49 protein-coding genes, 2 tRNA genes and 1 pseudogene (1 of these 52 running past the window's edge) are annotated in these 57671 nt (G+C 59.1%); 46 read left to right on the top strand and 6 right to left on the bottom strand.

Annotated elements, in window-relative coordinates; translation table 11 throughout:
- The 7 genes from BGO89_06155 to BGO89_06125 form a co-directional block, all read left to right on the top strand.
- Window positions 1-1375: the end of a hypothetical protein gene (locus BGO89_06155; GenBank protein ID OJX57979.1), read on the top strand. 5894 nt of this gene lie to the left of the window's left edge; only the last 1375 of its 7269 coding nucleotides appear in the window; the start codon falls outside the window, past its left edge; its stop codon occupies window positions 1373-1375.
- On the top strand, window positions 1372-1710 hold the full coding sequence (locus BGO89_06150) for a hypothetical protein (protein OJX57978.1): 339 nt from the start codon (window positions 1372-1374) through the stop codon (window positions 1708-1710). Before BGO89_06155 ends, BGO89_06150 begins: the two co-directional genes overlap by 4 nt.
- A 91-nt stretch (window positions 1711-1801) precedes the next feature.
- Window positions 1802-2203: a hypothetical protein gene (locus BGO89_06145; protein OJX57977.1), complete on the top strand. Its 402-nt coding sequence runs from the start codon at window positions 1802-1804 to the stop codon at window positions 2201-2203.
- Window positions 2204-2368: 165 nt separating this feature from the next.
- A complete protein-coding gene (locus BGO89_06140; GenBank protein ID OJX57976.1) occupies window positions 2369-3559 on the top strand; it encodes a hypothetical protein in 1191 nt (396 codons plus the stop codon).
- Between the two features lie 84 nt (window positions 3560-3643).
- Entirely contained in the window at window positions 3644-4309 is a 666-nt protein-coding gene (locus tag BGO89_06135; protein ID OJX57975.1) for a hypothetical protein, read from the top strand.
- Between the two features lie 222 nt (window positions 4310-4531).
- Complete coding sequence (locus tag BGO89_06130) at window positions 4532-4837, top strand: hypothetical protein (protein ID OJX57974.1); 306 nt, start codon at window positions 4532-4534, stop codon at window positions 4835-4837.
- Between the two features lie 109 nt (window positions 4838-4946).
- Window positions 4947-5375, top strand: coding sequence for a hypothetical protein (locus BGO89_06125; GenBank protein ID OJX57973.1), 429 nt, complete (start codon window positions 4947-4949; stop codon window positions 5373-5375).
- A 335-nt stretch (window positions 5376-5710) separates the two neighbouring features.
- Here the strand turns inward: BGO89_06125 and BGO89_06120 are convergent.
- Window positions 5711-5788 (bottom strand) — tRNA-Val (locus BGO89_06120).
- 168 nt (window positions 5789-5956) lie between these two features.
- Here BGO89_06120 and BGO89_06115 point away from each other — a divergent pair.
- The 7 genes from BGO89_06115 to BGO89_06085 all read left to right on the top strand — a co-directional run bounded on the left by BGO89_06115 (window position 5957) and on the right by BGO89_06085 (window position 13081).
- The gene (locus BGO89_06115; GenBank protein OJX57972.1) at window positions 5957-6460 is read left to right on the top strand and encodes a hypothetical protein; all 504 of its coding nucleotides are present in this window, start codon (window positions 5957-5959) and stop codon (window positions 6458-6460) included.
- A gap of 433 nt (window positions 6461-6893) precedes the next feature.
- Window positions 6894-7628: a hypothetical protein gene (locus BGO89_06110; protein OJX57971.1), complete on the top strand. Its 735-nt coding sequence runs from the start codon at window positions 6894-6896 to the stop codon at window positions 7626-7628.
- Window positions 7629-7696: 68 nt separating this feature from the next.
- A complete protein-coding gene (locus BGO89_06105; GenBank protein ID OJX57970.1) occupies window positions 7697-8422 on the top strand; it encodes a hypothetical protein in 726 nt (241 codons plus the stop codon).
- A 95-nt stretch (window positions 8423-8517) separates the two neighbouring features.
- Window positions 8518-10446 carry a hypothetical protein gene (locus tag BGO89_06100; GenBank protein OJX57969.1) on the top strand — a complete coding sequence of 643 codons (1929 nt, stop codon included), beginning with the start codon at window positions 8518-8520 and terminating at the stop codon, window positions 10444-10446.
- On the top strand, window positions 10431-11543 hold the full coding sequence (locus BGO89_06095) for a hypothetical protein (GenBank protein OJX57968.1): 1113 nt from the start codon (window positions 10431-10433) through the stop codon (window positions 11541-11543). Before BGO89_06100 ends, BGO89_06095 begins: the two co-directional genes overlap by 16 nt.
- Window positions 11540-12625, top strand: coding sequence for a hypothetical protein (locus BGO89_06090; GenBank protein OJX57967.1), 1086 nt, complete (start codon window positions 11540-11542; stop codon window positions 12623-12625). The genes BGO89_06095 and BGO89_06090 overlap by 4 nt, the downstream gene beginning before the upstream one ends.
- Before the next feature lie 12 nt (window positions 12626-12637).
- Complete coding sequence (locus BGO89_06085; protein OJX57966.1) at window positions 12638-13081, top strand: hypothetical protein; 444 nt, start codon at window positions 12638-12640, stop codon at window positions 13079-13081.
- A 67-nt stretch (window positions 13082-13148) separates the two neighbouring features.
- Here the strand turns inward: BGO89_06085 and BGO89_06080 are convergent, their stop codons facing one another.
- A complete protein-coding gene (locus tag BGO89_06080) occupies window positions 13149-13463 on the bottom strand; it encodes a hypothetical protein (GenBank protein OJX57965.1) in 315 nt (104 codons plus the stop codon).
- A 5-nt stretch (window positions 13464-13468) separates the two neighbouring features.
- Window positions 13469-14023, bottom strand: coding sequence for a hypothetical protein (locus BGO89_06075; GenBank protein ID OJX57964.1), 555 nt, complete (start codon window positions 14021-14023; stop codon window positions 13469-13471).
- Window positions 14024-14119: 96 nt separating this feature from the next.
- Between BGO89_06075 and BGO89_06070 the strand changes: the two genes are divergently transcribed.
- The 3 genes from BGO89_06070 to BGO89_06060 are packed head-to-tail and all read left to right on the top strand — an operon-like array spanning window position 14120 to window position 15854.
- Window positions 14120-14827 carry a hypothetical protein gene (locus BGO89_06070; protein OJX57963.1) on the top strand — a complete coding sequence of 236 codons (708 nt, stop codon included), beginning with the start codon at window positions 14120-14122 and terminating at the stop codon, window positions 14825-14827.
- Window positions 14824-15105, top strand: coding sequence for an asparaginyl/glutamyl-tRNA amidotransferase subunit C (locus BGO89_06065; protein OJX57962.1), 282 nt, complete (start codon window positions 14824-14826; stop codon window positions 15103-15105). Before BGO89_06070 ends, BGO89_06065 begins: the two co-directional genes overlap by 4 nt.
- Window positions 15102-15854, top strand: a complete 753-nt coding sequence (locus tag BGO89_06060; protein ID OJX57961.1) for a 3-deoxy-D-manno-octulosonate cytidylyltransferase — start codon at window positions 15102-15104, stop codon at window positions 15852-15854. Before BGO89_06065 ends, BGO89_06060 begins: the two co-directional genes overlap by 4 nt.
- On the opposite strand, the gene BGO89_06055 is transcribed toward BGO89_06060, so the two are convergent.
- Both BGO89_06055 and BGO89_06050 read right to left on the bottom strand, forming a co-directional pair.
- On the bottom strand, window positions 15842-16795 hold the full coding sequence (locus BGO89_06055) for a hypothetical protein (protein OJX57960.1): 954 nt from the start codon (window positions 16793-16795) through the stop codon (window positions 15842-15844). The two genes, BGO89_06060 and BGO89_06055, sit on opposite strands and share 13 nt — an antisense overlap.
- Before the next feature lie 70 nt (window positions 16796-16865).
- Complete coding sequence (locus BGO89_06050; GenBank protein OJX57959.1) at window positions 16866-17333, bottom strand: hypothetical protein; 468 nt, start codon at window positions 17331-17333, stop codon at window positions 16866-16868.
- A 136-nt stretch (window positions 17334-17469) separates the two neighbouring features.
- On the opposite strand from BGO89_06050, the gene BGO89_06045 reads away from it, so the two are divergent.
- The 21 genes from BGO89_06045 (at window position 17470) to BGO89_05945 (ending at window position 37235) form a co-directional block, all read left to right on the top strand.
- Window positions 17470-18432 carry a hypothetical protein gene (locus BGO89_06045; GenBank protein OJX57994.1) on the top strand — a complete coding sequence of 321 codons (963 nt, stop codon included), beginning with the start codon at window positions 17470-17472 and terminating at the stop codon, window positions 18430-18432.
- On the top strand, window positions 18432-19550 hold the full coding sequence (locus tag BGO89_06040; GenBank protein ID OJX57958.1) for a hypothetical protein: 1119 nt from the start codon (window positions 18432-18434) through the stop codon (window positions 19548-19550). Before BGO89_06045 ends, BGO89_06040 begins: the two co-directional genes overlap by 1 nt.
- Before the next feature lie 31 nt (window positions 19551-19581).
- A complete protein-coding gene (locus tag BGO89_06035) occupies window positions 19582-20451 on the top strand; it encodes a hypothetical protein (protein OJX57957.1) in 870 nt (289 codons plus the stop codon).
- 53 nt (window positions 20452-20504) lie between these two features.
- The gene (locus BGO89_06030) at window positions 20505-21047 is read left to right on the top strand and encodes a hydrolase (GenBank protein ID OJX57956.1); all 543 of its coding nucleotides are present in this window, start codon (window positions 20505-20507) and stop codon (window positions 21045-21047) included.
- Window positions 21044-23077 (top strand): acetate--CoA ligase, encoded by a 2034-nt coding sequence (locus BGO89_06025; protein OJX57955.1) that lies wholly within the window; start codon window positions 21044-21046, stop codon window positions 23075-23077. The genes BGO89_06030 and BGO89_06025 overlap by 4 nt, the downstream gene beginning before the upstream one ends.
- Before the next feature lie 90 nt (window positions 23078-23167).
- On the top strand, window positions 23168-25663 hold the full coding sequence (locus BGO89_06020) for a hypothetical protein (GenBank protein ID OJX57954.1): 2496 nt from the start codon (window positions 23168-23170) through the stop codon (window positions 25661-25663).
- 7 nt (window positions 25664-25670) lie between these two features.
- Window positions 25671-26135 (top strand): hypothetical protein, encoded by a 465-nt coding sequence (locus BGO89_06015; GenBank protein OJX57993.1) that lies wholly within the window; start codon window positions 25671-25673, stop codon window positions 26133-26135.
- Window position 26136: 1 nt separating this feature from the next.
- Window positions 26137-27387, top strand: coding sequence for a histidine--tRNA ligase (locus BGO89_06010; protein OJX57953.1), 1251 nt, complete (start codon window positions 26137-26139; stop codon window positions 27385-27387).
- A gap of 18 nt (window positions 27388-27405) precedes the next feature.
- Complete coding sequence (locus BGO89_06005; protein OJX57952.1) at window positions 27406-28650, top strand: hypothetical protein; 1245 nt, start codon at window positions 27406-27408, stop codon at window positions 28648-28650.
- Window positions 28647-29774, top strand: coding sequence for a cell division protein FtsW (locus tag BGO89_06000; protein OJX57951.1), 1128 nt, complete (start codon window positions 28647-28649; stop codon window positions 29772-29774). The genes BGO89_06005 and BGO89_06000 overlap by 4 nt, the downstream gene beginning before the upstream one ends.
- A 60-nt stretch (window positions 29775-29834) precedes the next feature.
- Window positions 29835-30269: a hypothetical protein gene (locus BGO89_05995; GenBank protein OJX57950.1), complete on the top strand. Its 435-nt coding sequence runs from the start codon at window positions 29835-29837 to the stop codon at window positions 30267-30269.
- A gap of 48 nt (window positions 30270-30317) precedes the next feature.
- Complete coding sequence (locus tag BGO89_05990; protein OJX57949.1) at window positions 30318-31325, top strand: hypothetical protein; 1008 nt, start codon at window positions 30318-30320, stop codon at window positions 31323-31325.
- A 3-nt stretch (window positions 31326-31328) separates the two neighbouring features.
- On the top strand, window positions 31329-32039 hold the full coding sequence (locus tag BGO89_05985) for a hypothetical protein (GenBank protein ID OJX57948.1): 711 nt from the start codon (window positions 31329-31331) through the stop codon (window positions 32037-32039).
- A gap of 167 nt (window positions 32040-32206) precedes the next feature.
- Window positions 32207-32280: transfer RNA gene (locus BGO89_05980), tRNA-Cys, on the top strand.
- A 30-nt stretch (window positions 32281-32310) separates the two neighbouring features.
- Window positions 32311-32877, top strand: coding sequence for an elongation factor P (locus tag BGO89_05975; GenBank protein OJX57947.1), 567 nt, complete (start codon window positions 32311-32313; stop codon window positions 32875-32877).
- 57 nt (window positions 32878-32934) lie between these two features.
- Window positions 32935-33411 (top strand): acetyl-CoA carboxylase, biotin carboxyl carrier protein, encoded by a 477-nt coding sequence (locus BGO89_05970; GenBank protein ID OJX57946.1) that lies wholly within the window; start codon window positions 32935-32937, stop codon window positions 33409-33411.
- A gap of 15 nt (window positions 33412-33426) precedes the next feature.
- Window positions 33427-34767: an acetyl-CoA carboxylase biotin carboxylase subunit gene (locus BGO89_05965; protein OJX57945.1), complete on the top strand. Its 1341-nt coding sequence runs from the start codon at window positions 33427-33429 to the stop codon at window positions 34765-34767.
- A 2-nt stretch (window positions 34768-34769) separates the two neighbouring features.
- Window positions 34770-35147, top strand: a complete 378-nt coding sequence (locus BGO89_05960; protein ID OJX57992.1) for a glycine cleavage system protein H — start codon at window positions 34770-34772, stop codon at window positions 35145-35147.
- 449 nt (window positions 35148-35596) lie between these two features.
- Window positions 35597-35965: a hypothetical protein gene (locus BGO89_05955; protein OJX57944.1), complete on the top strand. Its 369-nt coding sequence runs from the start codon at window positions 35597-35599 to the stop codon at window positions 35963-35965.
- Between the two features lie 267 nt (window positions 35966-36232).
- Window positions 36233-36556 (top strand): hypothetical protein, encoded by a 324-nt coding sequence (locus BGO89_05950; protein ID OJX57943.1) that lies wholly within the window; start codon window positions 36233-36235, stop codon window positions 36554-36556.
- Window positions 36557-36578: 22 nt separating this feature from the next.
- The gene (locus BGO89_05945) at window positions 36579-37235 is read left to right on the top strand and encodes a hypothetical protein (protein ID OJX57942.1); all 657 of its coding nucleotides are present in this window, start codon (window positions 36579-36581) and stop codon (window positions 37233-37235) included.
- Between the two features lie 207 nt (window positions 37236-37442).
- Here BGO89_05945 and BGO89_05940 read toward each other — a convergent pair whose 3' ends face one another.
- Window positions 37443-37916 (bottom strand): peroxiredoxin, encoded by a 474-nt coding sequence (locus BGO89_05940; GenBank protein ID OJX57941.1) that lies wholly within the window; start codon window positions 37914-37916, stop codon window positions 37443-37445.
- 442 nt (window positions 37917-38358) lie between these two features.
- Between BGO89_05940 and BGO89_05935 the strand changes: the two genes are divergently transcribed.
- From BGO89_05935 to BGO89_05900, 8 genes and pseudogenes are all read left to right on the top strand, one after another.
- Window positions 38359-40653: a hypothetical protein gene (locus BGO89_05935; protein ID OJX57940.1), complete on the top strand. Its 2295-nt coding sequence runs from the start codon at window positions 38359-38361 to the stop codon at window positions 40651-40653.
- A 53-nt stretch (window positions 40654-40706) separates the two neighbouring features.
- Window positions 40707-41300: a hypothetical protein gene (locus BGO89_05930; GenBank protein OJX57939.1), complete on the top strand. Its 594-nt coding sequence runs from the start codon at window positions 40707-40709 to the stop codon at window positions 41298-41300.
- Window positions 41297-41851, top strand: coding sequence for a hypothetical protein (locus BGO89_05925; protein OJX57938.1), 555 nt, complete (start codon window positions 41297-41299; stop codon window positions 41849-41851). Before BGO89_05930 ends, BGO89_05925 begins: the two co-directional genes overlap by 4 nt.
- A gap of 81 nt (window positions 41852-41932) precedes the next feature.
- Complete coding sequence (locus BGO89_05920; GenBank protein ID OJX57937.1) at window positions 41933-48499, top strand: hypothetical protein; 6567 nt, start codon at window positions 41933-41935, stop codon at window positions 48497-48499.
- Entirely contained in the window at window positions 48496-49308 is an 813-nt protein-coding gene (locus BGO89_05915; GenBank protein ID OJX57936.1) for a hypothetical protein, read from the top strand. Before BGO89_05920 ends, BGO89_05915 begins: the two co-directional genes overlap by 4 nt.
- 5 nt (window positions 49309-49313) lie before the next feature.
- Entirely contained in the window at window positions 49314-50033 is a 720-nt protein-coding gene (locus BGO89_05910) for a hypothetical protein (GenBank protein OJX57935.1), read from the top strand.
- Entirely contained in the window at window positions 50030-51235 is a 1206-nt protein-coding gene (locus BGO89_05905; protein ID OJX57934.1) for a hypothetical protein, read from the top strand. The genes BGO89_05910 and BGO89_05905 overlap by 4 nt, the downstream gene beginning before the upstream one ends.
- Window positions 51236-51624: 389 nt before the next feature.
- Window positions 51625-57671: pseudogene (locus tag BGO89_05900) on the top strand (hypothetical protein).

Genomic DNA, 57671 nt, shown 5'->3' with positions numbered 1-57671 from the left:
CGTCTGGACACCGGCGAACAAGATACGCTCGATCACCAAGGCCGGGAGCAGTCCGACGTCGAAGCTCGTCTATCTCTACGATGCGATGGGCAACCGCGTCGTGAAGCGGTACTACGAACCGTCGAACACGCTCGTCAGCACCACGTGGTACGTCCGCGATGCGAAGGGCAACGTCCTGGGCATCTACGAGAAGCTGGCAGCCAGCGGCGACGTCGTGGCGAAGGAGAATCCGGTCTACGGATCATCGCGTATCGGAGAGTGGAGAACGGGCGCGCTGTATTCAAGCGTGGCTACGGACACGCTCGTCACCAACGACGTCATCTACAGCCGCAAGATCGGCAACAAGCGGTATGAACTGACGGACCATCTCGGCAACGTCCGCGTGGCCGTGAGCGACGTGCTTCTGGACCACTCCGGAAGTCCCGATGCCGAAGTCGTCTCCTACACCGACTATCATCCATTCGGCATGGCGATGACAGGCCGGTCGTGGCAGGCGGATGGATACCGCTATGGATACAATGGTCAGGAGAAGGTCGATGAAGTTGCGGGTGCAGGTAACCACACGACGGCGGAGTTCTGGGAATACGATACCCGATTGGGCAGACGATGGAACCTCGATCCAAGGCCCGTAGTTGGAGTAAGCGACTATGCGGCGTTTGCGGACAATCCCATTCTATTCAGCGACCCCAAGGGGGATACTGTTTGGGGGTATACTGAGGTGGTTCAGCATCCGATGAATGTAGGAGGACTAGCCCGACATGGCTTCCTCCGGGTCAAGACAACAAGTAGAGATGTCCTTATTGAGCTATGGGGTAAGGACGAAACGGAGACCGCACGACCAACTGGTCGGCCTAAGGTCGTAGATTTCAAACATGCTAACGACATTTGGAGTCGAGAAGATGTTGAGCAATTCGAGATTTCTAGGCCGAAAGGTAAGCTAGGTAACGGTGAAGAGTTCGAGAATCGGATCATTCAGCTAGGTGAACGATTCGCACAGAGTGTCATGGTTGGCGGTAAGCCAGACTATTTCAACTTGCCTGACTATGCGCCGTTTGGACCGAACTCCAACGGCTATGTTGCTTCTATTGTGGAGATGGCTGGTGGCCAGGTCGATATGCCCTTCTATGCGTTTGGTGAGGACGATGATAGCTTTTACAAAAACAAAGCAAGATTCTCATTTGGCTTAGATTGGCTTAGGCCACCACCACCTAGGCAGGAGAAAAATTGGAATATTCAAGACGTAATGAGGATGGATCGGTCGCCTTTGTTTCCGTTGAACCAACACACTCCGAACACGTTGACTACGCCGGAGCGATCGGGCCAAGGACAGGCCCAACCTGTACAACACGACAAAACTAGGACAACACCACGATGAAAGCACCGCATGATTCTACCATGAATATCAACATATGGAGGACGCTCCTATCTGCATCTGTTGGCTTGGCATTCGTACTCTTAGCTTGGTACATTGACTCCATGCAAGCGAGTATGCTCTATGTGTCGGCGAACGCTGTGGCGATGGCACTTCTCTTTGGGGGCGTTCTACATTGTGAGAATGCTGATGCCTGGTACCATGTATTCCCGGTCTTTGAAGCAGTGGTGATTACGCTGCTCTTGCGTAGAACTAGATCTACCGCAGTATGGGTAGTCACTATTGTCCTGGCTATTCTGGTATTGATACCAGTGTTGTTTGTCACAAAGCTTGGATAGGAGTTCAGCCTATTCCGCTACAGGCCGGATCAAAGGAACGAGCCAGCAGGATTATGGCTTCCGGAGCTATGATCCGAGGCTCGCGCGGTTCATGAGTGTCGATCCGCTCGCGGGAGACTATCCGTGGTACACGCCCTATCAGTTTGCCGGGAATACCCCAATTCAGGCCATCGATCTTGATGGGTTGGAAGAATTCATCGTCACACAACGTTCCTTTGCGCCGTGGTATCGATTCGGTAGTGCTCCACTCCTTGGTCCAGAGCGTATGGGGTACAGCTTCTATGGGGACAACCGTGGCTTTTCCTTGAGCAAGGACGTATCGAAGAAGTCTGACTACTCTGGTGTGACATCTCGTATTTACCAGGCGGTGAAGGTCAACATGGGTGATGGCTCAATTGTTTATAGTAGACAAGGGGCAGGTGAATCAGTTGGAGATAAGTTCTTTGTTCCTGGATTGGAAGCCAGAGATTATGCCAACGTATCGGCACGGTAGTGTTCCAATCTGTGGATGAGAGGCTGGAGTCACTGGAACGCCGCAAGGACACTTGACCAAGGCTATTGATCGGCGAGATTGATCCGGATAGGTGACCGTCGATCGAACGAGAATAACGGGCTCAAGGAGGCCATCTCAAGGTCGTTTTGAACCTCGTGTTCCAATATGTGGATGGATTCGGCGGGAGTGCTGTATTCGTTCACAGCGACGGATACGCTCGTCACCAACGACGTCATCTACAGCCGGGGGATCGGCAACAAACGCTACGAACTGACGGACCATCTCGGTAATGTCAGGGCTACGGTGAGTGATGTCCTCCTCGACCACTCCGGTAACCCTGATGCTGAGGTCGTGAGCTATACCGACTATCATCCGTATGGGATGGCGATGACAGGCCGGTCGTCAGCGGCGGATGGATACCGCTATGGCTTCAACGGCAAGGAAAACGACAACGAAGTGAAGGGAACAGGTAACCAGCAGGACTATGGGGCACGTATCTACGACCCACGCCCTGGGCGATGGATGAGCACGGACCCCCTCGAAGGCAAGTTCCCGTTCGCCAGTCCGTATGTGTTCGCGCTCAACACGCCGCTGCAAGCGGTCGATCCGGATGGACGAGACGTCCTCTTCATCAACGGTTTCGTTACCAGTCAGAAGGACGCCGGGCAGCCATCGTATTGGCGTGGGATCGGACTGAAGCGGGACTACACCAAGGAATACTTCTATCCGGACGGAAGTATCGGTCCGTGGATCGGATACAAGAAAACGTCATTCGATATCGATGCAATGGATGCCTTGGGCGACCACAAGCCCAGGTACTTCGATGGATCGATGGGTGGTCTGGCGAATCAGTTGGCAGGTCCACTGCTTGGTGATAATGCCCGCCATATCTCACCCGGGAATCGTTACAATGGCGGAAGGAATGATGGGGTTGCCAAGGCCTTCGAAATCTTCGAAGGTCTGGAGAAAGGTGGAACGCTCAAGTTCGTGATGCACTCGGAAGGAGTCGTCTACGGGCACGGTATGGCCGAAGGGATACTGAGTCAGGTGCCAGCATGGAATAAACTCCACCCCGATCGCTACATCGATCCGACGACGCTGATTGAAGGTATGTACAGCTATTCCCCATTCCAGGGGAGCCATGTCGCAGCCGTGCCGCAGGCGGGGGAAAACACCTATTTTATCGGGGGGGAAGATCCTCTCGATAGTTGGATCATGAACTTGGTACTTGGTGGTAGGGTGGAAGGAGTAAAGGGTTCCGAAAGGAGTCCCTCCCCAACACAGAAACACGCCACGCATAGTATCATTGACTTCGACCCGCGTGTCGAACTGGCACGCCCACAAAAGGAGAAATAGGAGATGGCCAAAGAAAAGAAGAACACATTGACTTCTGGTAGACGGGCTGCGATACTTGTATCGTTTGTTGTCTGCTTCCTTGGTGTGGCCTGCAACAGCAGAGAGAAGGATGACTATCCATTTCTCGAGCGTGACAAGCGCTATGTGGAACTTGCGGCGTATCGTATGCTGAAGCTGCACCTTGGCTCCTTCAACAAGGTGGGTTTCTTTGAGGCGGTTGTCGAGCCGAAGGACGTCGTTTGTGAAGCTATCTATTATAGTCCTGACAGGTTGAAGATGATTGCTGCAAGTATTACCACCTTGCGGCGTCTCTCAAGTGGCGGGCCGTATCAGATGATTCCACTCATAGGACAACGGGATTCCTTGAATCATGAGTGGAAGCTCTACACCTGGCGTTTCTTTACTTACGTGAATGCCATGTCACCTAAGCAGGCAATGGACGCATTCGAAGACTATTTGTTCGGGTCAGGTCCAGAGTCACTACGTGGCCGCGAGTGTTTCGTCTTTGGTAAAGACAGCAGTCTGGTTTTTGAAGCGATAGGCTACCCCGCAGATGACGAGAGATTCTGGTCCTCGACGAATCTTCTCTGGCGGAAGAATGCAGGTGGAAAGGGACTCTACTACTACCAGGCGCTCGGGACACGTCCGGCGCTTCACCCCAAGGAGATATTCCCTGAATACACGCTTGATGTGCCGGACTCACTCAAGCAGATGTTCATACGTGAAGGTGAACTTTCAAGAAAGAAATAGGAAAACTGCCATGAACTTGTCCAACGACGCGAGACTGATACTGCTTCTCGGTGGTAGTGTTTCAATATGTTGATGAGGCGTCGGAGTCACTGGAACGCCGCAAGGACACTTGACCAAGGCTATTGATAGGCGACATTGATCCGGATAGGTGACCGTCGATCGAACGAGAATAACGGGCTCAAGGAGGCCATTTCAAGGTCGTTTTGAACCTCGTGTTCCAATATGTGGGTGGATTCGGCGGGCGCGCTGTATTCGTTCACAGCGACGGACACGCTCGTCACCAACGACGTCATCTACAGCCAGAAGATCGGCAACAAACGCTACGAACTGTCGGACCATCTCGGTAATGTCAGGGCTACGGTGAGTGATGTCCTCCTCGACCACTCCGGTAACCCTGATGCTGAGGTCGTGAGCTATACCGACTATCATCCGTATGGGATGGCGATGACAGGCAGGTCGTGGCAGGCGGTAGTGTTTCAATATGTTGATGAGGCGTCGGAGTCACTGGAACGCCGCATGGACACTTGACCAAGGCTATTGATAGGCGACATTGATCCGGATAGGTGACCGTCGATCGAACGAGAATAATGGGCTCAAGGCGGCCATCTCAAGGTTGTTTTGAACCTCGTGTTCCAATATGTGGATGGATTCGGCGGGAGTGCTGTATTCGTTCACAGCGACGGACACGCTCGTCACCAACGACGTCATCTACAGCCAGAAGATCGGCAACAAACGCTACGAACTGTCGGACCATCTCGGTAATGTCAGGGCTACGGTGAGTGATGTCCTCCTCGACCACTCCGGTAACCCTGATGCTGAGGTCGTGAGCTATACCGACTATCATCCGTATGGGATGGCGATGACAGGCCGGTCGTCAGCGGCGGATGGATACCGCTATGGTTTCAACGGCAAGGAGAACGACAACGGAGTCAAGGGAACAGGCAATCAGCAGGACTATGGGGCACGTATCTACGACCCACGCCCTGGGCGATGGATGAGCACGGATCCATTGGAGGCGAAGTACACAGGATGGAGCCGTATCATGGAATGGCGAATTCTCCCATGATGGTCAAGGATGGAGATGGGAGGGAGTGGGATGTAGCGTTTGAAACCGCACAAGCGCAGAGCTTCTTTAGAGAGACAATCGCATTGATCTTCGACAGGAAGGTCGAGGCTCTGATTGTGCAGAATGATCTTCCCCCGTCTTCATTGACAGCACCCGCATAGGTAGTAGGTCGTGAAGAGAACGGACCCAACATACTGTCAAATATGCTGTCAATAAAAATCGCTACGCAGTGATCCGGGATGATCCGGCCTGATTCGCGATAGCTGTCTAAGTTGCTTATTCCTTAATCACTTGCAGATTCACGGGCTGTCACTGGTGATCTGCTGGTATCAGTATGGTGGTCGCTATAGGATTCGAACCTATGACCTTTCGCGTGTGAGGCGAACGCTCTGAACCGGCTGAGCTAAGCGACCAAGGGGCACAAAGGTACGGTCCTTGGACACAAACACAAAATCCATGACGAATCGGCTTCGTACGTTCGTAGTCGCCGGCGTAACGCCGACCTCGGAAGAATGTTCCTGTATCCCATGTAACCTTTCGTCGACTTCGACCACCTCCTTTCGTCACCGTCATTCTCAACTATGCCTAATGAAACGCCGCAGGAGCGATTCATGCGACTCTATCGGCCGGTCCAGGAACGGGTGGAGCGGTTCGCCCTGCACCTGACGAGACACCGTCAGGACGCTCGTGAGCTCGTGGCCCAGACGTTGGCCACGGCATACGAAGGCATGGCAGGTATGCGGGACGAGGCGGCATTTCTCAGCTATCTGTTCACGATCGCACGGCGTACGTGGTATCACCAGCGCCGACGGCAACAGAGGGAAGTGGCGACGGCTCCCGAGGACCTGACGGTTCTCTTCGATGATGTCGATCCGTCCCTGCGGACGGAAGTCCGGTTGATCTACGAAGCGATGGAACGATTACCCGACGAACAACGCGAGGCACTGATTCTCTTCGAAGTGATGGGATTCCCGATCCACGATATCGCCAGGATGCAGGAAAGCACGGTCAGTGCCGTGAAGGTACGCCTGCATCGCGCCCGTCAAAGCGTCCGCGCCTCGATCAGGGAGGTGCCGAATGTCTGAACATCAGCAGGACCCCCTGTTCTCCTCCCTGCGTTCACTGCGCAGGTCCGAACCGTTGATGAGCGAAGCCGACATCGTGGCTTCGTTGCCGCGTCGCCGAAGCACGACCATGAAGACGGCGTTTCTCGTCGCCGGCCTGTTACTCGTCGGTGTATCGACGATGTGGTTCATGCGTGACGATCGTGCGCCTGACGGATCATTACACGCCAGTGTGGCTGGATCCGTTCGGCACGGCGCGTCTGCGCCGGGAGCGGAAGGCTCCCCGGAACGGACGTTGACGAGTGATACGGCCCGGTCGGTCAAGCCATCTCCGATACGGTCACGCGGGCGTTCCGTGGATGCGGTAGTGTCGGATCACAGATCTAGCAGTATCGCCATTGTACGACACTATGATGGTCATGCCGATCAACTGCTGTTACTGACACAGGACGAGGTGCGTTCGCTCGGTTTCATAGTGACCGATACGTCCATGACGATGCCGATGAAGACCGAGACCGAAGCTCGTGACGTCGTCGTATCCACCAATGGTATAGATCTTCGACGACGTGGCGAGGTGACGGACGGAGCGGTCGTTCCATTGATGATAGGCGTGCGGAAGAACCATGCCAGAGACGAGGAGCGCGTCAGCTTCGGTGACATTTCGATGTCGTCGGTACTTCTCGGGCTCCAGTGGGACGTGGTGTCCGCCGAGGGAACCGACACGTCGAAAGTGACGGCCTGGTGCGTACCCACAGTCAATCTGATCGCTGCATTGCCCGACCGCTATCGCGTACCGGTCATGCTCGAACTGGACCTGCTGAGGGAGGTCGAACGCGGCTGCCTCTCGCCTGCCGAAGCGTGTCAGTCCATACCGTATGGAAAGAGCTACGTCAACAAGGAACTGTGCGACCGCAGCAAGCGAACCATCATCGATGTCGACGTCTATCCCGATCCTGCACAATCGGAAGCGACGTGCCGTATCGATCTTCGGCGCGCCACGACGGTCCGTATCGCCCTCTATCGCGAATCCGGATCGTTCCTCGGCGAGGCCTGTCAGGAAAGCCGGTTGCATGAAGGGCATAACGAACTCGCCCTCATACTCGGCGATTACGAGCCGGGTGCCTATCTGCTGATGGCCATCACGGCCGATGGCGACCGCATGGTGCGGCATCTCGTCATCTACCGCTGAACGTTACAATGAACGATCATTCGACGGATCATCGCTGTTTTTATAATCTTCTTCCAGAAAGGAAGACCATGAAATCCATGCTCACCGTTGTGGCACTCTTCATTGCCGGTGCCATCGCTGCCGTCGCCCAGCCGAAACTCGAAGTCGAGGGCGGCACTACCTATAACTGGGGCAAGGTCAAGGTGCCGAAGGAGAATGCCCTCGAAGCCACGATCAAGATGAAGAACGTCGGCACCGAGCGCCTCGTCTTCAAGGAGATCGTTCCTGGATGCGGATGCACGAAGACCGACCCGGACAAGATGGAACTCAACCCCGGCGAGACGACGACCATGAAGGTCAAACTCAATGTCTCGCCCCAGCAGTCCGGCAAGCTGTCCAAGAGCATTCGCGTACGGACCAATGCGACGGACGCCGACTCCCTCCGCATCCTGATGCTCGAGGCCGATGTCCAGCGCGATGTCGCCCTCATTCCGTCCGGCTATATCAGCTTCCCGAAGATGGCCATCGGTACGGAAGCGACAGGTAGCGTCGATCTCGTCAACAACGGTACGACTCCGCTGACCGTCACCGACGTTTCCGGTACGAACGGCGTTCTCGTCGAACTCAAGGGTAACCGGACGCTCGCTCCGCAGGAGAAGCTCACGATCATCGCCCATGCGACCCCCAAGACGACCGGTTATTTCAATGGCGTCGTGAACATCAAGACCAACCATCCGGATCACGCCGAAATGTCGATCCCGACCTACGGTTCCGTGCCCCAGGCCGCAGCCGCAGCGACGGTCGTGCCCAAATAAGGGCCAGGTCCGGTCATCACACGGCCACCACAAAGGCCGCGGGAGCTTCCTGCCAAAGGTTGTTCCCGCGGCCTTCGTAATTTTCGGGTCCGTCCGTGCGCCCCCTCATCATCATACCGCTCGTTCTCGCGCTTTCCTGCATAGGGAGGGCTGCCGTGGATTCTACGCGTCATGACACGTCCATCGTACACGTGCGTACCATCGACGTGACCGACGAGGCATATCTTGCCGACGTGGCCAGATCCGGTCTGCCGCGTACACGTCTGACGGCGGGTATGCTCGAGCGGATCGCCCCGCTTCAGACGACGGACGCGCTGACATTCGTACCGGGACTGTCCGTCCGGAACTATGGCGGTGCAGGCGGGTTGAAGACGATCTCCCTGCGTGGAGGATCGTCGGCACAGACATTGGTCCTGCTCGATGGTATACGACTCAACTCTGCCCAGAACGGTCAGGTCGATCTGGCCATGATTCCCATGACGATGATCGGAAGCATCGACGTGACGCGCGGTGGAGCCACGGCTCTATATGGAGCGAATGCCCTGACAGGCGTCGTGGACTTCCGTCTCAAGGCCGATGACAGGCAGGGATTGTCGGCGACATATTCCAACGGCAGCTTCGACGAATCACGTTGGGCCGCGGCGGGATCCACGTCGTTCGGAGCTCTGCGCATGGCGGCAGGCGTGGATCTGCTGCAGACGCAGGGATCGTTCCCGTTCACGATGAACGCCTTCGGGCGTACCGTCGACATCAATCGCGAGAATGCCGACCTGCGTTCGCTCGGCGCCGTCGTCCGCGCCGAGTACGACGACAACCTCACTGCCTTCGCCGTCGTCCGTTCTTCCGATCGCGGTGTACCCGGTGCCGTCGTACAGGGAAGCGTAGCGCTGGCCCGTGCGCGTCTGAACGACGAAGACGTGCTGTTCGGTATCCGGGATCGCATGACCCTCACGGATCGCCATGCGCTCGAATTCAGTGCAGGACTGCGCTACTTCGATCAACGGTACAGGGATCCGGATGCGACGATACGGGGACAGAACGGACTCGACGAACGATATCTCCTGCGCGACGCATCCGTCGGTGTCCAGTGGAAGTACGTCGATCCGGTCTTCGTCCAGACCGTTCGCGTCGATGCCGGCGTGACGGATCTTCGTGGCGCTTCGCTGCAGGCCGACGTCGGTTCGCAAGTCACGCGGCGTACCGCTGCGATCGCCGCGAACTGGATGGTGCTGCCGTGGCCCGATGTCAACGTCGAAGCCGGTGTACGGCTGGAAGGAATCTCCGACGTGTCGACGGCCGTTTCTCCGCTTGTCGGACTACGGTGGGACGCATCGTCCGATGTGACGCTGAAGGCCGGGTGGAGCTATAACTTCCGGCCGCCGTCATTCAACGAACTGTACTATCTCAACTTCGGAACGTCGACGTTGCGTCCGGAACGTTCGCATACCGTCGACATCGGCTGTTCATGGCGTCCGGTACGCTGGATATCGATCGAGGCGGATGCCTTCGCCCTCGATACACGCGATCTCATCGTCGCCGTTCCGGTGAGTCCGATCCTTACGAGTGCACAGAACGTCGGCAGGGCGACGACGCTCGGCATCGAATGGAGCGCACGTGCTTCCCTCTTCGATGAACGTCTCATGATTCACTGGTCGTATACGCTGCAGGATGCACGGGACAGGACAGGGCGGCCGGGTATCGACGGTTCGCTGATTCCCTATATCCCCCAGGAGATCGCGAGTGGGGGGCTGCACTGGCGCGATGGAATCGTCCAGGGTGGGATGACGCTGTCGTCCACGAGTCATCGCTACGCCCTTCCGGGTGAACAGTACTCGACGCTGTTGCCCCGCTTTACCGTCATGAATGCCTATGTCGGTGTGCGCGGGCATACCGACCATATGCACGCCGATGTACGCCTGCAGGCCGATAACCTTCTCGACGAGGGCTATCAGGTCGTGAGAGGATTTCCGATGCCGGGTAGAACACTGCGCATCATCGCGAGTCTCGCATGGAAGGCCCGATGAAGCCACCATCACGCATTCCTATCACCGAACGGCAGCGACGTCTGCACGACGAGGCATATGCCCGTGGCGAAATGTCCTATGTCGATCCCGATACGGGCTACATGGTATTCACCCGGCTCTATCATGAACGACGCGGGCACTGCTGCGGTTCGGGGTGCCGGCACTGTCTGGTGCGGCCCGATGGTGGACCGACCCGCCCGTCGTCCGACAGCTTGCCATCGGCTCTCGTCGTCGCCATCATGATATGCCTGCAGATCGTGTCGGTGGTACCGGGTGCTGCGCAGTACGAGCGGATGACGATCGATACGGTCCTGCGTCTGGAGCCGGGAACCGGGCAGCATTCGGGGCAGGGGCCGAGCGTCTTCCCGAAGAACATCTTCGGATCGCCCGATCCTCGTGCAGGCGATACGATCGCGTCGATGGATCCACGCCAGATATGCTCGATCGGCATGAATGGTCGCATCACGGTGGGATTCAGACAAGGTGTCGTCGTCGATGGCCCGGGCCCGGACTTCACCGTCTTCGAGAACGCCTTCTATTACAGCAGTGGCAAGCATTTCATCGAACCTGCGACGGTGGAAGTCAGCAAGGATGGTATCGTATGGACGATGTACCCGTTCGATAGCGTCACCTACGAAGGTTGTGCCGGGCGTATGCCGACGCGAGGCTGGGAGGATCCGTTCGATCCCGAACGTTCGGGCGGCGATGCCTTCGATCTCGCGACCGTCGGTGTCGATTCGATACGATGGATCCGCCTGACCGACATTTCCGAACGCGTGCTCGACGACCGGAAGAGTCCATACTGGGATCCGACGATCACGGGCTTCGATCTCGATGCCGTCACCGTTCGCCATGGTCTGCACGTCGTCTTCGACACCGACGTTCGATACGATGCTCCCTCGCAGACGATGTCGATCGAGATTCCGCGAGGGGATGAAGCGTTGCTCCTCGTCCATGACGTGGCGGGTGAGGAACGCTATCGACGCACGTTGCCGAACGGAAGTCATGCACTCGATATCGCGTCCTGGCCCGCGGGGTTGCTGCTCGTTACCGTGACGACATCCGAGGGACGACGCACCTTGAAGGTCCTGCGATGATCGTACGCCATATCGTATGGCCCGTCTTCGCCGTGTTCATCACGGTGCTCGCGGCAAGCTGTGTGCAGGCTCCGGATGCCCCTACCGGTTCCGCCGGTATCGTCCGGCCGGGTGGAGTATATGTCCTGTGCGAGGGATTGTGGCGGCAGGACAACAGCGAGCTTTCCTATCTGCAGCCGGAATTCGTCGACGTGGTACGGGACGTCGTCTCGACGGTCAATCCCGGATTGCGGCTCGGAGATACGGCGTCCGACGTCGTCGTTCGTGGCGATACGATGTACGTCTGCGTCAGCACGTCGCATACGATCGAATCGTACCGACGATCCACGGGAGAGTGGCTCGGCAGAATGACGATGCCGGCCGGCCGCGAGCCGTATCGTATGGTGCTCGCGGACGACAGTACTGCCTACTGTACGAATCTCAACGACGATTCGATCACGGAATTCGATCCGCGCACACTGACCATCCGTATCGAGCGGGCAGCCGTGGGGCCGGCTCCGGAAGGGATCGCAGTTACGCGCAATGCCATCTTCGTGGCGAACTCCGGTCTCGGAGATCTTCGTGCCGGGGAGGACGGTGCGGGTACCGTCGCGGTACTCGATCGATCCGATCTCGCTACGGTGAACAGCGTAAGAGGGCTGGTCAACGTGGCCGCATTGAAGTACGATGCGCTCCGTAACAGGATGTGGGCCAGCTATCGCAATCTTCCGTCCAGAAAAGATTCCCTGGGCGGCATCGTCCTCATCGATCCTGACAGAGCGACCATCATCGGCCACTGGCGATATACCGCACCACGTGGTATGGCCATCGACGATCGGACCGGATTGCTGTATGTCCTGCATGCCGACGGGATCGACGAGATCGATGTGACTGCATCGACGACGCGCAGAATCATCGGCCATGTCTCCCGCGACGGTAACGACGTATGGTTCGCGCTGGCCTTCGATCCGTCGCGTTCGCTTCTATGGGTCGGTAACGCGCGCACGTACGTTCTGGATGGCGAAGCGCTCGCCATATCGCTCGACGGTGGAATCGTCCATCGTCTGACCGTCGGTCTGAATCCAACAGCCTTCGTTTTCTGAGGAGATCATCGCGTGAACCGCTACTTCATTGCACTTCTTGCCGTCGCTCTCGTGGCCTGTGCCAAGAAACAGCCGATCACGGAAAGCCTTCCGCCCGGAACACCACCGCTGGAGCAGCGATCGATCAGTGATATTCCTCCGGGTGCGATACGCTTCATCGGTACGTTCGTGGAATCCGTTCCGGGAAGGAACGAAGATGGAGGACCGTGCGCGACGAACGACTGTCGTGCACGCGTCGTGATCGATCTGGTGACGAGGGTAGGTCCGGGAATACGGACACGATTCCTCGAACAGGATACCGTGACGATGGAGTTCGCGATGACGCTGGGACCGTCGACCTATAAAGGGCGTGACTTCCTTGGGCTCGAACCGGGAGAGAAGTTCGATGCCGAAGCGTTCGAGATCGCGGCGATGTGGGGCGGCAAGCTCCGTGTCGAGAATTATAACAAGAGATAGCATCGGTTCCGGACCACGATGATGTCCGGGGGCGCTCGACGCGCTGCCCGAAGGTCGAGCCCGAACGTCAGGCGACCTTGTATCCTTCTTCGATGAGCATGGCGCGCAGGCGCTCTTTATGCTCGCCCTGCAGTTCAAGCACGTTGTCCAGCACCTGACCTCCGGTACCGAGCCGGGCCTTGCACGCCGCAAGGATGCGCTGGAGTTCCTTCGGTGTGGACTGGAAGCCCTGTGCGATCGTGACCGTCTTGCCACGCCGTTGTTCGGTGCGGATCTTCAGGCGTACGACGGTGCCGTCGTAGCCACGCTTCGTCGAATCCTTCTCTTCCGCCTTCGGCGGTTCCTGCCCGAGCAGGGCAGCGAGGTCCTTGAGTCCGGCCATCGTCGTTAACGGAAATAGAACATCAGTTGAAGTTGGGGAAGAGGCAGGATCGTCATCTTGCCCCCGTCGTTGGGGAAGAACGTGATGGGTACTTCTGCGGCAAGGCAGGCCTTGGGAGAGAAGAACCATTCGTATCCGATACCGACGCCGATGCGGAACGGGGCCGACAGCGTATTGTCCTTCAGGTCGTTGGCATGGAAGTAGTAGCCGACGCCACCGAGTGCATAGAACCGGTGATCGAAGGCCTGGTCCAGCAGATACTGGGCTTCCAGTCCGAGATTCCACCAGATGTTGCCGGTCGACCATACGAAGCCCGTCGCCTCGAAGGCGAAGCGGTTCATCATCGTCGTGCGGACACTCAGGCCCGATCCCGTCGCGAGCCCGCCCTGAAGCCCCACGGCCCAGAAGTTGAACTGGTCCATCAGCTCGGGTGTCGTCTTGCCGGTCGGTTCGGCCGTCGTCGCAGCCGGTTTCGTGGAATCCGGTTGGGTCTGTGCGGCGGCTGCGGAGCCACCGAGAATCATGCAGGATATGACGGCTACGAGAAGATGTCGGTACATCATGGATTCTCCCCTTGGTGATTCGGATACTACACGGACAATGGACTTCTGCAAATCTACGGACGGCATGCCGTTGAAGCGCCGTACTTTTGCTCAATGCGTTCCATCTTCGTCATCGTCGCCATCGCTGTCGTGACCGTGGTCTACGCCACGGCCGTCATGATACATATGGCCCTGTTCCGGGACAAGGACGTTTTCCATACCTATGCCCGGTCATGGTCACGGATACTGCTGAAACTGGCCGGAGTACGGGTCGAACTACGAGGTATCGGACATCTGTCCGTCGTCGAGCGATATATCTACGTCGCCAACCATGCGAGTCTTTTCGATATACCGGTGTTGCTCGCGCATGTTCCCGACAACATCCGCATCATGTACAAGCGCGAGCTGGGAGCCATCCCGATTTTCGGATGGTGTCTGAGGATGTCACCGTTCATCGCCATCGATCGCAGGAAGAGCAGGGAAGCCGCGGATGCACTCGAGGCCGTGGTCGCTACGATGCGTGATGGAGCGTCCGTAGTCGTCTTTCCCGAAGGCACGCGCAGTGACGACGGCCGGGTCGGCGAATTCAAACGCGGAGCCTTCACGCTGGCGGCCCGTTCGGGAAAACCCCTGGTGCCCGTGGCACTGGAGGGGACGGCCGCCATCATGCCCGCACGCGGCAGGCGCATCAATCCCGGGACCGTCGTCGTCCATATCGAACGCCCGGTCGTCCTTCCCCAGCCGGCCACCAGGTCCGACGAGATGCAGGCCATGCAGTACGTGCGTACCGTGATCGCCGAACACGTAACTTTGCAGTCATGAACAGTATCGATATCAAACGGATCGCCGATCTGGCGCGGCTCGAGTTCTCGGAGGACGAGATCGAAGGTTTCGCCCGGCAGTTCACGAACATCGTGGACTACATCGGCACGATGAATGCCGTCGACATGACGGGCGTGGAACCGATGGCCCATGTGAACGAAGCCGTCAACGTCTTCCGTGACGACGTCGTCGGCGAATGCCTGACGACGACCGAAGCATTGTCCAACGCTCCTCAGAAGAACGAAGCCTTCTTCAAGGTGCCGAAAGTACTCGGATGATTCTTGGCATCATTCCCGCGCGATACGCGTCGACGCGTCTGCCCGGGAAACCGCTGATCGATCTGTGCGGCCAGACGATGGTCGAACGCGTATGGCGCGCAGCATCGTCGTCACCGGCTCTCGATCGTGTCATCATCGCCACGGACGACGAACGTGTCGTCGCCGAGGCGCAGCGCATCGGTGCCGAAGCACATTTGACCTCGCCCGATCTCCCGAGTGGAACGGATCGCTGTGACGCCCTGGTGCGTGCACTCAGACTGCAGCCCGACGTCGTGGTCAATATCCAGGGAGATGAACCTCTCCTCGCACCCAGCGTCCTGACGTTGCTCGTCAACACGCTGCAGTCGTCGGGCGCGGACGTGAGCACGCCGGTGAGTCGCCTTCTCTTTCCTGCTGAACTCGACGATCCCGGGGTCGTCAAGGTCGCCCGCTCCGTCAACGGTGATGCGCTCTATTTCTCACGTTCGCCGATTCCGTTCCTGCGTTCCGTCGACCGTTCACAGTGGACGACGTCGTATACCTACTGGAAGCATATCGGCATCTATGCCTATACACGCGACGCATTGCGCCGGCACGTCTTTCTCCCACCTTCACCTCTCGAACGTGCCGAATCGCTGGAGCAGCTTCGTCTGCTCGAAGACGGTGCCCGCTTCGTCTGCGTCGAAACGGAGCAGATGTTCATGGCCGTCGATACGATAGAGGATGCGGAACGGGTCCGTGCCTGGTTGCGGACGAGTCAGGGACGCTGAACGAGGTTCAGTGCCGCATCGACGACGTCCTTCACGTCGATCTTCATCATGTCGTCACCGGCTCCACTTTCGAATATCACGGCATCGGATGTATACGGCCCCCAGCGTCTGGAACTCATCGACGGTGTGGACGGATAAAGACCGATGACGGGAATGCCGCACGCCGCGGCTACATGCAGGACTCCGGTCGAGTTCGCGACCATCAACGACGAGCCTGCGATCACACGTATCGTCGCATCGAGATCCGTCCTGCCGCAGAGATCGATGGCATCGGGACATGCGGCGTGGACGATATCGCATATGGCACGTTCGGCGGCAATGCCTGTGACGACGACGTCGATACCTGCTTCGGTCAGCGCCCGGGCCACGTCGCCGAAACGTTCCGCAGGCCAGTCCCGCGCGGAACCACCCGAGCCCGGGTGGATGACGACGTACCGCTCCGGCAAGGACAATGCGTCCGGTGCGGAGTGAGGAACGACAGGTGGGACGAGAGAAACGGCCGGCATCGATCCGCCGAAGGCGGCCAGAATCATGCGTACGTTGTATTCGGCTTCATGGAAGGAGGCATCGGAGCGATGGTCACGCACACGCACGTTGAAGAGGGGCGAATACCATCTGAATGCGGAGCCGATGCGCATACGGACGCCTGCACGTACGGCGTCCCATACTTCGTTCAATCGGGGGCGGGGAAAGAACGCCGTGTCGATGGAATGCCTGCGCAGGCCCCGGCGCAACGCATCGGGAGCGTCGTCGACGTAGATCACGTCGTCGATCACACCGAGCGTATCCAGCTTGCCGACCAGCGGTTCGACATACCGCCTCGTACAGAGTACGAGTTCCGCATCGGGAAAGCGCTGACGCAGGACGGGAAACATCGGCAGGGTGAGAACCATGTCGCCGATTCTGTCGGTGCGGATGATGGCGATGCGGGATGGGGACATGTCGGCTACTTACAGAAAAGGCGGCAGTACCTGCGTACTACCGCCCATTCGACACATTGACTTGTCGTGATTACTTGCCGAAGAACCATTCGACGCCGACCGTCGGCTCGAGGAGACCGAACGTCGTAACACTGGGGTCGAACTGGATGTTGATGACGCCGATCTGACCGAAGAGGCCGAAGTTCGGCGTGATGAAGTATTCGCCACCGAAGCCGGCGCCAAGGCCGGTTCTCGTCGTGCCGCCACCCGTTGCCAGACCGAACTGGGCAATGATGTAGGGCTTGAGTTCTTTCGAACCTGCGAAGAGGAACTTACCGTAGGGCGTGAGATGGAACTCGTTCGAACCATCCTGGATACGAAGGCCAACGCCCGTACCGATGTGGATGGCAGGAGAGATCGCATACACCAGATGTCCGCCAAGAGCCTGGCCGGCGGTGAAGCCGAAGCCAAACTGCTGATCAGGGCTCTGTGCCTTGGCTACGGATGCTCCAAGCAGAACGATGATTGCTGCGAGAGCGGTGGAAAAAACCTTCTTCATACTACGCCTCAAAAAATAGTTGGACAGGACGGTGCAAATATACACCCATAAAAGTGTGTCCGAATACGTTCAAGACGTAATGAAGTTCCATCACCAGACGCGGGTTTGATAACTTTGCCGTACTATGAAAGGTTCAATTTCCGTACACCCGTATACACCTGCCGACCGCGCCGAGTGGGATGACTTCGTGGAACGTAGCAACAATGGAACGATGTTCCATCTGCAGAAGTTCCTGGACTACCATCCGGAAGGCAAGTGGAATTTCCATCATCTGATGTTCCGTGAGGAAGGCCGTTTGGTAGGAGTCCTGCCTGCTGGTCTGAATGCGAAGGGGGAACTGTGGTCGCCGGTCGGAGCCTCGTACGGCTCCATCGTCGTCGAGGATACGGCCTACGAACGATGCGAACGGATCGTCGACGCCTTCATCGGCCATATCCGTGAAGCGGGGATTCGCGACGCCTATCTGATTCCTCCGCCCCTCATCTATACGTTGAACTACAGTCAGCACACGGAATACGCCATGCTGTACCGCAAGGCCGATTTCGAGTTGCACTACATTTCGCACGCCATCGATCTGAAGCATGGTAATGCCTTCATGGATCATTTCGATCCGACCGCACGGAAGAGCATCCGCCGTATCCTCCGTGAAGGGGCCGTGACGGTCCGCGAGTCCGACGACTATGCGACGTTCCACGAGATCCTTGTGGAGAACAAGGCACGGCACAACGTACGTCCCACGCATACGCTCGAGGACCTGCTCCGTCTGCGCGAGCTGATGCCGGAGAAGCTGCGGTTGAACATGGTCTACCATGAAGGCCAGGCCATCGCGGGTTCCCTGCTCTTCCTGGCGAATCGCAAGGTCGTACTGTGTTTCTACAATATGCTGCGATACGAATACGAACACCTTCGTCCCGTCTATCTCATCATGCACGAAACCTGCCGCTGGGCCGTGCAGGAAGGATACGAGTGGGTGGACATCGGCGTCAGCCAGGACACGAGTGCCGACGATCCCATGACTCCGTCACTGAATCTCATCCAGTTCAAGGAACGGTTCGACGCGCGCGGCATCCTGCGATCGACCTTCCACCTCAAGGCCTGATGGACGTCCTGCTTCTCGCATTGGCGGATATCGCCCGCGATGCACGTACGTTGAACGTGGCACGGGCGCTTGCCGCCGAGGGACTCGACGTCGGTATCGTCGCCTCGGGCAGGTTGCCGGCACAGGATCATGATTCCATAACGTTGTTCCGATGGGACGATCCCGGGGGCCGCGCATGGCAACGCTGGTGGTCGTTCACCCGCAGGGCTACGAGCCTCGCGAACGTATCCGCACCGGTGATCGCGGCGATGGACCTGTTCGCGTTGTCGGCAGCACGGACGCTGAAACGCCGCTGGCACTCCTCGCTCGTCTACGATGCACGCGAATTCTACTTCGCCCTCGGTCCTCTCGACGGCAAGGGAACGAAGCAGCGGATCGTCTCGGCCCACGAGCGGCGGGGGATACGCCATGCCGACGTCGTGACGGTATCGGCTCCGCTCGATGCGGAGATCATACAACGTCAGTATGACCTGAAGGAGCGTCCCGTCGTCGTGCTCAACACGCCACCGTATCGGGATGCCGAACCATCCGCGGTACTGCACGAACGATGCGGCATATCGTCGTCCGGTACCATCGTACTCTATCAGGGCGTCGTTCATCATGGACGTGGCATCGGCCCGATGATGCGTGCCCTGCCCCTGATGCCCGATCTGCACCTCTGCGTCATCGGAGACGGTCCCGCAACGGAAGCCCTGCAACGGGAGGCGGCGAACCTCGGAGTCGCAGAGCGTGTACACTGGCTCGGAGCCGTCCCGTACGACGATCTGCATGCATTGACCTGCGGCGCCGACATCGGCTGTTGTCTCATCGAACCGGTTTCGCTGAGCTACGAGTATGCGTTGCCGAACAAGTTCTTCGAATACATGATGGCCCGTATTCCGAGTATCGCCACGGATCTCCCGGCACTGCACCGGTGGATCATGCAGCACCCCGTGGGAATGCTCGTGGGCAGGGAGATGCAGCCCGGCGATATCGTCGAAGCCATACGCCGTATCCAGGTACCGGCAACGCGCGATGCCATGGTCCGCCAATGCGAGGACATCCGGAAACTGTCGTACGAAAGCCAGGAACCGATCATCATCGATCTCTACCGTGCATTGCTGGAGCGGCACGGATAACAACTGTGGACGCGGCCCCATGTTTCCATTGATGTTCCTGCAGCAGCTCGTCGCGTCGTCCACGCACATCGTGGCCAAGAGCGTGACGTCCGAACTGCATCCCACCTTCGTCGTTCTGATGCGTGCGCTGTTCTCCTGTCTCCTCTACGGGACGTGGATGATCATCCGCCGGAAGAGTCTGCAACACGTAGACCGTTCGGACTGGCGGATGCTGGTTCTTCTCGGTCTCCTCAACATCCCTCTCAACCAGTTCCTCTTCATCTGGGGTGTCAAGCTCGGTACGGCGCCGAATGCGGCATTGGCCTATGCGGTATCGCCGACCTTCGTGCTGATCATCCTCGCCGTGATGTACAGGGAGCGGCCATCGGGAATGAAGATCGTCGGCATCGTCATCGCCTTCATCGGTACAGCCATCGTCCTGGTCGACAAGGGCGTCCGGTTTGACGAGGATGTCTTCCTCGGTACGGTCATCGTACTCGGTGCCAGCCTTGCATGGGCCTTCTATACCGTCTTCGGACGTAATCTCGCCATCAAGTACGGAGCGATGCACACGACGTCGCTGTCGATGCTCATCGGTACGGCGCTCTACGTTCCGATATGGATACTGTTGCCTGTGTCGTTCGACCCATCGCCGCTCGTCATCCAGGCCGGCGGCCCAACCCCGTTCGAGAACTGGCTCCAGCTCTTCTATCTCGGCGTCGTGACGTCGGGTCTGGGCTTCGGGCTCTGGTACTATGCCCTCACGAAGTACGATGCGGCCAAGGTCTCCGTGTTCAACAACCTCCAGCCCGTGATGACCACGATACTGTCCTTCCTGCTGTTCTCCCAGGTGCCCACACCGCTCTTCGTCATCGGCGGGATGATCGCCCTGGGCGGTGTGATTCTCACGCAACGAGGGTAGCGCCGAATCGTCCGGTATCGTAGTTTGGGACGCCAATCACTACGGATCCCGTCATGCGCATCGAGACCAAGCACTCCTTCGCCCTGATCATCGATATCCAGGAGCGGTTGTTCCCACACATTCACGATCATGACGGTCTGGCCAGACGCTGCGAGATCCTGATCAAGGGCCTCCAGCTTCTGGAAGTACCGATGATGTTCACCGAGCAGTATCCGAAAGGGCTCGGGCCGACCATTCCGTCCATCGCCGGCCTCATGGGTGATATGGTCGCCGCCGAGAAGATGACGTTCTCCTGTTGCGGTTCCGATGCGGTGGAAGGCCAGTTGCTCGGCCTCTCTCCGCACTCCGTCATCGTCTGCGGTATCGAGGCCCACGTCTGCGTGCTGCAGACGGTACTCGACCTGAGGGCGCAAGGACGCAATGCCGTCGTCGTGGCGGACTGCATCTCATCGCGCAAGCCGACGGACAGGGAGGTGGCCATCGAACGGATGCGGAGCGCAGGGGCCATCATCACGACCTATGAAAGCCTGTTGTTCGAACTTTGTGAAGTGGCGGGTACCGATACTTTCAAGGAACTATCGAAACTGGTCAAATGAGCAAGAAGAAGGCCGTCACGAAGCGCATCACGTCGTCGAAGAACGATACCCCATCACCGGATTCCATTTCGTCCGTCCTGACCGAGACGAGAGTATTCCCGCCGTCGCGGGAATTCGCGAAGAAGGCCCACGTAGGCTCCATGGCCGCGCTGAAGCGGTTGCGTGCGGAAGGCGAGCACGATCCCGTGCGATTCTGGGAGCGGCAGGCGCGACGTCTGTCGTGGTTCGCGCCCTGGAAGCAGGGACTGAAGTGGAAGCATCCCCACGCCCAGTGGTTCGTGGGAGGACGCCTCAACGCATCGTACAACTGCCTCGATCGTCATCTCGACACCTGGCGTGGAAACAAGGCCGCCCTGATATGGGAAGGCGAACCGGGTGAAGTGCGTACCTACACGTACCGTCAATTGCATCTCGACGTCAGTCGTTGCGCGAATGTCCTGCGTTCGCTTGGTGTGAAGGCCGGAGACGTCGTGGCCATCTACATGGGCATGGTACCCGAAGCTGTCGTCGCCATGCTTGCCTGTGCCCGCATCGGTGCCACGCACAACGTCGTCTTCGGTGGCTTCTCCGCCGAAGCCCTGCGCGAACGTATCAACGATTCCAATGCCGTCGTCCTCATCACGCAGGACGTCGCCATGCGTCGCGGTGAAGCCGTGCATCTGAAGACCGCTGCAGATGAAGCGCTCAAGGACTGTCCTTCCATCCGCCATATGATCGTCTATCGTCGGTCGGCGGAAACGAAGGGAACGCTGAAGGCCGGCCGCGATCACTGGTGGCACGAGCTGATGGCGCATGCGCCCAACGTATGTCCGCCCGCAAAACTCCCGAGCGAGCATCCGCTCTTCATCCTCTATACCAGCGGTTCGACGGGCAAGCCTAAGGGTATCCTTCATACCACGGCCGGCTATCTCACGCAGGTGGCATATACGTCGGAGCTCGTCTTCGATCTCCATGACGACGACGTCTATTTCTGCACGGCCGACATCGGGTGGGTGACGGGACATTCCTACATCGTCTACGGTATGCTCTCCAACGGCGCTACGGTGCTCATGTACGAAGGCGTGCCGAACCATCCCGGACCCGACAGGTTCTGGGACATGATCGAACGGCACCGTGTGACGATCTTCTATACCGCGCCGACGGCCATCAGGGCCTTCATGAAATGGGGAGAGGTATGGCCGCGGAAGCATGATCTTTCGTCGCTGCGCCTTCTCGGTACGGTGGGAGAGCCGATCAACCCCGAAGCGTGGATTTGGTACCACACTATCATCGGAGGCAAGCGCTGTCCTGTCGTCGATACATGGTGGCAGACGGAAACGGGAGGGATCATGATCGCCCCCGTACCGGGAGCGACGCCGACGAAGCCCGGTACGGCCACATTGCCGTTGCCCGGTATCATGGTCGACGTCGTTCGCAAGGATGGTACCTCGTGCAAGGCCGACGAAGGCGGACTGCTCGTGGTACGACATCCCTGGCCGGGCATGCTGCGGACCATCTATGGCAACGACGAGCGATACAGGATGGCCTACTGGGCCGAATTCCCGAAGACGAGGACGACACCCGGATGGTATTTCACGGGTGACGGTGCGCGCAGGGACAAGGACGGATACGTGTGGATCATCGGCAGGGTCGACGACGTCGTGAACGTCAGCGGCCATCGTCTCGGTACGGCCGAGATCGAAAGTGCGCTCGTCTCGCACAAGGCCGTGGCGGAAGCGGCCGTCGTGGCCAGGCCCGATGCCATCAAGGGCAATGCTCTCGTGGCCTTCGTCACCCTCAAGAGCGGGAACGGAACGGCCGACATCGCCGTGTTGCGGGAAGAGCTGCGGGCCCACGTGGCACGTGAGATCGGTCCGATCGCCAAGCCCGACGATATCCGTTTCACCGAGTCCCTGCCCAAGACCCGCAGCGGCAAGATCATGCGCCGGCTTCTCCGTGAAGTCGTCACCAACAACACCGTCAGCGGTGATACGACGACGCTGGAAGACCTGTCCGTGCTCGAGCATCTCCGCACGGCGGACGACGAATAATCCCGTTCGACGACGGGGACGGAACTGCGAAAACCTGTATTTTCGTGGCCTTCCGGGACGTTCCTGAATCATTCTACCAACGGAGCCCCAATGCGGAAAGCGGTGATCATGGCAGGTGGATTCGGAACACGGTTACGACCGTTGACCATGTCCATTCCCAAGCCGATGGTACCCCTCGCCAACCGTCCGATGATGGGTCATATCGTCGAACTGTTGAAGAAGCACGGCATACGTGACGTGGTGTCGCTCCTGTATTTCCAGCCCGAACATATCACGTCGTACTTCGGCGACGGTTCGCAGGCGGGAATCACGATGCAGTACATGCTGGCCGAAGCCGATTTCGGTACGGCCGGTAGCGTCAAGAACGCCGAATCGTTCCTCGACGATACCTTCGTCATCATCAGTGGCGATGTGCTCACGGACTTCGACTTGTCGAAGGCCGTGGCCTATCACAAGGAGAAGGGGGCCATGGCTACCATTCTCCTGACGAGGGTTCCGCAACCTTTGCAATACGGTATCGTGATGACGGACAGCGAAGGACGCATCACGCGGTTTCTCGAGAAGCCGTCATGGGGTGAGGTGTTCAGCGACACCATCAACACGGGCATCTACATTCTGGAACCGTCGGTACTGGACCTCATTCCCGCGAAAACGGAATTCGACTTCAGCAAGGACCTCTATCCCCTGATGCTGAAGAAGGATCTTCCTCTCTACGGTTACGTCGCCGATGGCTACTGGAAGGACATCGGCAATCTCAACGAATATCAACTCGCACACGCCGACGTGCTGGCCGGACGTGTTCACGTGAACATTCCCGGTGAGCGCTGCGATTCGAGCGTCTGCGGCAACCATCTCGAACTCGCCCCCTCCGCCCATCTCTCCGGGCTCGTGGCTCTGGGCGACAACGTCGTCATCGGTGACGGTGCCCGTCTGACGAACTGCGTCATCGGCGACAACTGTGTCATCGGTGCCGGCTCACGTCTGAGCGATACCGTGCTGTGGGGCGACGTACAGGTCGGTGATTTCGCCGATCTCTCGAATACTGTCGTCTGCAACGACGTCGTCATCGGCTCCCATGCCATCATCCTCGACAACGTCTTCATCGCGGAGGAATGCGTGATCGGCGATCATGCGAAGCTTCTCGCGAACGTGAAGCTCTGGCCGCGCAAGACGGTGGAGTCCCATGCGGTGCTCACGCGCAGCCTGGTGCAGGAAGAGCGATGGGCACGCGACCTGTTCGCCGATGCACGGATATCCGGAATCTCGAACATCGACATGAATCCGGAATTCGGAGCCAAGCTCGGAGCGGCCATCGGAACGGCCGTAGGGGCTCATACCACCGTGCTGGCGAGCCGCGACGAAGACAAGATATCCCGCATCATGAAGCGTGCAATCACGGCCGGCCTCATGAGCGTGGGAGTGAACATCCACGATCTCCAGACGACATCGATTCCGCAGTCGAGACAGGAGCTGCTCACGGGCAAGTACGTGGCAGGATTCCATGTGCGCCGCTCGCCGAGCCATCCCGACAAGACCGACGTCATCCTGTTCGGCCGCGACGGCCGCGACATTCCGTTGTCGGGAACGAAGTCGATCGAACGCTACTTCTTCGGCGAGGACATCCGGCGTGTGAACTACGAGCACGTGGGACGTCTCAACTTCCCGGAACGGTCGGTAGGGATGTACATCGACCGTTTCATCGCGACGGTCGACGCGGATCTCATCCGCAACAGACAGTACAAGCTGCTCGTCGACTATTCCTTCGGTCTCACGTCGACGGTCTTTCCCCAGATCCTCGGCGAGCTCAAGTGCCACGTGCTCTCGATGAACAACTACGTGGACGCTTCGCACTTCGCAGATCCGCTCACGGCCGTCCTCGACGAGTCGGCGACGATCATGCGTTCGCTCGGATACGAGATCGGGTTCAAGCTCGATCCGGGTGGCGAGAAGATCGCCCTCGTGGACGAGCGGGGGATATGGTATACGGCATTGCGATTGCTCTCGATCGTCACCAAGCTCTTCCTCGATACGCATCGGGATATGGAGCCCTACGTCATCGCCGTTCCCGTCCAGGCCACGCAGGAAATCGAAATGATCGCCCGCGACTACGACGTCGAGGTGCGACGTATCCGCAACTCCCATTCATCGATGATGGATGCCACCAAGGACGAAGCCGTGAAGTTCGTCGGCGGTACGCGGGGAGGCTTTATCTTCCCGGAGTTCCTCGTCGCATCGGACGGCATGTTCACGGCATGCCGGATTCTCGAAATGATCGCACGGACCGGACATCAATTGTCGGAACTGGACCGTACGCTCCCCAAGCGGCATCAGGCTTCGGTGGCCATCTATTGTCCATGGGAAGCCAAGGGTACCGTCATGCGTCGGGCCATGGAACATTCGGAAGGCAAGGAGCGGCTTCTGGTGGACGGCGTATGCGTCGTCGAAGGCCAGCACACCGTCCTGCTCGTTCCGGACAAGGAAGAATCGACATTCTGGGTGACGGCGGAAGCCGATACGGCCGACGAGGCCGTCGCATTACGCACCGAGTATGCAGCACTCGTGGAACAATGGAAATCTAACAACTGACATGGATATTAAAATTTCCGACATTCTCGACGCTTCGGCCGTCTGCCTCGACCTCGACGTCAAGGACAAGACCGAAGCGCTCGTACGCCTGATCGACGTGCTGGCCACGGGTGGCAAGGTACGCGACGTGCAGGAACTCAAGCGTGTCATCCTGGAACGCGAGAAACTGATGTCCACGGGAATCGGCAACGGCGTGGCATTGCCGCACGGCAAGACGTCCGTCGTCGATACGTCGCTCGCCGCACTGGCGACGTTACGTACGCCGATCGACTTCGATTCGCTGGACGACAAGCCGGTGTCCATCATCCTGTTGCTCGTCGGTACCGAGGGTAACGTAGGGATGCATCTGCGGCTCCTGAGCAGGATATCGCGCATGGTCGGTTCGGAGAGCTTCCGTTCGTCGCTGCTCGGGGCCAAGTCAGTCAACGACGTCCTCGAGCTGTTCGCCAGCTATGAAGAGGAGCGTGCCTGATATGGTCCAGACAGTGCGTGGCATGAGAGATATCTTCGGTCCCGAAATGGCTGCCTGGCATCTGGCCGAACGCGTCTTCAGGGATTGCTCACAGGCCTATGGTTACGAGGAATTCCGGACACCCGTGCTTGAGCACACCGAGCTGTTCGCACGGGGAATCGGGGCCGACACGGACATCGTGGGCAAGGAAATGTATACGTTCGAGGATCGCAGTGGCGATTCCCTGACGATGCGTCCGGAGATGACGGCGTCGGTCGTACGTGCGGCCATCGAACATTCGCTGCTCCGTCACTCGCCCGTTACGCGGCTGTGGTATGCGGCGCCCATCTTCCGTCATGAACGCCCGCAGAAGGGCCGTTACCGTCAGTTCCACCAATACGGTGCCGAATGTCTCGGATCACCGTATCCCGAGAGCGACGTCGAAATCATTCTCCTCGCACACGACGTCATCAAGGCCATCGGTATCACGCAGTGGCGTCTCGAGATCAATACGCTCGGCACGGCCGAATCGCGTGCCGCCTATCGCGCCGCCCTCGTGGACTACTTCGAACGACATGTGGAACGACTGTCGGACGACAGCCGGCGGCGCCTGCAGACGAATCCGCTGCGTATTCTCGATTCCAAGGAAGAAGCGGACAAGGAGATCGTCGCTCATGCTCCACGCCTTCACGATCATCTCGACGAGGCGAGCAGGGTGCACTTCGCAGCCGTACGGTCCATGCTCGATGCGGCCCAGGTGGACTACGTCGTCAATCCCGTCATGGTACGCGGTCTCGACTATTACTGCCACACCGTCTTCGAATTCGTGACCGATGCTCTCGGCACGCAGAACGCCATCGGCGGCGGCGGCCGCTACGACCCGCTCTTCGCCATGCTCGGTGGGGGAGACGTACCTGCCGTCGGCTTCTCGCTCGGCGTCGAGCGTATCCTGCTTCTGCTGGAACAGGAGAACGGTGGCTGGCCTGCAGGCGATGCGACGGATGCCTACATCTGCGCCATCGGCGACGCTGCTCGGCTCCCCGTACAATTGATCGCCACACGACTGCGTCGAAAGGGCATGGCCGTCACTACCGACGTCCTGCGCCGTTCCATCAAGGCGCAGATGAAAGACGCGAATCGTGCGGATGCCGTATGGACGATCACCATCGGAGACGACGAACTTGCCAACGGCACATGCGTCATCAAGCACATGGCAACGGGAGAACAGCAGACCGTTCCGCAGCAGACCATCGAAGAACATCTTCGGCGGTGATATGGAACCTGCATCGACATGAAGGACACTTCCTCATCGCCGTCGGGAGCGGATCGCGTACGCATCGGCCGCGCCAACGTCACCAAGTGGCAGATCAAGGTTCTGCTCACGGTCTTCGGCTTCGCCATCATGGCCGCCGTACTGCTCTATACCAAGCTGATCGTGGACGAGCTCGTGGCCAACGAGCGGCGGACCGTGGAGCTGTACGCGAACCTGCTCGCCAGGTCCTATAATGCCAACAGCGACGAAGACCTGCTGTTCTATACGGACCTGACCTATTCGAGTATCCATTTCCCGGTCATCCTGACCGACAAGAAGGAACGTCCGGTCTATCCGTTCGCGCAGTTCATGCTCAACGTCGATCTCGATTCGACGATGTCCATCGAACAGCAGCGTGCGTGGCTGATCGACTACATCCAGTCGATGAAGCAGGAGTATCAGCCCTTCATCATCAAGGACCCCAACGGTAAGGTCCTCCAGAAGATATTCTACACGAACTCCGGCATCGTACGGCGTCTGCAGTACATGCCCTACGTGGAGATCATGATCGTATCGGCCTTCATCATGATCGGCTATGTGGCGTTCAGCACGATCCGCAGGAACGAGGAATCGAACATCTGGGTCGGCATGGCCAAGGAGGCGGCCCATCAGCTCGGAACGCCGCTGTCGAGTCTGTTGGCATGGCTCGAGATCCTGCGCATGAACAAGGAGGATCATGGACTCGTGGTGCAGACGGCCGAGGAAATGCAGCGTGACGTGGAGCGGCTCAACGTCATCGCCAACAGGTTCTCGAAGATCGGCTCCCAACCGCATCTGCAGATGACGCGCCTGGCCGACGTCATCGAGAACGTCTGTCGCTATTTCGAGACACGGTTGCCGAATCTGGGACGCAAGGTCGTATTGCATCGCGATCTCGATCCCGCCATCATGTGCAACGTGAATGCCGACCTCTTCGAGTGGGTCATCGAGAACCTCATCAAGAATGCCGTGGAAGCCATCGAACGTCAGGACGGTCGCATCGACATCGTCCTGCGCCCGCGGTCGCGCGGTGGTGCATTGCTGACGGTGACGGACAACGGCAAGGGGATGACGACCCAGGTGCGCTCGAAGATATTCCAGCCCGGTTATACGACGAAGCGTCGCGGCTGGGGACTCGGACTTAGTTTGTCACGCCGTATCGTCGAGGAATATCACGGCGGAAAGATCGTCGTCAAGGAATCGGCGCCAGGCGCTGGTACGACGTTTGCAATAGACCTCCCATGAAACCTGCCGCCACTTCGCATATCGACTGGCTCATCCTGCTGCCGATCGCAGGCCTGCTGATGTTCAGCGTGGCCTTCGTCTACAGCGCCAGTTCCTCCTTTTCGGCCGTCAAGTTCGGTTCGTCGGAACAGCTCTTCTGGAATCATGCGCTGCGTGTCCTCATCGGCCTCGCCCTCATGATCGGCGTCGCCAAGCTGGACTATCACGCATGGCAGAACATGTCGATGACGATCGTCATCATCGCCATCGGCTTCCTCGTCATGGTCCTGCTGATGGGAACGGAGATCAAGGGCGCATCACGATGGGTGCGTCTCGGGCCACTGAACTTCCAGCCGTCGGAGCTCGCCAAGTATGCGCTCGTCCTGCATACGGCCGCCGTTCTGTCGGCCAACAGGGTCTTCATCAAGGACTGGCGCAAGAGTCTCGTACCAGTTCTCGTATGGGCAGTACCTATCTGCGCATTGATCGCACTGCAGCCGAATCTGTCCACGGCGAGCGTCGTCTTCACCATCGTCCTCGTCCTCATGTTCCTCGCCGACGTCGACATGAAGCATCTCGGAGTCATCGTCCTTGCCGGTCTCGTCATCGGTGGCGCCTATGCGGTATCGGCCGAGTACCGGATGCGCCGTCTGCTGGCCTTCGTGGACAGCGATCGCGTGGACGAGGCCGTCAAGTATCAGCTCGACCAGGCGTTGATCGCCTTCGGCAATGGGGGCATCACGGGTGTGGGGCCGGGGCAGTCGCGCCAGCGCGACTGGTTCCTTCCGGAATCGTACGGCGACTTCATCTTCTCCATCGTGGGAGAGGAGTACGGCTTCCTCGGGATCGCGTTGCTTGTCGGCGCCTTCGTCCTGATCATGTGGCGCGGATATGCCGTGGCGCGCAAGGCGCCGGATTCGTTCGGACGTCTGCTCGCGGCCGGGATCACGACGACGCTCGCCATCTACGCCTTCGTCAATGCGGGTGTGACATGCGGAATCCTGCCCACGACCGGGCTCCCCATGCCCTTCATCAGCTACGGTGGATCGAGCGTGTTCTTCAGTGCCATCGCCGTCGGCGTCCTCCTGAACATCTCGTCACAGGCCGGGGTCTACAGAAGACAGCGCGCCGTTGCGGAGGGATGACGGGAACATCGTGCGGGTCAGCACTGTCCAGTCCACCTTTTTTCGTATACTCGGCCCGTTATGAAGACAGCCATCAGAAAGCTTTACTATTCCATCACCGAGGTCAGCAAGATCGTCGGTGAGGAACAGCACGTGCTTCGATACTGGGAGCGGGAATTCTCCCAGTTGCGGCCGCAGAAGAACAGGGCGGGGAACCGTGTGTACACGCACCGGGACCTGGCCGTGTTGCGGCTCATCAAGCGTCTTCTGCGTCAGGAACGGTATACCGTGGCGGGAGCCAAGGAATACCTCAAGCAGAACAGCGTGCTGGAGGAGCTTGAGAATGATGTCGAGTTGATCGGCACGACGATGGAAGAAGAGGGGCCGGTCGACGCCGTCGACGTCGCACCGCCGGTCACGCCGGAGGATCAGTCGAGGGAAGAAGCCTTGCGTATAGCACAGGATCTGACGATGATCGCCGCCGACCTGCGTGCGAGGGTTGCCGCAGCTTCCTGATCGAGTCGTTACGTTTCGCAAATCCGTTCATCTACAAGGGTTCGATGTATGATGCGTACCGTACGCACCTGTGCAGGCCTGGCAGCAGCGATCGCGCTGATCGCCACCACGGCCTGGGCACAGCAGCGTTCATACACAATGAAGATCGTCGGCAAGCATGCCGATGAGGTCCTCGGCGTGTTCGTGAACGATGCGAATACGAAATTCGCCACCTGCAGTCTCGACGAGACCATCAAGCTCTGGAGCCTGCCCGATGGCAAGGAGCTCATGACGCTCAAGGGTCATGCCGGTCAGGTGAATAACCTGTCGTTTTCCGGAGACGACAAGTGGCTGGCCAGTGGCAGCAGCGACCGTACCGTCCGCATCTGGAATGCGGAAACGGGCAAGCAGGAGAAGATCCTGCGCGGTCATACTGCCGAAGTCGCCGGTGTCTACTTCAGCCAGGACGGCAACAGCGACATGGTGGCCAGCACGTCGTTCGACAAGACGGTGAAGCTGTGGGACGTGAAGCTCGGCGTGGAAGCCAAGACCCTGCGTGGTCATACGCTCCAGACCAACAACGTGGCCTATTCGTACGACAGCAAGTGGATCGCTTCCTGCAGCGACGACCGCACGATCAAGATCTGGTCGACGGATCTCGCGAAGAAGGATCCCGTGATGACCCTGACGGGACACAACGCACCGGTCCTCACGGTGCTCTACAGCTTCGATTCGAAGTATCTTGCATCGTCCGATCAGGACGGCGTGATCAAGATCTGGGCCATGCCTTCGGGCGAGCTGCTCCGCAGCATCAATGCACATACCGATCTCGTCCAGGACCTTTCGTTCGCCGAGGACAACCGCACACTCATTTCGGCGAGTCTCGACAAGACCGTCAAGATGTGGGACATCATCACTGGGCAGAACCTCATGACGTTCAACACCGGTGTCGAGATCTGGTCGATCGACTGTACCAGCAATGCCGGTATCATCCTGCTCGGCTGTGCCGACGGATCGGTGCGCATGCTCACGGAAACGGGTTCCGAACGTGGTCGTAACGACAAGGGAGGACGATAACCGATGAAGAAGATCACGCTTTCCATCATGGCGCTGGCCGCTGCCGGCGCCGTACAGATGTCCGCTCAATCAGCCATCGGAACCGTCGTCACGCTGACGGGCCAGATGCTGAACGCCAACACGCTCGCTCCCGTCGAAGCCAATTATGCCCTGTACGATGCTGCAGGCAAGAAGGTAGGACAGGGCAGCCGCAGCAATCCGAACGATGGCTATCTCGTGACGGGCCTGAAGCCTGGCGAAACGTATTCCATCCATATCGAGGATCCGCGCTTCTTCATCCAGGAATTCAAGGTCGACGTTCCTAAGACCAGCAAGTACGCGGAGATATCGAAGGACTTCGTGGTGCGTCCCATGGAAGTGGGCAAGAAGCTCGCCGTGGTACCCATCCCCTTCGATCTCAAGAAGACGACGATCAAGGTCGGTACGGAAGACGAGCTCGATGAGCTGGCTCACATGCTCGTGAAGAACCAGGGGGTGAACGTCGAAGTGGTCTGCTATCCCGACGAAGAGGGAACAAGCGAGAGCATCGGCAAGTTGAGTGCCGAGCGTTCTGCTACGATCAAGGCCTATCTGCAGAAGGGTGGCGTCAATGCGCAGCGTATCACGACGCGCACGGTGAATACGACCGACCCGCTGAATCCGCCTCCGATCCGCAAGGCCGCCAAGGGCAAGCGTTACGTCGGCCCGGTCTACCTCGTCGTCACGAAGGTCTGATCATCGGGTGTTGAAAAGAATTGCAGGGGACTTCCGGAACGAACGGAAGTCCCTTGTTTATCATCGGATGGAGCTGCCTGCATCATGATGTCGCAAGGCCTCCGCCCGATTCCGAAACGAAGAACGTTGCTGCGGTTTTGTCCGCCTGCCGTATATTCGCAATCTCTGGTTCCGTGGTAGAGTGGCTATACAGAGCTCTGCAAAAGCTCGTACGTCGGTTCGAATCCGGCCGGAACCTCGAAAAAGATTTGTCCTAACAACGTCGAACTTCATGGCAACCACAGCCGATCTGCGCGTAGGCGCGGTGATCAAGCATCAGGGGGAACTCTGCGTCGTGCTTGAATCCATTCACCGGACGCCGGGCAATCTGCGCGCCTTCTATCAGGTGAAGATGCGCGTCATCAAGAATGGCAAGCTCAAGGAAGAACGTTTCCGTTCCGGTGAGACGATCGAGTTCGTTCGTGTGGAAACGCGCAACTTCTCGTACCTGTATCGCGATGGTGACAGCTTCGTCTTCATGGATTCGGAGACGTACGACCAGATTCCCGTCGATCCCGCCGTCGTAGGTGAGGCGTCGCGCTTCATCAAGGAAGGCCAGGAAGTCCAGATCGCTCGTGACGAACAGGAAGCCGTCGTCTCGATCCAGATTCCGGGACACGTTACGCTGCGCGTGACGCATACGGAACCTGGGGTTCGTGGCGATACGGCCACCAACGTGCTGAAGCCGGCAACCGTCGAAACGGGTACCAATGTTAACGTTCCGCTCTTCGTGAACGAGGGCGATCTGATTCGCGTTGACACGTCATCGGGTAACTACCTCGATCGCGTCAAGGAATAATGGTCCTGCCGTCAAGTGGCGGCAAGCCCCGTATCACCATTCACGGAGGAGACAACGATGGACCTCAACTACCTACGTCGCCTTCTGAAGATCTTTGACGACAGCACCGTTACCGAGTTGGAGATCGAGGAAGAAGGCATCAAGATCCAGATGTCCAAACAGGTTGCCGCCGTAGCGGCAGCGCAGCCTGCCTATCAAGTCATGCCGGTTCCTGCCGCAGCACCTGCTCCGGCGGCACCTGCCGTACCGGCACCGTCTGCTCCCGCACCCGCCGCGCCCAGCGCGGACGAGGGAGGTCAGACCATCAATTCCCCGATCGTCGGGACGTTCTACCGTGCTCCCGCACCGGATGCCGATCCGTTCGTGCAAGTGGGCTCGCACGTGAACGTGGGTGATCCTCTCTGTATCGTCGAAGCCATGAAGCTGATGAACGAGATCGAGAGCGAAGTCTCCGGCACCATCGTGAAGATTCTCGTGGAGAATTCACAGGCCGTAGAATACAACCAGCCCATGTTCGTGATCAAGCCGGACTAATCCGAACGGGATGCCATGATCAAAAAGCTTCTTATCGCCAACCGCGGTGAAATCGCCCTGCGCATCATTCGCGCTGCGAAGGAGATGGGCATCCGCACCGTCGCCGTGTATTCCGAAGCGGATCGCGCTTCCCTCCACGTTCGCTTCGCCGACGAAGCCGTCTGCATCGGCCCGGCGCAAAGCAAGTTGAGTTATCTCAACATTCCGTCGATCATCGCCGCAGCGGAAGTTACGAATGCCGATGCAATCCATCCTGGCTTCGGCTTCCTCGCGGAGAATGCTACGTTCGCGGAAATCTGTACCGACTGCAACATCATCTTCGTGGGGCCGTCGCCTGACGCCATCGTACGGATGGGCAACAAGTCCATCGCGAAGGAAACGATGGTAGCCGCCGGCGTGCCGGTCGTGCCCGGCTCGGAAGGTATCGTACCTACGCTCGAGGATGCGAAGCGCGTCGCCGACGAAGTCGGCTATCCCCTCATGCTCAAGGCCGTGGCCGGTGGCGGTGGCAAGGGCATGCGCTACGTGCCGGAGCCGTCCGAACTCGAACGTGCCTATACGACGGCACGTGGTGAAGCCGAGGCCTCCTTCGGCAATGGCGATATCTACATCGAGAAGTTCGTCGAAGAACCCCGCCACATCGAGATACAGGTCTTCGCCGATACGCACGGCAACGTCATATCGCTGAACGAACGTGAGTGCTCCATCCAGCGCCGGCACCAGAAGCTCATCGAGGAAGCGCCGTCGCCCATCATGACGCCCGACCTTCGCAGGCGCATGGGTGAAGCCGCCGTAAAAGGCGCAGCCAGCGTGAACTACGTCGGTGCAGGGACGATCGAATTCCTGGTGGACAAGCACCGGAATTTCTACTTCATGGAAATGAACACCCGTATCCAGGTCGAACATCCCGTCACGGAACAATCCCTCGGATACGATCTCATCAAGGAACAGATCATCGTGGCCTCGGGTGAACGTCTGACGATCACACCGAAGGACCCCGTGCTCCACAGTATCGAGTGCCGTATCAATGCCGAGGATCCGATGCACGACTTCCGCCCCTCACCGGGCCGGATCGAAAGCCTGAACTTCCCCGGCGGCCCTGGTGTCCGCGTCGACTCGCACATCTATCAGGGCTACGTGATCCCGCCGTATTACGATTCGATGGTGGCCAAGCTCATCACGTTCGCACCCACACGCATGGAGACCATCCTCAAGATGCGCCGCGCCCTGGACGAGTTCGTGATCGAGGGTATCCAGACGACGATTCCGTTCCATCGCAAGATGATGGAGAATGCAGACTTCATAGCCGGCGAATTCGACACCAAATATCTTGATACACACGACTGGAGGGCATGACGATGAACTTTCCCGCAGATCTTAAGTATACCAGGGATCATGAATGGATCCGCGTCGAAGGTAACATCGGCACGATCGGTGTTACGGATCATGCACAGGGAGAACTTGGCGACGTCGTCTACGTCGACATTCCCGATGCATCGATATCCGTCGACCAGGGCGGCACCTTCGGTTCCATCGAAGCCGTGAAGACCGTCGCCGATCTGTACGCTCCCGTCACCGGCAAGATCGTCGAAGTCAACGACGTCAACGGCGCGCCCGAAACCGTGAACAAGGATCCCTACGGCGCAGGCTGGCTCGTCAAGATCGAACTCGCCAATCCCGATGAACTCAAGGGACTGATGGGGGTGGACGAGTACAAGGCGCTGATCGGACAGTAAGCCCCTCCATTGCGGATGGACGACATCGTGAACGCCACCTTCGGGTGGCGTTCTGCGTTTGTGGGGCAGGAGTCGTCGGGCCTTCGCGGAAGGATGCCGTCCATGACGGTCGTGCGTGATCGGTAATACGGGGTGTCCGTATCCTTCACATGTTCACGTGTATAGGGTATGCACGACGATGTCGTCAGTATGCACGGATCAAGAATGAGATCATGAGCATCTGTACATGATTGTGGCGCGACGAAAGTCCATGCATATGATCATGCAGGGAATAACGACTGCATGGTAAAGAGGTATGCGTTGAAAAAAATATCTCATGACCGTTGAAAAGGACTTTACTTCGCATATAAAATCAATTAAGTTTGCATCCATGTTAATACACTTGAGACAAAAGTGTAAAGGCATGCAGCATAAGTCTCTCTCCATGTCGCTTCGGGGAATCCGCATCAATGTCGAAACGGAAGACAACACGGGTGACGCAGAGGATCCTGAAGAAGGACCAGCAAATCGCTACGGCGGTGCTGGCTCTTCGGGACTACTCTCCCAGTAACCCTGACTTCACGTCGGCCGCCTTGCGGGAAGCAATGGAGAAGATGGATGAGGCACTCGCGGCGGAACAGCGGGCCATGGATGAATTGGCCCGCGCCCGCCAGCAGGCTCTGGAAGTCGAATGGGCTTTTCACGAGCTTGTGTTGGGTGCCAAGCGACAGGTGATCGCACAATACGGAGACGACTCCGACCAGATCACCACGCTCGGGATGAAGAAGAAATCCGAGCGTCGCTACGGGCGCCCGCGGAAAAACACCGCCGGCGAGTAACGTTCCGATCCCAAGCCTGCCGGCACGGCATGCAGCATAGAAGGAACCGCAGCTTTTTGTGGGAGAAAAGCCGCGAATGGAAGAAGGTCGCCTCTATCGGGCGACCTTTTCTTTTTTCCGGCCGTCACATTCGCGAATCCGGAATCCACGATCATATATCGATGGTCCTGATTCGTCGTCTCCGACCGAGGATGCCGGAACTCGCGTCGTATACTCGTACCATCGATCGCCATCCTTTCGCTCCGGAATCCGATCGTACCGACTCCGATGGACAGAGAAGTTTTCAGGCAGCTCAGGGCGCTCAACGCCTGGCAGGTGCCGGCCTGGATCATTGGTTCCTGTCTGTATGTGTCGAAGGTCGTTCTCCTCACCTGTGTTTCCAAAGGAAACGTACTGGGCAATGCTGTCGGAGCCTTCGTGCTCGTGGCCGCGATAACGATGGACAATACCCGGCGTAAGGAAACTGTTGTGGAACTGGTCAAGGCAATGCAACAGGACGTTCCGTCTCTGGTCGCATGGGGATTGGCAATTCTATTCGGTCTCTTGTGGTTCAACCGGCGAGCCTCTGCTGGCAAGGAACGGCCCGGGTGACGTCGACACTGTTTTCAACACCTTGACGAAGGAAGGTTCGATCATGACACTTCCGGTCATCGTCGCCTATGCCATCCTCTTTCTCATCGTTTCCACTCTGGTACGGGTTCTCGTATCGGGTCTGGTACTTCCCCGGTTGCAGGCATGGTCCCGTGCCCGTGCGATGGAGGTGATCATCAGATTCCGCCAGGCCTACGGACAGGGACATCTGCATATCGACGCAGGGTTGTTTCTCGCCGTGAGCGACGCAATGACCGACATGGTTCACGATGCGAACCGCCTCGCTCTGCCGATGCTGGTACGGTACAGACCTGTTCTTCCGGACCCTGCATCCGGCTCCGACCATTCACTGTACTCCCGGATGGAACGGCATCCGGACGAGAACGTCCGTTCGTTCCATAGGGAATGGTCCGAAGCCGTTCTGACCGTCATCATGGCCAACTCACCAGGCGTCGTCATCTATCTCCTGTCGCTCCTGCTTCTGTGCTCTCCCGTCATCGTGATCGTCGGCGTGTGGAGGATGTCGAAGCACCCTGTCGGACGGTCGAAACCACATCCTGCCGCTCTCCTCGACCGGGTCGTGTCCTTCGCTACCAGGGATAGCCACGTCGTCTACAGGAATGCGAGTGGGTCGTCCGTCGGATCGCATTCGATAGGATTGATTGATCGACAGAGGTGATGCCGATCATCCTATGATACCGCGCTTGCGGAGCGATGAGTTACCGTACCGTGCTCTTCACTCGTAAGAAAGGGGTCGGAAACGGATCACCGTCGTTCGTGAAAGAAATGCCCTGAACGAAAAAGGTCGCCTGCGTAGGGCGACCTTTTTCGATAGTATTCTGGTCATGATTGCATACGTTTCTGTCAGTAGACAGGGTCTGTACGATCACTTCAGTGCATCGACGGCAGCATAGATCTCATCGTAGTTCGGCTCGACACCGGGATTGGGTGTCACGTCCACATGGCGGATGATGCCTTCGGCATCGATCACGAACGTTGCACGTTGCGACGCCGTATAGCCGGGCAGTCCTGCGAAGTCCTGCAGCACGACGTCATAGGCTTCGATGGTCTCACGTGTGTAGTCGCTCAGCACGGGGAACGTCAGACCATTCTCGTCGGCGAAAGCCTTGTTCGCGAACGGCCCATCCGCTGCCACGGCCAGAACGGTGGCATTGATGGAATTGAGTCGTTGTATGGCCGACTGGAACGAACAGAGTTCGGCTTTGCATACGCCCGTGAACGCTGCGGGGAAGAAGGCGAGTACGACGTTCTTGCCGCGCTGTGCGGACAGGCTGACCTTGTTCTTGTCGCCATCGAAGAGGGCGAAGTCCGGTGCGATGGTGCCGGGAGCCAATGCCATGATAGTTCTCCGTAAAGAATTGTTGATGATGGATCAATGACGTCGATCGAATGAGGCACGAAGATACATGTCCCGTCGGAATGAAGATGACTGCGAAGGTGAGCGATGATATGGCGCACCTCTCGGGTCCGTTGGACATGCAGGGCGTTACGGGGTTCCGTGACGAACCGGCGACATGCGTATCAATGATGTTCGAGAGCGTGATGTATCGATGATTGGACGCTCACGAACGGCACACTGCCGCCAGTGGTCGATCCTGATATCGGGGCATCGATGAGCACTGACGCAAGGTTCGAGGAAGGTAGGACGGTAATGTGTATGTTGCGCCGCCTTCGGTGTCATTCGCGCCGCGTGCAAGGCTGCTATGGGGTGTATGTGCGTTGTTTCGTTGGGAATTGCTATGTCTCGATCTTTTACCGGACGCAACCGAAGGCCCGGCACGTTGATATCGACGATCTTCGGCCTCATCGCGGGTACGACCCTTCATGCGCAGGCCATCGACGACATCGAACGACCACCGGACACGACGATCGGTGCTTCCGTTCCGGTCGATACGATACGCACCTATAGCGATGAATCCATCGCCGGATTCTATACGTCGACGGCGATACGTCGCCATATCCAGCGATACAGATTGCCCGCCGGCACGCTCGTTCACGGAGTGCTCGTCGACCTCGACGGCGCCACGGCGGATACGGCCGGTACCGTCGTCGTCTTCGGACACGAAGGAGGATATACCGTCCCGTATTTCCGGAAGCCGCTCGTGCCTCCCGTCGTCTTCGCGAAGACGCAGGCGGGACGTCAGACGGTACGGGTGGACTTCCCGTCTCCTCTGGAAGTGAGCGAAGGCCAGATATTCATCAGCGTCGAACGACTGAGGGGCGATATCCGCCCCCTGACCGATCAGGTCAAACGTCCACCGTATTGTACCGAAGCGAATGGCATCGAACGCTTCGATCAGATCCTCGGTCATGACGAGGGGCGTTGGGAAACGGGGCCGTATGCCTTCCGCTATACGCTGCTCTGCGATCTTCCCGAGATGCGGGAGCCGATGTTCAGCCGCGATACGACCGTCGACGACGGTTACGGAGTGGCTACGCAGGCGACGAAGTACGTATCGTGTGCCGACGTGAACGGCGACGGCTACGTCGACGTCGCCGCGGGCGGCATGCTCTATCTCAACGAACGCGGCACATTGTTGCCGTTCGAACTGCAGGCCGATACGGTAGGGGGACACGGTCCGGTCCTCATGCACGACGCCGATGGCGACGGCCGTACGGACATCGTCTTCCTTCCTGGTGAAGGACGCAGGACGGTCGGTGTATGGACGATGCAGCCGTCGGGGGCGATCGCACGACTCGACGACGTACCGTCGACGTCCTTGACGACGGTGACGACGTCCATGCGTGTCGACGTCGATGGCGACGGTACGACGGACCTTCTCGTCGGCGGCACGGACATCGATGGACGTACCGTCGTAGGCGTATTGTCCGGCGGCAGGAGCGGCCACGTCGGCCGGTTCGACGTCGTGACGTGGAGCGAGGCCCTGCCTGCCGGTGGAGTGACGACGAGCCTTGCCGGAATGACTCCGGGCGGTGCGATGGAAGTCCTTCTTCGCGCATCCGACGGCTCGTTGCATTCGTTCCGCACCGGCGAACACTATGGCCGGAAGGATGCGCTGGCCGTACGGATGGAGCGCCAGACCGTCGGTGGACTCGCGGGCATGTCCGTCATCCGTTCCAATGACGAACGGGCGTCGGGAACATGGGAACGGCGATCGGTCATGCTGCCCACGACCATCGGTTATGCCAACGCCTTCACCGACCGGAGCCATCCGGTATCCATGGTGAACATCGATGACGAGCGTGGCATGCCCCTGCCTGACCTCATTCGCGACGGCTCGTACGATCAGGCCCTTTCCGGATGTGCGACCGGCGATCTCGACAACGACGGCAATCTCGACCACATTCTCGCCCAGCGTGGACCATGCCGCAACGTACGCGTCCTCTTCGGCAAGGCCGATGGTTCGTACGTCGACGGTACGGAGCGTGCGGGACTGGACAGTCTCGACGACGTCGACGATGCAGCACTCGTGGATCTTGACAACGATGGCCGTCTCGACGTCATCGTGCGTCGTCGTGGTCGCACCGAAGTATATCGGCATTCGGGGCCGGCTGGCCACGGTGCCGTGATCGACATGGCGTCCATGCGGATGCGGAATGCGATCGGTGCGGACGTTCTCGTACGCCTGTCCGACGGACGCACGATGCGTCGCACCGTCGTGAGTGGTCGCGGCCTGAACATCCAGGAGCCGCCGCTCGTGCACGTCGGCGTCGGAGATGCCTCCATCGATTCGGTAGAGGTCCGCTGGCCGTATCCCGATGTACGGACCTCGCGGCATGGAGTGACGAAGACTGCAGGACGATATACGTTGACCGGCACATCCGAAGAAGCCGGCAGCGCTACGTTCAGGCTGGCGTCGACACAACGCAAGCAGGCCGTCGACATCACCGTCGACAGATCGGTGGGAACGTCGGCGACGATGAAGCTCCAGGTGATGGACATGCGTGGCAATCACGTCGCGACCATCCACGACGGTGTCGTGACGGACGGAGAGTACCGGACGCAGTGGCCGTATACGGACGGGAACGGTATGGCCGTAACCAGTGGGACGTACATGCTGTTGTGTACGATCGACGGTGTGGCACGGACGGCGGCCATCACGGTCGTACGCTGACGGATACCTGAAGGGGAAGCAACATCGACAACAACGAACGGAGAGAGGGAAGGATGCAGACGAACGGATGGTTGGTATGGCTCGGATTCGGGATGGCGGCATGTGCGCTTGCCATCGCATCGATGCTGTACTTCGGACGCGGAGCGTCCGGCAAGGTGGCGATCATCGATACGGAAATCATCATCAATCGTTATCAGGGGGCACACGAGGCCCGCAAGGCGTTCCAGGCTACCAGCGATGCATGGCAACGGAACGTGGACACGCTGCGCAGCGAGCTCATGCGCATCGTCCACGAATTCGAGACCCTTCCGGCAGGGACTTCCACTCGTGTGAAGGACAGTCTGCGGCGCGAAGCCGATGCACAGCAGCAACGGTTGTCGTCATACACCGAAGCGGTGCAATCGAAGGCCCAGCAGGAACAGATGACGCTGACGGACGGCATCGTGACGCAGATCCGTACGGCTGCCGCGGCCGTCGCAGCAGAACAGGGGATCGCCGTCGTTCTCGCGGAAGGAGCCGATTCTCCCGTGATCTACGGAGACAAGGCCATCGATCTCACGCAGGACGTCCTGGCCGAACTCGACAAGAGATTCTTCAAGAGCGGAAAGACGCCGCAACGATCCGGTTCCGGTGATTCCGCCAGATGACGGACGCCATCATCGCGACGAATACCAACCATCGCACACCTATGGAGTCGATGCTCATGAATCGAACGGTCATATCCACAGTGTCGGCGGCGATCGTGGCCGCCTGCATCTTCCTGGCACTCTCCGGTTGCGGCAAGGATACGCCGCGGACCCGAACGAGCGGTGTCGATAGTGTCGAAACGGATCGATACGTCGTCAAGGCCAGGCTCATGTCGGGCAAGGACAGCAGCACGGGTGTGATGCTGGACGTCGTGCCGAGGTATCAGGTTCACGATGCGCTCATGAACGAAGCGTCGTCGCATGGCGAGTATGCCGAGCTCGAGGCCAAGGCATCCTTCGAACTGCATGAAGGGATGGAGATGATCATCGACGATCGGACCGTCGCCTGCATCGGCTCCATCATGGAGCACGACGTCGGCCTGCGATCCGCCAAACGGTTCCTCCTCACCTTTCCGGTGACGAAAGCCGAGCTGGCCAGGGCATCGTCGGTGCGTCTTCGCTGGTCCGACGTCATCTTCAAGACGGGTATCAGTGTCTTCGTACTGAAGTAATTCCATGGATGCCGTCATGTCGAGACGTGACGATACCGGAGAAGAACGAGAGATTCAACGCCATTCACGATAGTCGATACGATGCTTCATACAAACGGTTGGTATGGTCGGTGTACGGCATGGACGGTCATGCTGGTATTCGCACTCGAAGCGTTGGCGCCCACGGTGGCCAGCGCCCTCACATCGGGTCCGTCACAGCCGGAGTTCTCCGGCTTCGAACCGGTGGGTACGACGGGGCTCGTGAACGAGGCCACGGGTGGTTTCAGCTATTCGATTCCCATTGTCCAGGTGCCGGGTCCGGGTGGTAGCACCTATCCGCTTACGCTGTCCTATCACTCCAACGTGGGAGTGGAAGAGGACGCATCGTGGGTAGGATACGGCTGGACGCTGAACGCGGGAGCCATCAACCGCAACGTGCGCGGTATACCCGACGACATCAACGGAGACAGGGTCATCCAGTACCATAGTCAACCCATGGACGAGACCTACTCCGTGGGCAATACCGTCAAGCCTCAGGTCGCCAGTGTCGATGTCTTCGAATTCGAACGTGCCGTGACGTACAATACGCGTGCCGGCTACAGCATCGCGAGCGGGATATCATTGAGCGTCGGCAACATGCTTTCGCTCGATCTCCGGCGCGAGAACGGCCGTATGCGCTACGGCATCAGACCGAACTGGGCGAATATCTTCTCGACGGTCGCCTCCGACTGGTCGGCGGAGAAGAGCAAGTCGCAACAGAGCAAGGAAACGTCGTCGATCTCGGGCTGGCACCGCGTCATCGAGGAAGGGATCAGCAAGCGTGGCTCCGAGCGCGCCAGCACCCAGGCGACGATGTTCGGCGGCGTGGCCAACTACATCACCCAGACGTCGATCTATTCGTCATCGACGCCCACGAATCCGGTACAGTATTCGGGTGAAGACTACCTGATCAACTTCGGAGCGACGGTCGCCATTCCGGGTCTGCCCATCGTTGCAGGTGGTCACGGTGGTGCCCGCGGTACCTATAGCGTCCGGAGATTCACCAATGGCGCCAATCCGGATGGTAGCGGACCGGCCAATACCGGCGTCAACGAATACGGATACATGTATCAGAAGGCGAATCTGCTCGGCACGGACAGTGCCGTCGTCGCCATGGACTATTCCGTCCAGAGCGAATCGGCATTCAACACGCGCGACAAGTACATCTCGCCGGCCTATTCGGGATACGATATCTTCTCCGCGTCGGGGAATGGAGCATCGGGCATCTTCCGTCTGTGGCAGACGAAACCCGGTGCCTACCGTCCGAGGAATACCGTAAGTACGAAGGTCACGGGGAAGGTCGACCTCGAGGCCGGTCTGTCCATCGACAAGATCGCCTTCGGCACGACGGCGATCGGCATCGGCTACGACGTCACGACGATCAAGGAGGGAGCGACCATCGGCGCGAACTATCGTCATGAAGGTATGGACAGGAGGCTCAACGGCGTCTTCGCCCGCATGAGCAATGATCCGGCCGACAGGATCCTCTACTATCCATCCACCGCACCGGAAAGCGCGTTCAACACCGGTACCGACTATATGACCGGTGTCTATACCAACGGACGGATCAACGACGCGTCCTCGAACCTTTATCGTCCCCGGTCGTCGACGACGATCCAGTTCCGGACGAACGAGGAGATGACGAGATTCCAGCGGCCGAGCTCGACGTCATCGAAGACGACAGGGCTGACGAGGAACGCCGATCTGTCGCTGGGCGCCAGTGTGCTGAAGCCGGGGCAGGGCGTCATCCGTAGCGACGGACTGACCGGCAGGGACAACTTCAAGCATCGTATCGGCGAGATGGCCATGACGACGTCGTCAGGAACGAAGTACGTCTACGGTCTACCCGTCTACTCGTGCGATGAACGCAACCTGCAGTTCATGGGAAGGCGGGTATCGGACGACAACCCGGGCTATACGTTCTGGAACAGGTTCACGCACGACAAGACGCTCAGCCTCAACGACAAGACGACACAGGTTGCCGGCACGTATCGCAGGGTCCCGTATGCGAGCAGTCATCTGCTCACGGAAGTCCATACGTCCGACTACGTGGACCTCGGTAACGACGGTCCTACGAGCGACGACCTGGGAGGATGGACGACGTTCGGTTATCGCAAGGCTGCCGGTGGTACGATGGGGCAGAAGAAGGGATGGTATCGCTGGCGTATTCCGTATTCGGGATTCCACTACCATCCGGGCAGTCATACGACGGGAACGGACGATCGTGCCTCCGTTTCCTCCGGTTATCGCGAACTGTACTATCTGCAGAGGATCGAAACGAAGACGCATATCGCCTTCTTCGTCACGAACAAGACGAACCTGTCGATTCCATCCGGCAACGGTCCCGACCTGCCGTTGACGGGATCGCAGGCCGAGCGCCGGGATGCCTGGGAAGCGTATAACGAAACGGGCGACTATGCCAAGGACGAGCCGGTATCGGCCGAATGGCAGGACAAGCAACTGCTTCCCGCGCTCTATGCCGGAAGCCAGCATGCCGGTCTGATGGGCAAACTGCTCGGCGGGGCACGATCGCCATGGAACCCGTGGAGCGATCCGGCCGATCCGGTCGGAACGGGTCTTGCGAGGAAGAACAAGAGCGAGTACCTCGAGAAGATCGTCCTCGTGGCGAAGAAACCCGGCGGTTATGAAGTCCTGCAGACCGTCAACCTCGAATACACCTACGAACTCCAGGAAGCCCGTGCCGAAGCGTTCGTGAAGAAGACGGAATGGGATCCAGTACTCGAGCAGGAAGTACCCGTCGTCAGTTCGGATTTCTGGGATACCGTCTATTCCGCTCCGGGACGTCTCAATTCTTCCGTCATGTTCACGAGCGACGAGGTCGATGCGAATCACACCGCTACGCGGATGAATGCCCGGCGGTTCGGGAAGCTGACGCTGAAGCGGGTGTGGACAGACTTCGGTGCGGCGAAACGCGCCGACATCGCCCCGTACGAATTCGAATACCTCTACCGCGACAATGCGAAGAATGCGTATCCGGACGAGATCGAGGGCCGATCGGAGTTGACGGCCGTACGGGAATATGGCCATGGCTTCAGTCACGCCACTCCGGGCGATGCCGACTACCTGAAGAACACGCTTGCGATCCAGAATCCGAAGTACGATCCCATCGCCGTCGATCCATGGGGCATGTACCGGTCCGACGGCGGCGATGCCGCCCGATCCTTCCTGTCGCATCTCGATCAACGGCAGGCAAGTGGTGGAGGCTTCGATCCTGCCGCATGGCAGCTCAAGGTCATACGCCTTCCTTCGGGTGGCGAGATCCACGTGCAGTACGAAGCCAACAGCTACTCCTTCGTCCAGGATCAACCGGCCATGGCCTTCGTGCAACTGAAGGGTGTGGAGAGCGTGGGCGGAAGCGACGTCTACGAGCTGAAGCTCGACTCCGACGTCAGCGGTCTGAACATGAGCGCTGTCGAAGTCGCCGACAGGATCAAGGACTACATCCGTAGATATCGTCATCGCATCTACTTCAAGTTCCTCGCCAGGGTCCAGCCATCGCCCGTACAACCGACGGATACAGAGTTTCCCTTCGCCGGTGTGGACTACATCACGGGCCATAGCGATGTGTCGGAAGCCGACGTCGTGACGTGGCCATCGGGCACGGACAATCGCGTTGGGATCAGATTCAACGACGACTATACGCCGAACGATCTGGCGAAGGAATTCGCCCTCACCCACCGCCTCGGCTACGCTCCCAACGTCACGCGCAAATCGCAATACGGCCGACGGTTCCAGTACAGAAACATGTCCCGGTCCATGACGTTGCCGGATGCGAAATGGCTGCTGCCTGCCGAAGTAGGCGTTCCCGACGAAGGACTGATGAATGCGATGTTGCAGAGTGCCGGCGGCATCAACAAGGACATCGACGACATCGAAGCACTGTTCCAGAACGAACCCCTGCGTCCGGTCAACAAGTTCTCCTACATCCGTATTCCCTGCGGCTCCAAGCGCGGAGTCGGCGTCCGCGTCAAGCGCATCGTGATGTACGATGCCGGCATCGAGACCGGAACGGCGGCGATGTACGGCAACGAGTATCTCTATGAAACCACGGTCGATGGCCGTACCGTATCGAGCGGCGTGGTATCCAACGAACCGGGAGAGATCAGGGACGAGTCGGCCTTGACGACCTATCTCGTCGGCCGCAACGACAAGAACGAAGTCGACAGGCTGGCCTCGGGCGACGATCTGGAACAGATGGAAGGTCCGCTCTGCGCCAATGCCTATCCGTCGCCACAACTGATCTACGGCCGCGTCGTCACGCGTCCCATCCTGCACACGCTCACGTCGGCGCCAGGCTTCGTCGTTTCGGAATTCAACACGGCGAAGGACTATCCGGTGAAGGTCGAGGTAACGGATCTCGATCCTTCCGGAAGCGACCTTCCTCCGATCACACCGCCGGGATCGCCGCTCTCCGTCTCCGGGGGCACGAAGAACCTGGCGCAGGGATATACGGTGACACTGAACGCCATGCACGGTACGCCGAAACGCGTCACGAGCTATGGCGGTACGTACGACACGCCCGGAACGTGGCGCATCGTCGAGTCCACGGAATTCGAATACTACGCCCCGGGCGCATCGGTGCCGGTACTGGAACCCGCCGCCGAGGGCTTCGCGGGCAAGATCACCGATATGCCCCTTGGTGTGGACATGGACGTGGCTCTCGAGACCCGATCCATCAAGAACGAACATGCCATCGTGAACCTGCCGTTCGACGTCGGCGTCCAGTTGCCGTTCCCGCCGGTGTTCATCGGACACATCGGAATGCCGAAGGCATCGATCTCGACGCAGCAACTCACCCTGCGGACATTGACGAAAATCGTCTCGAGCAACGTCCTGCCGAAGCGTACGGTCACGATGCGCGACGGTATGGTCCACGTCGAGGAGAATCTCGCCTTCGACGCGCAGAGCGGCAGGCCATGTATCGTGCGTTCGTACGACGAGATGTTCAAGGCCTATCAGACCACCACGTCGTCGGTCAACAGCAATACGCAACAACTGTATACCGTTCCCGCATCCTTCGTCAATCCGGCCATGGGCAGCAAGTCCTTCAACGACATGCTGACGGTACGATGCAACAGCATGCCCACGGGTGCGCCCGGCACCGACCAGGCGTTGACGCTGACGACCATCGCGGAAGCTGCCTATCTCGCGGCAGGGGATCTCGTACGTATCGGTATGATCACCGGAGCACCGCTCGGCGACAACGCACGATTCTATCACGTCACGGCCGTGGATAAGGTGACGGGTATTCTCACCCTCAGGGAAATGAGCATTTCCGGGCCTCCCGGCACGCCTTCAGGACAGATCTACCTTACCGTCATCGAATCGGGTCGCACCCAGCAGCTCGATGCGCAGGCAGGTTCCATCCTGCGATACGGCAACGCCGTCGCGACGACGAATACTCTCACGCCGCTCGCCAACGTCATCAAGGCTTCCGCCGTGACGTACAGCGACAACTGGCCGAACTCCCTCGTCGGTAACGACGACTACGAACTCGGCAAGCGCGGCAGATGGCGTCCGGAGAAATTCTACACGTGGAAGAGCAGCGTCTACAACGTCTTCGATGCATCGCCGTCGATGCGTGGTAATTACGAGAACGGCTATGCGGCCAGCTTCACGGGCTTCCCGTACGGAGGCTCGCCAGCAGCGCCGTGGACCCTGGTCTCTACCATCGATGCCTACGACGACCATGGTCTGGCAACGACCGAGACGGATGTCCTCGCCGTCCCATCCTCGGCGATCTTCACTACGGACATGCTTCCGGCCATGATCGCGAAGAATGCGGGCAAGGGAACGATCTTCTTCGACAGCTTCGAAGGGGCGACGTCGGGTACGACGCCATCGGCGCATACCGGCAAGCTCGGGCGTCTGCTGACGACGTCGGCCACGACGCTCGCCTCGTTGCAGAAAGGTCGCACCAATCATCGTGGCATCCTGATGCAGTACTGGGCTATGACGACGGCGTCCGTCACGGTGACGATCGGTGGGGCGACGCAGACGCCGGTGCAGATCGCGCGGGTCGGTGACTGGGTACTGTATCAGATCACCGTTTCCGATGCCACCGTCGGCGCCATGCCGACACCCGTCGTGGTGACGATGAAGGCCGCCACCGGTACGGTGGCCGTGGACGACGTCCGCATCCAGCCGCTGACGTCCGAAGCCACGTGCTACGTCTACGACTCGGGGCTGCGCCTGATCGCCCAGTTCGACGACCGGCATTTCGCCTCCATCTACCAGTATACGCCCGAAGGACGTCTCGCCTACAGGAAGCGCGAAACCGAACGTGGCGTCATGACCGTCGAGGAACGCCAGTACAACACGCCGCGCACGAACAGGTCGATGCCCGATGGCGGTATCACGCCAGGCGCCCTCGTCATGCAGGCCAGTGGACGCCGCGTCTTCAACGGTCCGGCCGTACCCGTCGGCATGGGCATGCCCGGACAACCGGCGAAGATCGGAGCCAAGGGTGACGTTCTCGATCTCAAGGTCTCGCCCACGCGTCGGACGATACGACTCTTCGATGGTGATACGACGAACGTGCCCGACCTCGACTCGCTGCGCCGCAGCGTCGATACCCTCATGAACAAGAACGGCAAGGAGTCGCGATGATGATGAAGCCCACGATTCATGAGCGCATCGCATCACGCATGCTCCGCTTCGTCATGGTCGCTATCGTGACCGTGACGGGAATGATGACGAACCCCTTGATGGCGCAGGAATCACCGTATGCAACGCCCTGTGACCCGTGTCAGGAGACGGGTATCATCCCGTGGACATCGGTTACCGAACAGTCCGCCAGCGTATCCGTCGGTACCGACTGCTCGTTCACCATCTACTACAAGGCCCGGCGCTGCGGGGATTGCTATGAAGTCAAGATCGATCGCATCGTCAATACGACATCTCCTGCATGCGATTGGTTGACGCAGGAAGAGGCGGCTTCCCTCGTCATCGGCGGCATGCTCAGGAACGAACTCATCGGTGCTCCCACCATACCGCAGACCGTTCAGGATGGGGTGCACTGCGTGAAGATCATCAAGCCCAGATGCTGGCGCAGGGTCGTCTCTCCGAACGATTGTACGGGTGACGGTTCTTACGCTCCCGGCACGATCGTTGGCTGCTCGTCGGATGACTGCTGTACGAACGTCCTGTGGGTGGAACGCGACTGGTGCAATGGCCTTCGCTTCCTCGACCTGGATGCATCCGCCTATCCCTTCAAACACGACGTCAGTTTCGATGCTCCGGCCAGCGCGGAGAACGTCGTATGGATCGACTGGATATCGCAGTTCGAACCGTTGCGATGCAACTTCTGTGGTGTCAGCCAACCGCCGGGCAAATGCATCGCCGGATGCTACGAACACCTGATGGCACGATACAATTACCTCATGCAACGGTTCCTCCAGAAGCTCTCCAAACCATGATGCCAATGTCCATGCGTATCGCCATACCCGTTCTCGTGACCACGCTCTGCCTTGCCGCCTCGTCGGCAAGCGCAGGGGACTGTACCCGGAACCTCAGGCAGTTCCTCCAGGAACGCACGAAGGAAGCCGAACAGACGAACCTCTATCGCCGCACCGTGCTCGTGCAGCGCATGACCTCCGGACCGAAGAAGAAGACGGTCGTCGACACGATGACCATCGTCTCCGGCGGCAGGCGCTCCTCCACGACGTCGAAGAAGATCGACATGGTCGCCGACGAGACGTGCACGATCGTCGTCGACCACGACGGCAAGAATATCCTGATCGTCGATGCGGACAAGAAGCGGGCGAAGCTGCCATCCTTCGAAGACGGTCTGGCCGACATGCTCAAGGACATGCGGATGAAGACCTGCGAGAAGGACGCCAAGGGTATGGAGCATGCGGTCTTCGAACGTACGAACGCACCGAAGGATGCCGTGACCATGTTCGACATCCGCTATTCGATGAAGCCGCTGTCCTGCACGGAGCTCACGATGCACCGCGGTACGGGCGACGCACAGGCCATGTCGCAGTTCCAGGTGCTGGAGGAATCGACGTCGACGTCCCTTCCGAAGGAACTCAGGGGCGCAGCGCTCTCGGCCGTCTACGATGCCTCCGGTGCGGTACGGGCGGCCTACAGGTCCTATCGCGTGACGGATCTCCGAAGCGGCAGGAAGAAGACACGATGAAGCCCAATCGCGACATTCGGTCCGTTCGCATGACGAACGGTGGCGCCGACGGCGCGACGTTCACGATGAAGAACTACGGTATCATGAAGGAGCACACCATGAAGATGTTCACGATTCTCGTCGTCGTAGCCGCACTGCTCGCCGCCTGCGGCAGCAATGACAACCCGTCGCCCTCCGGCAAGAAGGTCACGATCTCCGGCAGCGTCAAGCTGATCTCCGGTACCGGTGTTCCCGGTGTGACCGTCACGGCCACGGGCGGCCGCACGGCGACGACGGATGCGAGCGGAGCCTTCGTCCTCACGGACATGGCCGCAGGTACGTATACGGTGATGCCGACGAGCGACACGCTCGTCTTCGATCCCATCCAGCGCTCCGTCGTGGCGGGAGAGGTCGACGTGAAGGATGTGACGTTCACGGCCGCCCGCAAGCCCGGCACGGCGCTGGTGGAGATGATCGAAATCCCGGCGGGGACGTTCATGATGGGGGCCGATTCGGGAATGCCGGCAGCGGGGAAGATGGTGAGACCCCGCTTCCAGTGTACGATCACGAAGCCCTTCTACCTGGGCAAGTATGAAGTCACGCAGAAGCAGTTCTCGGCCGTCATGCATTACAATCCGAGCGAGCAGGTCGGTGATGACCTTCCGGTGAACAATATGACCCTCGTCGATATCGCCGAATTCTGCAACGCCTTGTCAATGCAGGAGGGGTACGAGAAGGCCTACACCATCAGCGGAAAGACCGTGACGCTCGACCGTACGAAGAGCGGTTATCGTCTGCCGACGGAAGCCGAATGGGAACTGGCTGCACGGGCAGGCACGACGACGCATACCTATCTGGGTGACATGCCGGAAGACCGATCGTCGGATGCTGGTAAGGCTTTCATGTACCGTCTTGGATGGTCTCGCCAGAATACGCCGTCACAGAATATTCTGATGCCCGTCGGGTTGAAGGAGCCGAATCCGTATGGTCTGTACGACATGTACGGTAACGTCAATGAAGTGACTGCGGATAACTATCAGGACTATTCAACAGCCCCACAGGTCGACCGTTGGATCATATTGCCTGCAAGTGATTCGCTTGTCACCCGAGGATCGGGTGGCAATGATTTGCTCGTAACACTCAATAGCTATTCACGCGGGCTCTTTACTCGAGGAGGACCGGCAGGATGGGCCGCGGGCTTCCGTATCGCACGGAACAAATAGGAACGTGCTGTCTGAACCGAATCGTGATGATCGAATACGTGATAAAGAAAATGATGAACTACGTCAACCATACCGCTACCATCATGCGCATGTTCACCGCATTCGTGGTTCTGTCGTTACTCTGTATGACCGCTCTTGCACAGAAGGATGGAGAGGATATTCAGCGTGCAGAGATACGGGACCGCAATACACAAGTAAGCAGTGCTGTTGCGGATCTAGCTGAAGGCAACACTTTATTCTGTGACGTCTATCCGAGCGTCTACTCATCCACGTGTTCGTATCACTGCGTGAAGAAGTCGAAGATTCGCGTAAGGCTCCATGCCAACGGTGATGCTAACCTCTACCGTATTTACGGTGACAACATCTCAGTCAGCGTACCTGTTGATCCAATGTACTACGCAGGTGGTGGAGCATATACCGTAGCGGGTTTTACGACGAGGACACTAAGCCTGAACATCACACCGACGGTCTTCCAGAACGAAGCCGTGACGGAGTTCGACATTTCGGGTGACCACCCGAAGCGCTGCCCCGTTTCTACGGGTTATGCAGCCCGCGACAAGTATGGCATCCAGATCATGGGCGCCATCGACCTCAGCGGTATCCCGCTGGCCCTGCGCCCGCTCGTCAAGCTGGAAGTGACGCTGGTGGAGGAGATGCAGGACGACCCCACGAAGAACGGTACGTCGACGACGCCCCTGCTCGTGCGCGCGGCACCGACCATCACGAATCCCGTCACCCTTGCATGGTCGATGGGTACGTGCGCCGACCAGTTCCCGATGTACGAAGTGCAGATCCTGCGCCTGTACAACACGCACGCTCCCTACAGCACTACACCGGCCAAATGCAGTACGGCCGTGGACTGGTCGCAGGCCGCCTCCATCCTCGTCTACGGCCACGCTACATCATTGACGCTGACGCTGGCCGAAGGCACGGGCTACTACCTGTGGCGCGTACGTCCCATCGGCGATCTCTATCCCAACTTCCACGGCGACAGCCGGAACTGGGGCGTATGGACGGATGCGCCGTCCCCTTCGGTGAACCTGTCGTCGACATCGACGGCGACCAATGTGAGCAGCGTCAACGGGAGCTATCCCTATGCCTGCTTCTACTACGATCAGTTCGATGCGGACAAGAACTGGCAGTTCTCGCGTGCCTGGTTCGAGGCCACGGGCGGCAAGCCCGGCATCGCCGAGTCGATGACGTATGCGACGGAACTGCTGCAGCCCGTGCAGACGCAGAAGGCCGTGGCCTCCACGGGGGGCGTCATGGTGCAACAGACCGTGCTCGATAATTTCAATCGTCCGGCCCTCGTGACGATGCCGTCGATGAAGTCCGGCACCGCACCACTCGCCTATGAAGCGGCCTTCGCGAAGGGTGGCGCCGACGTCTACGTGGCCACGGACTATGACAAGCCCGGGACGGCCACGGCGATGACGGGACAGGTGAAGACGTACTGGACGACGGGTACGCTGCCGTCTCCGGGCGACTATGCGTATTCGCGGACGGTCTATGACGCCAACCCTCTGGCGCGTCCCGCCGAGCAGGCGGCTCCGGGACCCGACCATGCCATCGGTGCGCATACGGTGAAGACGGTGCGTACGTCCGTCACCGATGCCGAACTGGTGACGCTCTTCGGCGACGAAGCGCCGAACCCGGACAACGTCGTGAAGATCGTGACGACCGATCAGAACGACGTCGTCTCGGTGACCTACGCCCTGGGTAACGGCAGAACCATCGCCACATGCCTCGTGAACGACGATGCCATGAATACCTCCCAGCATCCACTGAACGACAAGGGCAACGTCAATAACGTCACGATGATCGATACGATCCGTGGTGGCGTTGCGAAGGACGGCCGCACCCTCGTCCTGCAGGACGAGATCACGGTCCTCAAGGACGGTCCGGTGGAGTTCTACTACGGCCTGCAGGCCAATCGATACAAGGATACCTGCGAGAGCATCTGCCGGACGTGCGACTACGACGTCGTCGTTACCGTACGCAAGCAGCCGGAGAATACGGTCGTGACCGATGCCGGATATACGGGGAGCCTCGTTCAGGAAGCCTGTGCCGCGGAAGCCGTGAACGATCCCCGCCTCAAGAAGAACTGGACGTCCGTGAACCTGACGAAGGGTAGCTATACCATCGAACGCGTCCTGACGCCGAAGGGAACGTCCCTGGGCGGTGTGGCGCTCGATGTCTTCAAGGACGAGATCAAGACGTCGTTCGACGCCAAGGCACTGGACGCGATGCGGACGTTGTTCAACGGCAGTACGTCGTCAGGCAACCTCGAAGCGTACTATGCGACGTCGACGCCCACCGAGTCGCTCTTCATCGACATGCTGAAGAAGTACAACCTCTACAAGTCCGGGCATGCGACCATCGAGCTTCCGGGTAACTGCTGCACGGTGACGTTGCCTGCGGTGGCGTGTACCACCGGCTGCGAGGAAGGGCTGAACTACGAGAGCTATATGTTGTCGAAATGCGGCACGTTCTGCAACGACTCCATGCGCAAGCGCAGCGATGCCCTGTATTCCGCTGCCGAACGGGCGACGGCGTATCCCTACTTCGCATTGCCCGATGGCACTCAGCTCTTCACGTCGTATACGGAAGCCACCGGCTGGGTCAACACGCTCATGGCCGACCTCATCGCTGCCGGCTATCCCTGCGACAAGGTATGGGCCTGCTGGGCCAGCCTCATGGATCCGGTCGTGCTCAAGGCCGTGGCCCTCGAGAAAAGGACGTCCGGCGGCAACACCTACTACGTGCCACGCCTCGGCTTCAACCTGCTCGACTATTTCATCGACTGTCTCGGACCGAAGTACTGCGGCAAGGTGGCCATCACCGATCGTACGGGAGGTCCCGACTCGTGGCTTACGCATCCCTGGCGCGTCGTTCCCCATGATGCGACCAACGCGGACGAGAACGCCTGTCTGACGGACATGGGCTACAATGCGTCGGATACGCTGTGGAGCTGTACTCTCCCGCAACAGTCCATCGACGACGTCCACGCTCTCTATGCCCAGCTCGCCGCCTGTCTGAGGAATGCGCGCTACAAGACCATCTATCGGACGCTCGCCGATGGCCTGTCCGATGCGGACGGAACCCTGCCCGACCCCAGTACCTGTGATCAGGCCTGCTACACGGCGAAGCTCGAGACCATGCAGGCCGAATGCGAAACGCTCTGCGAGAACCGCGAAGCGGCCTTCAGGGATTCCGTCGTGGCCATGTATCTCGCGGCCGGCTACTATGTCGAAGGTGTGTCGGCGGTCGTGGATCCGGTGCCGATTCCCAACGTCACGAAGTCGCAGATCGCCTGTGCCGTGAACTCCCTCGTGGCCCAGTGCAAGGCCGACTGTTCCCTCACGCCGGTGACGTTCGTCGGAGGCAACCTTACGTCGCCCACGGCAGCCCAGATGAAGCGTCATCAGGAAGCGCGCACGTCGCAGTCCTTCCGGGTCTCGCTGCCCGAGGGTGCAGAATGCACCGTCGGGAGCCGTGCCGTCACGTCGTCGTCGCTCGCCCTCGACATCATCGCCGACCTTCTGAACGAACGACTGAAGTCCTTCCGTGCCGCCATGACGATGACGTCCGATCTCTTCGACGTGAAGGCCATCATGACCGAAACGCAGTTCTCGACGCTGTCGAGCTGCATGACGAGCGTGCCCGACATGCGCGTCATCGTGGAGAAGTACGGCGCCTCGCACTTCTTCGTCCGCCGTGTGGGCAACATCTGCCGCCTCATGTATACGAACGATCCCCGACGCGACGAAGGTCTGGACTGGCAGACGCATGCCCTGACGGACATGGCCAACGACATCCTGAACTATGGCTGGGGCAAGGTGATCGACAATGCCGACCTCGCCACGTACTTCACGGGTACGGGGTCGGTGGTCACGTCCACGAACGCATACTACTCGCCATCGAATTACTACACGGCCTACGGTCGTACCAACCTCACGGGTACGGCCGCATGGAACGACCCCCTGCGTCCGCTCGTGGCCTGTCCGCCCAACGTCTTCAACTGGCAGGAGAACATGGGCAGCATCCTGCCTCCGGCAGGATTGTACGGTGAATGGACGCCGTGCGGCGCCCTCATCCCGTGCGTCAACGGTCTCGAAGCCAACCTCGCCGGCCTCGGCGGTATGCTGCGCATCTACAGTCTGGCACGTGCCGCCTTCAAGGAAACGCCGTCCACGGTGGGTGCCCGCGTCTACGGCGACGTCATCATCGACATGTGCGGTCTGGAATTCGGCTACGGCTTCCGCATCACGTCGATGCCCGTCCCCGGTGCACCTCCGGGTACCACGGCGCCGTCGTGGTCCCTCGAACTGCGCCGCGGTGCGGCAGCGCCGCTGATCGTCAACGGCACGGCCGCTGCGGGTGCCACGGAACTGGACGTCGTAGGCATCCACGATCCTGTTCTCGGATACGCTACGACGTTCACGGACCAGTACGGCTACTTCCGCGTGATGAACGGGGAGTTCCAGTACGTGGACCGCATGGGCGTCGCGCCGAACAACATCACGGTGATTCCATGCCTGCGCGTCGAGTGCGATCTGGTACGGCCCGATACGTGCGCCGACGTCGTGCTCTGCGAGTCGTGCGACCTGGTGGAATGTCCGGACATCTGCTTCCGGTGGGTGCAGGACGAAGAGATACCGGCGAAGTTCACGTCGCTTCCGAAGAGTTGTGCCCGTATGGAAGTGGAGCGTCTTCTGGGCTACTTCAGCGAGGAGTTCTACGGGACGTGCCTGGAGAAGCAGTTGAAGGATGCGGAGATCAGCTACAACGGCACGTGCTGGGATCCGAAGCAGGTGCGCGATACGGTGCTGGTGAAGCGGACGGAAGGGTATCACTACTACACGCTCTATTACTATGACCGTGCGGGCAGCCTCATGAAGACCGTTCCGCCGAAGGGCTTCGTGCCGCTCGTCGGTGTCAATGCCGTGCGTACGAACCGCCCAGGCCATACGATGGTGACGAAGTACGCGTGGAACTCGCTGGGTCAGCTGGTGAAGGAACAGACTCCTGACGGCGGTGTGACGCAGTTCTGGTACAACGACAAGCAGCAGCTTCGCGTGACGCAGAAGGCGAACCAGGGCGGGAAGTTCACGGTGACGGACTACGACGACCTTGGACGGATCGTCCGCACGTGCGAGGTGACGTCGGGCTCGTCGGGCCAGACGCTGGCCGATCTGACATCGGCAGCTTCGGGCGCGTATCACGTGGAGACGACGTATTCGACGGCCGCGACGCTGCCGTCGCCGTATGCTTCCCTCACGCAACGCTACCTGCTGAACCGCGTGAGCACTGCGGTGACGGACGAGGACGGCAGTAGCGGTACGACGGACGACCGGGTGACGACGTACTATTCATACGATCCGCATGGGAACGTGGAATGGGTGGTGAGCGCCCTTCCCGGCATGACGTCGCCGGTGAAGGTGGACTACGAATACGACCTCATCACCGGGAAGGTGATGCAGATGAACTATCAGCGCGGGTATCAGGACCGGTACTTCGTGAAGTACGCCTACGATGCGGACCTGCGGGTGACGGAGGTGAAGACGAGCACGGACAGCGTGATCTGGGAGCGGGATGCGGGCTACGCGTACTATGCCCATGGTCCGCTGCAGCGCATGGCACTGGGTCAGGAGAAGGTGTCGGGTGTGGACCATGCGTACACGATCCACGGCTGGCTGAAGGGTATCAACCATCCGTCGCTGGACAATGCGAACGACCCTGGTAATGATGGTGGCGGTGGAAGCGACTATCCGAAGGACGCCTTCGGGATGACGCTGAGCTATTATGCGAACGACTTCGTGAAGAGCGGCTCACCGTACGAGCAGGGTAATAGTTGGTCGTACACGCCGACGAGTCTGTACAACGGCAACATCGCGGGCTGGATTCACAGCGCCCGTGACATCAACGGTACACCGACCAGGGCATTGGCGGAGCTGTATGGCTATGACTTCCTGAACCGCATCGTAGCGGACACGGGCGTGAACCGCGCGACCGGCGGCACGTCGTGGGACAGCAAGCCTGCGGGTCTGGGAGCATTGGGTTCGGCATACACGTACGATCCGAATGGAAATCTGAAGACCGTACAACGTCAGGACGCCAGTGCGCAGAGTGTAGACAACCTGACCTATACGATGGTCGCGAGTACGAACAACCTGCTGGACAAGGTGGTGGATGCAACAACCGGTGCTGCCTCGTCCTATACCAACGATCTCGATGAAACGCAGGCGAACGGCAACTACGCCTACGACGCGATCGGTAATCTCACCAAGGATGTGGCGGCAGGTATCGCTGCGAACGGCATCGTGTGGACGCCGTACGGGAAGATCAAGCAGATCACGAATGCGACGTACCGTATCGAGTACCTGTACGACGCGATGGGCAACCGTGTGCGTCAGAAGCGTACGAAGCTGTCGGA

Origin of the sequence: Candidatus Kapaibacterium thiocyanatum, assembly GCA_001899175.1 — a bacterium.
Lineage (GTDB): Bacteria > Bacteroidota > Ignavibacteria > Kapaibacteriales > Kapaibacteriaceae > Kapaibacterium > Kapaibacterium thiocyanatum.
Note: the sequence above shows the minus strand (reverse complement) of the source record. Positions and strands in the feature narration are given on the sequence as shown.

Excerpts from the sequence above, each read along its gene's own strand:
- BGO89_05915 (OJX57936.1), top strand. The coding sequence starts at position 48,496 with ATGATGATGAAGCCCACGATTCATGAGCGCATCGCATCACGCATGCTC.
- BGO89_06090 (OJX57967.1), top strand. The coding sequence starts at position 11,540 with ATGATCGTACGCCATATCGTATGGCCCGTCTTCGCCGTGTTCATCACG.
- BGO89_06055 (OJX57960.1), bottom strand. The coding sequence starts at position 16,795 with ATGTCCCCATCCCGCATCGCCATCATCCGCACCGACAGAATCGGCGAC.
- BGO89_05920 (OJX57937.1), top strand. The coding sequence starts at position 41,933 with ATGCTTCATACAAACGGTTGGTATGGTCGGTGTACGGCATGGACGGTC.
- BGO89_05905 (OJX57934.1), top strand. The coding sequence starts at position 50,030 with ATGAAGCCCAATCGCGACATTCGGTCCGTTCGCATGACGAACGGTGGC.
- BGO89_06130 (OJX57974.1), top strand. The coding sequence starts at position 4,532 with ATGTGGGTGGATTCGGCGGGCGCGCTGTATTCGTTCACAGCGACGGAC.
- BGO89_06080 (OJX57965.1), bottom strand. The coding sequence starts at position 13,463 with ATGGCCGGACTCAAGGACCTCGCTGCCCTGCTCGGGCAGGAACCGCCG.
- BGO89_06035 (OJX57957.1), top strand. The coding sequence starts at position 19,582 with ATGTTCCTGCAGCAGCTCGTCGCGTCGTCCACGCACATCGTGGCCAAG.
- BGO89_06065 (OJX57962.1), top strand. The coding sequence starts at position 14,824 with ATGAACAGTATCGATATCAAACGGATCGCCGATCTGGCGCGGCTCGAG.
- BGO89_06095 (OJX57968.1), top strand. The coding sequence starts at position 10,431 with ATGGAAGGCCCGATGAAGCCACCATCACGCATTCCTATCACCGAACGG.
- BGO89_06150 (OJX57978.1), top strand. The coding sequence starts at position 1,372 with ATGAAAGCACCGCATGATTCTACCATGAATATCAACATATGGAGGACG.
- BGO89_06075 (OJX57964.1), bottom strand. The coding sequence starts at position 14,023 with ATGTACCGACATCTTCTCGTAGCCGTCATATCCTGCATGATTCTCGGT.
- BGO89_05930 (OJX57939.1), top strand. The coding sequence starts at position 40,707 with ATGCAGACGAACGGATGGTTGGTATGGCTCGGATTCGGGATGGCGGCA.
- BGO89_06125 (OJX57973.1), top strand. The coding sequence starts at position 4,947 with ATGTGGATGGATTCGGCGGGAGTGCTGTATTCGTTCACAGCGACGGAC.
- BGO89_06040 (OJX57958.1), top strand. The coding sequence starts at position 18,432 with ATGGACGTCCTGCTTCTCGCATTGGCGGATATCGCCCGCGATGCACGT.
- BGO89_06140 (OJX57976.1), top strand. The coding sequence starts at position 2,369 with ATGTGGATGGATTCGGCGGGAGTGCTGTATTCGTTCACAGCGACGGAT.
- BGO89_06020 (OJX57954.1), top strand. The coding sequence starts at position 23,168 with ATGCGGAAAGCGGTGATCATGGCAGGTGGATTCGGAACACGGTTACGA.
- BGO89_06000 (OJX57951.1), top strand. The coding sequence starts at position 28,647 with ATGAAACCTGCCGCCACTTCGCATATCGACTGGCTCATCCTGCTGCCG.
- BGO89_05925 (OJX57938.1), top strand. The coding sequence starts at position 41,297 with ATGACGGACGCCATCATCGCGACGAATACCAACCATCGCACACCTATG.
- BGO89_05990 (OJX57949.1), top strand. The coding sequence starts at position 30,318 with ATGATGCGTACCGTACGCACCTGTGCAGGCCTGGCAGCAGCGATCGCG.
- BGO89_06070 (OJX57963.1), top strand. The coding sequence starts at position 14,120 with ATGCGTTCCATCTTCGTCATCGTCGCCATCGCTGTCGTGACCGTGGTC.
- BGO89_05965 (OJX57945.1), top strand. The coding sequence starts at position 33,427 with ATGATCAAAAAGCTTCTTATCGCCAACCGCGGTGAAATCGCCCTGCGC.
- BGO89_05975 (OJX57947.1), top strand. The coding sequence starts at position 32,311 with ATGGCAACCACAGCCGATCTGCGCGTAGGCGCGGTGATCAAGCATCAG.
- BGO89_06145 (OJX57977.1), top strand. The coding sequence starts at position 1,802 with ATGAGTGTCGATCCGCTCGCGGGAGACTATCCGTGGTACACGCCCTAT.
- BGO89_05910 (OJX57935.1), top strand. The coding sequence starts at position 49,314 with ATGTCCATGCGTATCGCCATACCCGTTCTCGTGACCACGCTCTGCCTT.
- BGO89_06030 (OJX57956.1), top strand. The coding sequence starts at position 20,505 with ATGCGCATCGAGACCAAGCACTCCTTCGCCCTGATCATCGATATCCAG.
- BGO89_06060 (OJX57961.1), top strand. The coding sequence starts at position 15,102 with ATGATTCTTGGCATCATTCCCGCGCGATACGCGTCGACGCGTCTGCCC.
- BGO89_05985 (OJX57948.1), top strand. The coding sequence starts at position 31,329 with ATGAAGAAGATCACGCTTTCCATCATGGCGCTGGCCGCTGCCGGCGCC.
- BGO89_05960 (OJX57992.1), top strand. The coding sequence starts at position 34,770 with ATGAACTTTCCCGCAGATCTTAAGTATACCAGGGATCATGAATGGATC.
- BGO89_05940 (OJX57941.1), bottom strand. The coding sequence starts at position 37,916 with ATGGCATTGGCTCCCGGCACCATCGCACCGGACTTCGCCCTCTTCGAT.
- BGO89_06050 (OJX57959.1), bottom strand. The coding sequence starts at position 17,333 with ATGAAGAAGGTTTTTTCCACCGCTCTCGCAGCAATCATCGTTCTGCTT.
- BGO89_06010 (OJX57953.1), top strand. The coding sequence starts at position 26,137 with ATGGTCCAGACAGTGCGTGGCATGAGAGATATCTTCGGTCCCGAAATG.
- BGO89_05950 (OJX57943.1), top strand. The coding sequence starts at position 36,233 with ATGGACAGAGAAGTTTTCAGGCAGCTCAGGGCGCTCAACGCCTGGCAG.
- BGO89_05955 (OJX57944.1), top strand. The coding sequence starts at position 35,597 with ATGTCGAAACGGAAGACAACACGGGTGACGCAGAGGATCCTGAAGAAG.
- BGO89_06105 (OJX57970.1), top strand. The coding sequence starts at position 7,697 with ATGAAATCCATGCTCACCGTTGTGGCACTCTTCATTGCCGGTGCCATC.
- BGO89_05995 (OJX57950.1), top strand. The coding sequence starts at position 29,835 with ATGAAGACAGCCATCAGAAAGCTTTACTATTCCATCACCGAGGTCAGC.
- BGO89_06005 (OJX57952.1), top strand. The coding sequence starts at position 27,406 with ATGAAGGACACTTCCTCATCGCCGTCGGGAGCGGATCGCGTACGCATC.
- BGO89_06115 (OJX57972.1), top strand. The coding sequence starts at position 5,957 with ATGCCTAATGAAACGCCGCAGGAGCGATTCATGCGACTCTATCGGCCG.
- BGO89_05970 (OJX57946.1), top strand. The coding sequence starts at position 32,935 with ATGGACCTCAACTACCTACGTCGCCTTCTGAAGATCTTTGACGACAGC.
- BGO89_06025 (OJX57955.1), top strand. The coding sequence starts at position 21,044 with ATGAGCAAGAAGAAGGCCGTCACGAAGCGCATCACGTCGTCGAAGAAC.